Annotated in this window: 48 protein-coding genes, 1 tRNA gene and 5 pseudogenes (2 of these 54 running past the window's edge); 33 read left to right on the forward strand and 21 right to left on the reverse strand. The window is 37.2% G+C overall.

Features of this window, described 5'->3' with window-relative positions:
- The 3 genes from FGL31_RS06625 to FGL31_RS06635 form a co-directional block, all read left to right on the forward strand.
- On the forward strand, positions 1 to 150 hold the end of the coding sequence (locus tag FGL31_RS06625) for a sulfite exporter TauE/SafE family protein (RefSeq protein ID WP_138090172.1). It extends 543 nt beyond the left edge of the window; the window shows 150 of its 693 coding nt (coding positions 544-693); its start codon lies off the left edge, out of view; its stop codon occupies positions 148 to 150.
- Positions 151 to 235: 85 nt separating this feature from the next.
- On the forward strand, positions 236 to 1,705 hold the full coding sequence (gene cls, locus FGL31_RS06630; RefSeq protein WP_138090174.1) for a cardiolipin synthase: 1,470 nt from the start codon (positions 236 to 238) through the stop codon (positions 1,703 to 1,705).
- 79 nt (positions 1,706 to 1,784) lie between these two features.
- Positions 1,785 to 4,493, forward strand: a complete 2,709-nt coding sequence (locus FGL31_RS06635; protein WP_138090176.1) for a carboxypeptidase regulatory-like domain-containing protein — start codon at positions 1,785 to 1,787, stop codon at positions 4,491 to 4,493.
- 151 nt (positions 4,494 to 4,644) lie between these two features.
- Here the strand turns inward: FGL31_RS06635 and FGL31_RS06640 are convergent, their stop codons facing one another.
- The 4 genes from FGL31_RS06640 to FGL31_RS27590 are packed head-to-tail and all read right to left on the reverse strand — an operon-like array spanning position 4,645 to position 8,234.
- On the reverse strand, positions 4,645 to 5,484 hold the full coding sequence (locus FGL31_RS06640) for a DMT family transporter (protein ID WP_197734118.1): 840 nt from the start codon (positions 5,482 to 5,484) through the stop codon (positions 4,645 to 4,647).
- Positions 5,484 to 6,467 carry a YihY/virulence factor BrkB family protein gene (locus tag FGL31_RS06645; protein WP_138090178.1) on the reverse strand — a complete coding sequence of 328 codons (984 nt, stop codon included), beginning with the start codon at positions 6,465 to 6,467 and terminating at the stop codon, positions 5,484 to 5,486. Before FGL31_RS06645 ends, FGL31_RS06640 begins: the two co-directional genes overlap by 1 nt.
- A 5-nt stretch (positions 6,468 to 6,472) precedes the next feature.
- A complete protein-coding gene (locus FGL31_RS06650; RefSeq protein ID WP_262709050.1) occupies positions 6,473 to 7,894 on the reverse strand; it encodes an AMP-dependent synthetase/ligase in 1,422 nt (473 codons plus the stop codon).
- Positions 7,848 to 8,234, reverse strand: coding sequence for an AMP-binding protein (locus tag FGL31_RS27590; protein WP_262709051.1), 387 nt, complete (start codon positions 8,232 to 8,234; stop codon positions 7,848 to 7,850). The genes FGL31_RS06650 and FGL31_RS27590 overlap by 47 nt, the downstream gene beginning before the upstream one ends.
- A gap of 182 nt (positions 8,235 to 8,416) precedes the next feature.
- On the opposite strand from FGL31_RS27590, the gene FGL31_RS06655 reads away from it, so the two are divergent.
- Complete coding sequence (locus FGL31_RS06655) at positions 8,417 to 8,920, forward strand: hypothetical protein (RefSeq protein ID WP_099372497.1); 504 nt, start codon at positions 8,417 to 8,419, stop codon at positions 8,918 to 8,920.
- 104 nt (positions 8,921 to 9,024) lie between these two features.
- Here FGL31_RS06655 and FGL31_RS06660 read toward each other — a convergent pair whose 3' ends face one another.
- The 4 genes from FGL31_RS06660 to FGL31_RS06675 form a co-directional block, all read right to left on the reverse strand.
- Positions 9,025 to 9,747: a hypothetical protein gene (locus tag FGL31_RS06660; protein WP_138090180.1), complete on the reverse strand. Its 723-nt coding sequence runs from the start codon at positions 9,745 to 9,747 to the stop codon at positions 9,025 to 9,027.
- Positions 9,748 to 9,940: 193 nt separating this feature from the next.
- Entirely contained in the window at positions 9,941 to 11,680 is a 1,740-nt protein-coding gene (locus tag FGL31_RS06665) for a M61 family metallopeptidase (RefSeq protein WP_138090182.1), read from the reverse strand.
- Positions 11,681 to 11,720: 40 nt separating this feature from the next.
- Positions 11,721 to 12,218: a dihydrofolate reductase gene (locus tag FGL31_RS06670; RefSeq protein ID WP_099372500.1), complete on the reverse strand. Its 498-nt coding sequence runs from the start codon at positions 12,216 to 12,218 to the stop codon at positions 11,721 to 11,723.
- A gap of 20 nt (positions 12,219 to 12,238) precedes the next feature.
- Entirely contained in the window at positions 12,239 to 13,060 is an 822-nt protein-coding gene (locus FGL31_RS06675; protein ID WP_138090184.1) for a thymidylate synthase, read from the reverse strand.
- Positions 13,061 to 13,178: 118 nt separating this feature from the next.
- Between FGL31_RS06675 and mtaB the strand changes: the two are divergent.
- Positions 13,179 to 14,499 (forward strand): annotated as a pseudogene (gene mtaB / locus FGL31_RS06680) (tRNA (N(6)-L-threonylcarbamoyladenosine(37)-C(2))-methylthiotransferase MtaB).
- 69 nt (positions 14,500 to 14,568) lie between these two features.
- Here the strand turns inward: mtaB and FGL31_RS06685 are convergent.
- Positions 14,569 to 16,836 carry an inorganic phosphate transporter gene (locus tag FGL31_RS06685; RefSeq protein ID WP_099372503.1) on the reverse strand — a complete coding sequence of 756 codons (2,268 nt, stop codon included), beginning with the start codon at positions 16,834 to 16,836 and terminating at the stop codon, positions 14,569 to 14,571.
- Between the two features lie 97 nt (positions 16,837 to 16,933).
- Positions 16,934 to 17,824 (reverse strand): EamA family transporter, encoded by an 891-nt coding sequence (locus FGL31_RS06690; protein WP_138090186.1) that lies wholly within the window; start codon positions 17,822 to 17,824, stop codon positions 16,934 to 16,936.
- A gap of 260 nt (positions 17,825 to 18,084) precedes the next feature.
- Between FGL31_RS06690 and FGL31_RS06695 the strand changes: the two genes are divergently transcribed.
- The 8 genes and pseudogenes from FGL31_RS06695 (at position 18,085) to FGL31_RS06725 (ending at position 25,372) form a co-directional block, all read left to right on the forward strand.
- Positions 18,085 to 18,672: a C40 family peptidase gene (locus tag FGL31_RS06695; protein WP_099372505.1), complete on the forward strand. Its 588-nt coding sequence runs from the start codon at positions 18,085 to 18,087 to the stop codon at positions 18,670 to 18,672.
- Between the two features lie 117 nt (positions 18,673 to 18,789).
- Entirely contained in the window at positions 18,790 to 19,290 is a 501-nt protein-coding gene (locus FGL31_RS06700) for a hypothetical protein (protein ID WP_232046325.1), read from the forward strand.
- Between the two features lie 292 nt (positions 19,291 to 19,582).
- Positions 19,583 to 20,299, forward strand: a complete 717-nt coding sequence (locus FGL31_RS06705; RefSeq protein WP_138090188.1) for an MIP family channel protein — start codon at positions 19,583 to 19,585, stop codon at positions 20,297 to 20,299.
- 142 nt (positions 20,300 to 20,441) lie between these two features.
- Positions 20,442 to 21,749 carry a DNA polymerase III subunit gamma/tau gene (locus FGL31_RS06710; RefSeq protein WP_232046326.1) on the forward strand — a complete coding sequence of 436 codons (1,308 nt, stop codon included), beginning with the start codon at positions 20,442 to 20,444 and terminating at the stop codon, positions 21,747 to 21,749.
- 199 nt (positions 21,750 to 21,948) lie between these two features.
- The gene (locus tag FGL31_RS24725; RefSeq protein ID WP_512745607.1) at positions 21,949 to 22,260 is read left to right on the forward strand and encodes a DUF8439 domain-containing protein; all 312 of its coding nucleotides are present in this window, start codon (positions 21,949 to 21,951) and stop codon (positions 22,258 to 22,260) included.
- Between the two features lie 69 nt (positions 22,261 to 22,329).
- Positions 22,330 to 23,108: pseudogene (rlmB, locus tag FGL31_RS06715) on the forward strand (23S rRNA (guanosine(2251)-2'-O)-methyltransferase RlmB).
- A 60-nt stretch (positions 23,109 to 23,168) separates the two neighbouring features.
- A complete protein-coding gene (locus FGL31_RS06720) occupies positions 23,169 to 23,726 on the forward strand; it encodes an HPP family protein (protein WP_138090190.1) in 558 nt (185 codons plus the stop codon).
- A 113-nt stretch (positions 23,727 to 23,839) separates the two neighbouring features.
- Positions 23,840 to 25,372 (forward strand): glutamate racemase, encoded by a 1,533-nt coding sequence (locus FGL31_RS06725; protein ID WP_138090192.1) that lies wholly within the window; start codon positions 23,840 to 23,842, stop codon positions 25,370 to 25,372.
- Positions 25,373 to 25,404: 32 nt separating this feature from the next.
- On the opposite strand, the gene FGL31_RS06730 is transcribed toward FGL31_RS06725, so the two are convergent.
- The gene (locus tag FGL31_RS06730; RefSeq protein ID WP_099372511.1) at positions 25,405 to 27,216 is read right to left on the reverse strand and encodes a DEAD/DEAH box helicase; all 1,812 of its coding nucleotides are present in this window, start codon (positions 27,214 to 27,216) and stop codon (positions 25,405 to 25,407) included.
- A 391-nt stretch (positions 27,217 to 27,607) separates the two neighbouring features.
- On the opposite strand from FGL31_RS06730, the pseudogene FGL31_RS06735 reads away from it, so the two are divergent.
- Positions 27,608 to 29,100, forward strand: a pseudogene (locus FGL31_RS06735) (amino acid permease).
- Positions 29,101 to 29,228: 128 nt separating this feature from the next.
- Here the strand turns inward: FGL31_RS06735 and FGL31_RS29675 are convergent.
- From FGL31_RS29675 to FGL31_RS06750, 3 genes and pseudogenes are all read right to left on the reverse strand, one after another.
- Positions 29,229 to 30,544 (reverse strand): annotated as a pseudogene (locus FGL31_RS29675) (OmpA family protein).
- Between the two features lie 122 nt (positions 30,545 to 30,666).
- On the reverse strand, positions 30,667 to 31,521 hold the full coding sequence (locus FGL31_RS06745; RefSeq protein WP_138090194.1) for a universal stress protein: 855 nt from the start codon (positions 31,519 to 31,521) through the stop codon (positions 30,667 to 30,669).
- A gap of 15 nt (positions 31,522 to 31,536) precedes the next feature.
- Positions 31,537 to 32,370 carry a universal stress protein gene (locus FGL31_RS06750; RefSeq protein ID WP_138090196.1) on the reverse strand — a complete coding sequence of 278 codons (834 nt, stop codon included), beginning with the start codon at positions 32,368 to 32,370 and terminating at the stop codon, positions 31,537 to 31,539.
- A gap of 141 nt (positions 32,371 to 32,511) precedes the next feature.
- Between FGL31_RS06750 and alaS the strand changes: the two genes are divergently transcribed.
- From alaS to FGL31_RS06775, 5 genes and pseudogenes are all read left to right on the forward strand, one after another.
- The gene (gene alaS, locus FGL31_RS06755; protein ID WP_138090198.1) at positions 32,512 to 35,127 is read left to right on the forward strand and encodes an alanine--tRNA ligase; all 2,616 of its coding nucleotides are present in this window, start codon (positions 32,512 to 32,514) and stop codon (positions 35,125 to 35,127) included.
- Between the two features lie 2 nt (positions 35,128 to 35,129).
- Positions 35,130 to 36,236, forward strand: a complete 1,107-nt coding sequence (locus tag FGL31_RS06760) for a TlpA disulfide reductase family protein (RefSeq protein ID WP_138090200.1) — start codon at positions 35,130 to 35,132, stop codon at positions 36,234 to 36,236.
- Between the two features lie 101 nt (positions 36,237 to 36,337).
- Positions 36,338 to 37,031: pseudogene (locus FGL31_RS06765) on the forward strand (response regulator transcription factor).
- Positions 37,032 to 37,159: 128 nt separating this feature from the next.
- Complete coding sequence (gene glmS, locus FGL31_RS06770; RefSeq protein ID WP_138090202.1) at positions 37,160 to 39,001, forward strand: glutamine--fructose-6-phosphate transaminase (isomerizing); 1,842 nt, start codon at positions 37,160 to 37,162, stop codon at positions 38,999 to 39,001.
- Between the two features lie 6 nt (positions 39,002 to 39,007).
- Positions 39,008 to 41,161, forward strand: coding sequence for a DUF4954 family protein (locus tag FGL31_RS06775; protein WP_138090204.1), 2,154 nt, complete (start codon positions 39,008 to 39,010; stop codon positions 41,159 to 41,161).
- A 31-nt stretch (positions 41,162 to 41,192) separates the two neighbouring features.
- On the opposite strand, the gene FGL31_RS06780 is transcribed toward FGL31_RS06775, so the two are convergent.
- On the reverse strand, positions 41,193 to 42,524 hold the full coding sequence (locus FGL31_RS06780) for a 3-keto-disaccharide hydrolase (protein WP_197734388.1): 1,332 nt from the start codon (positions 42,522 to 42,524) through the stop codon (positions 41,193 to 41,195).
- A 189-nt stretch (positions 42,525 to 42,713) separates the two neighbouring features.
- Between FGL31_RS06780 and FGL31_RS06785 the strand changes: the two genes are divergently transcribed.
- The 3 genes from FGL31_RS06785 to FGL31_RS06795 all read left to right on the forward strand — a co-directional run bounded on the left by FGL31_RS06785 (position 42,714) and on the right by FGL31_RS06795 (position 46,533).
- On the forward strand, positions 42,714 to 44,129 hold the full coding sequence (locus FGL31_RS06785) for a Gfo/Idh/MocA family oxidoreductase (protein ID WP_138090206.1): 1,416 nt from the start codon (positions 42,714 to 42,716) through the stop codon (positions 44,127 to 44,129).
- A gap of 88 nt (positions 44,130 to 44,217) precedes the next feature.
- Complete coding sequence (locus FGL31_RS06790) at positions 44,218 to 45,177, forward strand: 3-keto-disaccharide hydrolase (RefSeq protein ID WP_232046328.1); 960 nt, start codon at positions 44,218 to 44,220, stop codon at positions 45,175 to 45,177.
- A 309-nt stretch (positions 45,178 to 45,486) separates the two neighbouring features.
- Positions 45,487 to 46,533 carry an SMP-30/gluconolactonase/LRE family protein gene (locus FGL31_RS06795; protein WP_232046329.1) on the forward strand — a complete coding sequence of 349 codons (1,047 nt, stop codon included), beginning with the start codon at positions 45,487 to 45,489 and terminating at the stop codon, positions 46,531 to 46,533.
- On the opposite strand, the gene FGL31_RS06800 is transcribed toward FGL31_RS06795, so the two are convergent.
- Together FGL31_RS06800 and FGL31_RS06805 are read right to left on the reverse strand one after the other, a co-directional pair.
- Positions 46,528 to 46,833: a Smr/MutS family protein gene (locus tag FGL31_RS06800; protein WP_171017567.1), complete on the reverse strand. Its 306-nt coding sequence runs from the start codon at positions 46,831 to 46,833 to the stop codon at positions 46,528 to 46,530. The genes FGL31_RS06795 and FGL31_RS06800 overlap by 6 nt on opposite strands.
- Before the next feature lie 58 nt (positions 46,834 to 46,891).
- A complete protein-coding gene (locus FGL31_RS06805; protein ID WP_138090214.1) occupies positions 46,892 to 47,794 on the reverse strand; it encodes a hypothetical protein in 903 nt (300 codons plus the stop codon).
- 225 nt (positions 47,795 to 48,019) lie between these two features.
- Here FGL31_RS06805 and FGL31_RS06810 point away from each other — a divergent pair.
- The 10 genes from FGL31_RS06810 (at position 48,020) to FGL31_RS06855 (ending at position 54,719) form a co-directional block, all read left to right on the forward strand.
- Positions 48,020 to 48,093, forward strand: a tRNA-Pro gene (locus tag FGL31_RS06810).
- Between the two features lie 287 nt (positions 48,094 to 48,380).
- The gene (locus FGL31_RS06815) at positions 48,381 to 49,640 is read left to right on the forward strand and encodes a site-specific integrase (protein WP_232046330.1); all 1,260 of its coding nucleotides are present in this window, start codon (positions 48,381 to 48,383) and stop codon (positions 49,638 to 49,640) included.
- A 106-nt stretch (positions 49,641 to 49,746) separates the two neighbouring features.
- Positions 49,747 to 50,526 (forward strand): hypothetical protein, encoded by a 780-nt coding sequence (locus FGL31_RS06820; protein WP_138090216.1) that lies wholly within the window; start codon positions 49,747 to 49,749, stop codon positions 50,524 to 50,526.
- A gap of 85 nt (positions 50,527 to 50,611) precedes the next feature.
- Positions 50,612 to 51,496 (forward strand): hypothetical protein, encoded by an 885-nt coding sequence (locus FGL31_RS06825; RefSeq protein ID WP_138090218.1) that lies wholly within the window; start codon positions 50,612 to 50,614, stop codon positions 51,494 to 51,496.
- A 34-nt stretch (positions 51,497 to 51,530) separates the two neighbouring features.
- The gene (locus tag FGL31_RS06830) at positions 51,531 to 52,184 is read left to right on the forward strand and encodes a hypothetical protein (protein WP_138090220.1); all 654 of its coding nucleotides are present in this window, start codon (positions 51,531 to 51,533) and stop codon (positions 52,182 to 52,184) included.
- A 182-nt stretch (positions 52,185 to 52,366) separates the two neighbouring features.
- Positions 52,367 to 52,645, forward strand: coding sequence for a helix-turn-helix domain-containing protein (locus tag FGL31_RS06835; RefSeq protein ID WP_138090222.1), 279 nt, complete (start codon positions 52,367 to 52,369; stop codon positions 52,643 to 52,645).
- A 195-nt stretch (positions 52,646 to 52,840) separates the two neighbouring features.
- Positions 52,841 to 53,221, forward strand: coding sequence for a plasmid mobilization protein (locus FGL31_RS06840; protein WP_138090224.1), 381 nt, complete (start codon positions 52,841 to 52,843; stop codon positions 53,219 to 53,221).
- Positions 53,222 to 53,248: 27 nt separating this feature from the next.
- Positions 53,249 to 53,590 carry a relaxase/mobilization nuclease domain-containing protein gene (locus FGL31_RS06845; RefSeq protein WP_138090226.1) on the forward strand — a complete coding sequence of 114 codons (342 nt, stop codon included), beginning with the start codon at positions 53,249 to 53,251 and terminating at the stop codon, positions 53,588 to 53,590.
- On the forward strand, positions 53,562 to 54,161 hold the full coding sequence (locus tag FGL31_RS06850; protein ID WP_138090228.1) for a relaxase family protein: 600 nt from the start codon (positions 53,562 to 53,564) through the stop codon (positions 54,159 to 54,161). Before FGL31_RS06845 ends, FGL31_RS06850 begins: the two co-directional genes overlap by 29 nt.
- A gap of 12 nt (positions 54,162 to 54,173) precedes the next feature.
- The gene (locus tag FGL31_RS06855) at positions 54,174 to 54,719 is read left to right on the forward strand and encodes a hypothetical protein (RefSeq protein WP_138090230.1); all 546 of its coding nucleotides are present in this window, start codon (positions 54,174 to 54,176) and stop codon (positions 54,717 to 54,719) included.
- A 283-nt stretch (positions 54,720 to 55,002) separates the two neighbouring features.
- Here the strand turns inward: FGL31_RS06855 and FGL31_RS06860 are convergent, their stop codons facing one another.
- The 4 genes from FGL31_RS06860 to relB form a co-directional block, all read right to left on the reverse strand.
- Positions 55,003 to 55,758, reverse strand: a complete 756-nt coding sequence (locus tag FGL31_RS06860; RefSeq protein WP_138090232.1) for a hypothetical protein — start codon at positions 55,756 to 55,758, stop codon at positions 55,003 to 55,005.
- 27 nt (positions 55,759 to 55,785) lie between these two features.
- Positions 55,786 to 56,097 (reverse strand): hypothetical protein, encoded by a 312-nt coding sequence (locus FGL31_RS06865; protein ID WP_138090234.1) that lies wholly within the window; start codon positions 56,095 to 56,097, stop codon positions 55,786 to 55,788.
- A 94-nt stretch (positions 56,098 to 56,191) separates the two neighbouring features.
- A complete protein-coding gene (locus FGL31_RS24730) occupies positions 56,192 to 56,386 on the reverse strand; it encodes a hypothetical protein (RefSeq protein ID WP_232046333.1) in 195 nt (64 codons plus the stop codon).
- An 18-nt stretch (positions 56,387 to 56,404) separates the two neighbouring features.
- On the reverse strand, positions 56,405 to 56,608 hold the full coding sequence (gene relB / locus FGL31_RS24735; protein ID WP_232046334.1) for a type II toxin-antitoxin system RelB family anti-toxin: 204 nt from the start codon (positions 56,606 to 56,608) through the stop codon (positions 56,405 to 56,407).
- Positions 56,609 to 56,777: 169 nt separating this feature from the next.
- On the opposite strand from relB, the gene FGL31_RS06875 reads away from it, so the two are divergent.
- A protein-coding gene (locus FGL31_RS06875) for a hypothetical protein (protein ID WP_138090236.1) crosses the window boundary here: on the forward strand, positions 56,778 to 57,671 show its 5' portion. Its footprint extends 213 nt past the window's final position; 894 of the gene's 1,107 nt are visible here — the first part of the coding sequence; it begins with the start codon at positions 56,778 to 56,780; the stop codon falls past the right edge of the window.

A 57,671-nucleotide genomic window follows, 5' to 3' on the forward strand; every position in this document is an offset into this window, starting at 1 on the left:
CCTAAAAGGATCTTTAAAAAAGGATTCACTACCGTTCTGCCTATTTTGTTTTTGGTGATGGGCGCATGGTTTATCCTGCGAGGCGCAAATTTAGATATCCCTTATTTAAGCCCTTTATTGCAAGTTGAAGGTGCTATGAATTGTGCTTAATTCAATTTCTTTCCTATCTTGTATTTGTAAGCTTAATAATAAAACAATTCGAGCTTGTTTTGGTTATTAGACATAACTTAATACTATGCAGGAATACATTCAGCCAGTTATTAAATTCTTGGAACTTTGGGGATGGATCCCAATGACAATTATGTACATTGGTGTCACCATCACAATCCTTATTGAAAACAGAAATCCTACCAAAACTATTTCTTGGGTCTTAGTTATTGTCTTTATTCCATTTTTGGGGTTTATATTATATTATTTGTTTGGTCAAAAGTTCTCTAAAGTAAAGAAACTTAAAAGGATCAATCATGAACAGACCTTACGGTTGAAGAAAGAGTTTCAGCGATTGGAACCTTTAATGCAATGGTCTATCCGCAACATTCAGAGTAAAATTGGGGATTTATCGCGTGTGTATTCGTACTTGAAGAATGAGAAATTGTCAACACCTACTTTAAACAATGAAGTAACCCTATTGGTGAATGGTGAGGAGATGTTTCCTTCGTTGTTAGAGGCATTAGAATCTGCGAAGCACTCGATCCATATGGAGTTTTATATATTTGATTTAGACAATATTGGAACTAAAGTATTGGATCTTTTGGAGAAAAAAGCGAACGAGGGTATCATTGTCAGATTGATTGTAGATAGCTTTGGCTCACCGAAATTAGTTCGGTACATGCGCAAGAACAAAGACACAAAAATTGAGTTTCAAGCTTTTTTGCCTGTAACTTTTACTTCATTGGCAAACAGTAATTATCGGAATCATCGTAAAATTGCTGTCATTGACGGTTTTGTTTGTTTTATCGGTGGGATCAACATTTCTGACCGATATGAAAATCCGAATGATTTTGGTTTATATTGGCGTGACACCTCAGTAAAGATTGTTGGGAATGTGGGGGTTATGTTCCAGATTAGTTTTTGGAATCAATGGAATCAAACGGAAGGCAAGTCCTTTAACCTTGAGGATGGGTATTTACGCGAGACTCCTGTTGTAACTGATCAGCTTTCAGCAGTCGCTTTGGCTTCGAGTGATCCGGGCTCATTGGGGCCATTCAATATGGAAGCTTTATTGATCAGTATTGGTGAGGCAAGCCATACCATTAAATTATGCACACCCTATTTTATTCCATCCGAGGAATTGTCGACAGCCTTGAAAACTGCGGCCGCCGCAGGAGTGGAAGTCGAATTAATGATTCCTAAAGAGGGGGATTCTTGGTTTGTACAGCATGCAACTTATTCTTACTTAAAACCTCTTTTGGAAAGAGGAGTAAAAGTGTTCTTATATGAAAAGGGATTTCTGCACGCAAAAACTTCCATTATAGATGGCAAGATTGCCTATGTGGGCACCGTAAATCTTGATTTTCGGAGTTTCTATATCAATTATGAAGTTGCAGCAGTTATATCCAATAAAGATTTCTGCGCTGACATGGAAAAGCAATTTGAAATTGATAAGGGAAATTGTGAAGAGATTAACATCAAGGATTGGAAAAAGAGAAAAGCTTGGAAAAGGGGATTTGATTCGCTATGTCGGTTATTAGCACCATTGCTATAGGTATCTGTTAAATTTAATTAACCTCTACCCTTGTTCGGCAAAAATTCGATATATTTAGCTTTTTCAAAATTGAATATTGATGAATCTAATTAATCGTTTACTCTTAGTTTTAGTTCTACTTACCTCATTATTTTTTTCTGCTAACGCACAAGAGAAGCCTACAATTCCAATTAATACTGCTGTTGATAATGTCCAAAAATACTTTACAGTTTATCCTGTAGAGAAGGTTCACCTGCATTTTGACAAACCGTATTACGCCGTAGGAGATACACTTTGGTTCAAAGCTTACCTCAACACCAATTTGTTTAATTATGATCCCAGTAAGATTGTTTACGTGGATGTAATCAATAGCAAAGACTCCCTGATGCAAACGCTTAGAGTTCCGGTGAAAGAAGGAGCTGGAAAAGGTCAATTGGTTCTTGATCCGCAATTCTGGGCACAAGATAATTATCGCTTCCGTGCATATAGCAAATGGATGATGAACTTTGATATGGATTATTTCTTTAATAAAGTTGTTCCAATAGGTGATGCTATCAATAAGAAGCTTGGTGCAAATATCAACTATCAACAAGAAGGAAGCAGAACAAAAGCTACGATTCAATTCAGAGGGCAGGATGGCCAGGCTTTGGGAAGAAAGAAATTGAACTGGGAAGTGAATGATGGATGGGATGCTTTTGATAAAGGAAAGGCCGAGACTGATGACTTGGGAAGGATAACAATTAACCTCAATCATAAAGAGAAAGAAAAGTTTAAAACTGGTCGTTTGGTAGTTCAATTAGACAATGGAGAGATGTTGGTTGGCCAATATCCATTGACCAATGCTTACCAAGACGTGGATATTCAGTTTTTTCCTGAAGGTGGTGACCTTATTTCTGGAGTGAACAAAAAAGTTGCTTTCAAAGCTGTAGCATCAGGTGGCTCAGGAATGAAAGTGAAAGGAAAAATAATCGACAGCAAAAAGAAAGAAATTATAGCATTTGAAGATCTGGGTATGGGAATGGGCTCATTCACATTACTTCCTACTTCAGGTGAGACTTATAAAGCTGTAGTTACCTTTGAAAACGGAGTTGAGAAAACTGTTGATCTACCTGCTGTGGTAGATAATAAAATAAATGTTGTTTCTGTTTCTCAAGACAATGAATTTATCAATGTTGGTTTGGTTACTAATGACCAATATTTTAATACCATTCAAAATAAACCTTATTACGTTTTTGGGCAACTTAATGGTCATTTGATTTATGCAGCGCAAGCATCTATTAAGAGTAATGCGGTATCTGTAAAGATACCTTTGAAAGAGCTTCCTAATGGTGTAGTTCAAGTGACTTTATTGACCCCTGATGGACAACCTGTTTCAGAAAGATTAGTTTATATTCAACCACAAGAATTGATTGGAATTCAGGTGGCCACCGACAAAACAGATTATGGACGTAAGGATTTGGTTAAGATGAAATTAAATCTGGATACCAAGGTTGATAGTCTGCCAGGGAATTTTTCTGTTGCTGTAATCGATGAGTCTAAAGTTCCTTATAATGATGATGACGATAAAGGTATTGTCAGCAATATGTTAGTGGCTTCAGATCTAAAGGGATACATCGAAAAGCCTAATTACTATTTTAATCCTAAAAATGAAAATAGGATAGAAGCTTTAGATGCTTTGATGATGACACAAGGTTTTAGAAGATTTGATTATAAAGACTTAGTACAGGCAAAACTTCCTCAAGTCAAATTCATGCCTGAGCAAGGAATAACAATTACAGGTATATTGCGTCAGAATACAGGTCGTGTACAGCCAAATGGTGGATTATTGCTGAATATTCCAGGCGCTGCAATTAAGAAGGATGCGTATACAGACAATTCAGGAAGATATACTTTTGAGAATTTAGTCTTCACAGACTCCTTGAAAGCTACTCTTAACGCTAGAGGGAATGACAATTTTAGGAGTTTGGTAATCACTATGGATCCTACTATGTTTCCAGAGATTGACCCTAATAATCCTAATAAAGCTGCTGCAATTCAAAATATTGACGAGAATTTACAAGCCTATCTGGACAATAGCAAAAAAGAATTCCGTACGCATAATTTAATCGAAGAAGTTGTAGTGACTGCTTCCGTTGAGAAAAAACAAACCAGTAAGGATTTTTCTGCCCTAACTGGTCTTTCTATGCCTGAACACAGAATCGAAGGTAGTAGATTTAATGGCTGTAATGTTTTGAGCATGTGTTTAAATACAATGTTAACCGGAATTACATTCGATGTGAATACTCAAAAATATTATATCACGAGGAACTATAATCAAGGTAGTAGGGTTCCCGTTCAATTCTTCCTGAACGGTATGCCTATCGATGAACCTTCTATCAATTCGATTCAAGTCGCTGAAATCGAAGCCATCGAAATCTTTATGCGTGATGACTTGGGTACCGTAAGAAATCTATATCAAAATGACGGGGTGGTTTCAATTATTACCAAAAAAGAGAAAAAACAACCTCGTATGACCATGGCTCAAATTGAAGCAATGTTGCCAAAATCAAATGTTATCGATTTTTATCCGTTGGGCTATGTGAAGGAGCGTAAGTTCTATGAACCAAAATACACAACTCCTGAATCCAAAAACACGAATGATTATAGAACAACAATCTATTGGAACCCTGAAGTCCGCGTGGATTCTAAAGGTGAAGTAAACCTAGAATTCTTTAATGCTGATGGAGTTGGTAAGTATAAGGTTGTCGTGGAAGGAAATGACCTGCAAGGAAATGTGGGTAGACAGATCTATTATTACAATGTGAGGTAGACATAAGACACTAGACATAAGACACTAGACATAAGACAAAGCCAAAAAATTAAAAAAACTGGCATAGGTAAAAGGCTAATGCCTGATGAATTAGTTTGTGTTTATTGGTTAAGATTTTGGAATGGTTCTCAATTAAGATTGGGGACCATTTTTATTTTGAGGGTTTGACAGTCATATTAAGGATAATGGCGATAATGATAAGTCCTATGCCAATTAAGGAGTAGAGGTTGTAGGTTTCATTAAAGAATAAAAAGCCAAATCCCAATGCATAGATCACTCCTAAATAGGTGAGACTGGCTACTTTTGAGAGATTTGCTCTTTGGTAAGAGAGCGTCATATAATATTGCGCCAATTGAGTTAATATACCTACCAATAATAAGTAGATCCAATCCATTCCTTGTGGCATCTGCCAATTGAATATAGAGTATATTCCAACAAATGGTATCGTAATCAATGGGAAGTAGAAGATGATTACCAATGGATGTTCTGTAGTTTTAATCTTGGCAATTATATTGTATGCAATTGCTGAAAATATGGCGGCAAAAAGACCTACTGCCAGATCAAAATTGGATATTCTATAATCGAATCCCTTTAACATCAATACGCCAGCGATAGCGAGTCCAAAGAAAACAAATTGAATTGGTCTTACCTTTTGTTTGACAACAAATATTCCTAGAATTGCTGTAAACAACGGCGCTGTATAGTTAATCGTTACCGCTGAGGCCAAAGGAATATTTTGTAGGGTATAGAATGTTCCGATCAATCCTAGGCAACCAGCAATCCCTCTTGCAATGAGCAGCTTTTTGTTTTTGCCTAAAATGGGAATATGTTTTTTCTTTAGGATGACATACGATGCTACTAGACTGATTACTGATCGGAATAGTACCACTTCTAAAGTAGGAAGATGAGAAACAAATTTGACACATACATTCATGAGGGCGAAAAAAAAGCCCGCCAATAACATGTATTGGATACTTTTATTTTCTTCCACTATTGAACTGGGTCGCTATGTTTTTTGACTACCTCTCTTTTTCCAGTTTCTGGATCGATTTCCAGTTCCGTTTGTTTTACAAGTACTGCGAACGATGCAGGCTGAATGCCTTTACCATATTTTATTGCATATTCCTTTGTGAATTCAGCACCAAAGTATAGGATTGCTGATGAGTAGTAGACCCAAGCTAATAAGATAATAATAGAACCAGCAGCTCCGTATGAACTCGCAGTTATGTTCTGAGATAAATATAGAGAGATCAAATATTTACCAAGCATAAAAAGTAGGGAAGTGAAGAATGCACCTCCCAATATATCTTTAAATCTTACTTTCGCGTCAGGAAGAAAGGCATAAATGGTTCCAAATAAGGTTGATATCACCAAAAATGTAATAGCTGTATTTACCCAATCTATCAGGCTTATATCCCAATTTTCCATAAACTGATTAAAATAGCTAGTCATTACTCCAATTAAACTTGAAATAATTAGAGATGCCATTAATAGGAATACCAAACCTAAAATCATGGAGAATGATACTAATCTATTGATGATTAGTTTTAACCAACCTTTTTTTGGTTTTGGTTTTACTTTCCAGATGGTATTGATAGAATTTTGGATATCTACGAAAATAGTAGTTGAAGTAAACATTAAAGTTGCAGCACCGACAATAATTCCAATATTAGAACGACTGTCCAAGGAAAGATTGTGAACAGTTGATTCCAATAATCCTGCGATCTCTTTTCCGAAAAGTTCGTTTAATTCATCAATTATTTGCTCTCTAGCACCTTCGCTACCATCTAAGGCACTTCCGTAGAAGAAACCTAAAGCCCATGTCAAAATTAATAGGAGTGGACCAATCGAGAATACAGTATAGTAAGCAAGCGACGCACTCAATTTCATGCAATTGTCGTCGATGAATGCATTTCCTGCATTCATCAAAAGTTGCCAGAATTCTTTAATCTTGGTCCAAACAGTTTCTAACATAGGTATTATTCCGAATAGATTGACTTTATATTTTCTTCATTTTTTTGCATGATTACTTTACGTTTAAGGCTTAGTTTAGGAGTGAGCTCACCTGCATCGATAGACCACTCTTTAGGTAATAACTTAAACTTTTTCACCTGCTCCCAATGTCCAAAGTTAGCCATAGATTGCGAGATAACCTGTTCATATTTGGTTAAAATATCTTGATTCTTTATTAAATCTTCTTTTGAACTAAAACTTATTCCTTTATGATTGGCATATTTTTCAAGTTCTTCGAATGCTGGGACGATCAATGCCGCTGGGAATCTTTGGTTCTCACCGATAACCATAACTTGTGCAATTAACGTAGATTCCATTAACTTGTTTTCGATGACTTGTGGAGCTACATATTTACCTCCTGCAGTTTTAAACATTTCCTTCTTACGGTCTGTTATTCTTAAGAATCCATCTGGGGTTAATTCGCCGATATCGCCGGTATGTAAATATCCATCTTCAGTAAATGCTTCTTTGGTAGCTTCTTCATTTTTGTAATAGCCTGAAGTTACACTCGGACCTTTTACTAAAATTTCTCCATCCTTAGCAATCTTGACATCTAGGTTATTCAAAACCCTTCCAACAGTGCCGAATTTTACGTCTTCTTCTTTCCAAGAGTTCACAGCGATCACTGGCGAAGTCTCAGTCAATCCATATCCTTCCAGGACTTTAATACCAGCAGCCCAGAATACACGCGCTAACCTTTCTTGTAATGCTGCACCACCGGAAATAATCAATTTAATATTTCCTCCTAATGCTTCTTTCCATTTCGAGAAAATCAATTTCCTAGCAATTCCTAATTGGAAATTATAAAATGCAGAATTCTTCTTCGGTTCTTGATAGCGCAAACCAAGGTTTAGAGCCCAGAAAAATAGAGATTTTTTAACCCCTGTCAAGTTTTTGCCTTTTTCAACAACTTTATCATATACCTTTTCCAATACCCTAGGCACAGTTGTGAATAAGTCTGGCTTTACTTCGTTAATATCCACCACAATATTATCCAGGTTTTCAGCGTAGTAAATCTGAACCCCTTTTGATAAATATAGATAGACTACCATTCTTTCGAAAATATGGCATAAAGGGAGGAAGCTCAATGCCTTTTTGTATTCTTCTGTAACGAGGTGGTTGCTCGCTTCAACATTGGCAATAATGTTGCCATGTGAAAGATAAACACCTTTTGGCTTTCCTGTGGTACCAGAAGTATATATCAATGTTAATAGATCATCATGACTGATAGCATCTCTATACTGTTGCAAATCTTGATCATTTTGCTTGCCTAATTCGATGACTTCTTGGAAATTTTTTCTGCCTTGAATATCATCGAATGTAAACATTTCTATGTCAATATTATTTTCCTTCAATGCCGCTTCGGCTTTTTTTGGAAAGTTCGTCATTACTTACAAAAAGTAACTTAACTTCGGCATCATTAAGGATATAAATAAGATCTTGATTGGACAATGTCGGATATAATGGCACCGTTGCCACTCCTAACTGGTTACATGCGAAATCGATAAAATTCCATTCAGGACGGTTTCCAGACATTAAAGCTACTCTGTCGCCTTTTTTTAGTCCTTTAGCTAACAATCCCTTACTGAGATTATCAATGATATCAACAAATTCTTTCGTTGAATAGGTCTTCCAGCCTGTGCTAGCACGGCCTGCAACCATAATATCTTTAGCAAACTCTTTCTGGTAATTGGTGATTAAATCGATTAATCTTTTATAATTGCTCATAAATTTTTTCTCCCCTTAAAATTACAAAAATTGGTTCTACAAATGTTGGTATTGACTAAGATAAAATTTTTTAGCTAAAAACTATGCTTGCAGAATAATTTTTGACTCTCCATATACAGAAAATCAGTTTTTCCCGTTAGAGAAATAAATAGTACTTTTGACATATCAGAAATTAGTTTTAAATGAAAAAAATCTTACAAATTACTTTAGTTTTTATCGCCTTAATCGCATCTTCCAACCTCGCTAATGCGCAATTACAATCACAACATGCTGTCGGAGCCAGATTTGGTTCTGCTACTGGGATTACTTATCGTTACACGATGAGCCCAGATAAAGCTATCGAGGGTATTTTGAGCATTCAAGGAAATTCAGAATCTAGTAGATTTAGATTGGTAGGTTTGTATGAAAACCATATGCCTCTATATAATGACTTCACATGGTTCTGGGGTTTTGGTGGTAGTGTTGGATCTTATACACATAAAGCATACACAAATGCACAAGGTGATAGGTTTGATAAATATTCTAAACTGGCATTAAGTATCGATGGTATCGTGGGAGCGGAATATAAAATCCCGCAAGCACCATTGGCGTTGTCACTCGATATTAAACCTTATTTCGATTTTCTTGAAGAAAGTGGTTTTAGAATTTGGGACGGTGTAGGATTTTCTATCCGTTATACGTTTTAAGGAAGCACAGTCTTAAGACACAAGACATTAGACACAAGACATTAGACATTTAAAACGCCCTTTGAGGGCGTTTTTTGCTTATATGAATAGAATTCAAAGTATAATTAGGGGTTTGGGATTGCTTTTTCTACAGCTTCTTGAGTATCCGTTGGATTGTGTTCTCTATATACTTTTTCACCAATAACGCCTTCATCCCCTAGAGCACGGCCTTTAACAAGCCATGAAATGCCAAATAGCCACAGTGCCAATGCTTCAAACACCAATGTTGAGTATGGAAAAAGTTTGAAAGGAACCAATACCACACATAATAAAATTCCATATCCACATAACTTATATATTTTGTTCTCATTGAACATGCTCACTGGAATATCTGTATTCCTTTGTTGACCAATGGTGAATACATTGATGGATAGAAGAGCGAAGATCACAAATAGCACAGCGGCAAAACCATAGTGCAACCAGGTCAAACTAAAATTTATAAGAGTACATTGCAAACAGGTTTCATAAATTGGATCTGTTGGAATAAAAGCCACACCAAATGCCATAAAACCTGCGACGTTAGTCAATATGTTGTCGTTTTTAAATATCGATTTATTACCATTCCCCTTATAGCAAATCAGAAATAAGCCTACAGCACATAAAGTGCCTGTAAAAATCTCACGTAGATTCGTATAATAATAATGACTGATAGAAGGTTGGATTTTTGTTGAGAAGAAATGAAATAGGGATAATAAAACCAATATAATAGGTAAGAAGAATCCCAAATATCCGATGGTCCTACGCAGTCTTCTATAGGCAAAGAGATTGTGGAGTTGAATTTCTTTCATGATTAATATGCTTTTATAGAATCTATATTGAGCTATAAGTTCATAATGGTTAATGTGTATTTAAATTTACGGAAATTTGGGGATAATAACTTGTAAATGAGTGAAGTTTGCTGTTGAATTAGGGAATTCCCATTTTAAATAAAAAAGGGCATATTTTAAAATGCCCTAATTATTGAATAAGTTATATCTCAAATTATGATAATGATAACCAAATATCACCAAGTCTTCTCTGTTGATCGGTACTTTCTGGGTTTCTCTCAATAACATAGGAAACCTTATCACTAGCTTTCAGATGAACTGTTATTTCTCGCATTAAGCCGTCTCTTGCTACTAAAATATTCAACGGGTCTCCAAGACTACTGGTAGCAATCGCTTGATCCAACTCTCTGCCTTGTGGATCCAATCTGTTTCCATTAACGGCAATAATTTCGTCGTCAACATTTAATCCATCCACCCATGCTGCTGAATTGCGATCTACATTCTTTATAACTGTACGTCCATCATGGTGAGAAACCTTGATCCCTAGACTTGGAGTTTCTGTTTCTCGATTGATATCGATGAACTGATAACCAACTAAATTAAAATAGGCATTGTAATCTAGATCTTCGGTCACATAGACTGCATCGAATATTTCTTTTAAGGAGATTCCCGAAACCTCTTCTGCTAAATCTTGGAATTCTTTCTCAGTAATACCTCTATTTTCTATTAAATAATATTTATTGTAAGCTGCTTTAAGAACATCGTCAAGACGCTTAGTTCCATTTGTCTTGGCAATAATAAGAATATCCATCATCGTCGCCAACATTGCACCTTTATTGTAATAAGAGATGCTGACGTTAGGTGAATTTTCATCAGGTCTATATTGCTTGATCCAAGTGTCAAAGCTAGATAATCCTACAGATTGGACATTTCTTCCAGCCCGGTTTAATACTAGATTGAATTCTGACACTAATTCATTCAGATATTCCTGCTCATTTCTAAATCCACATCTTCTTGTTATAATATTATCATAATATGCAGTAAAACCTTCAAAAATCCATAGGAGAGAAGTATAGTTCTCTTCTTCATAGTTGAAAGGGCCAAGGTTTGCTGGTCTTAGTCTTTTGACATTCCATAAATGGAAGTATTCATGTGCAACTAAGCTCAAGAAATTATTATAACCAATATTACTTTGATACGCTGATCTTGATGCTGCTAATACTGTTGAGTTTAAATGCTCTAATCCGCCATGTGAACTTAAATAATTATGGGTTATAAAAACATATTTATCATTAGGATTGGAGCCCCATATTTCTGTTTCTACCTCAACAATTTTTTTGATATCAGCAGAGAGTCTGTCTTTATCGTAGTTTGCCGTGCCCACCATCGCAAATTCATGTGGGATACCCGCAGCATTGAACGTCCAAGTGTCTTGATTTCCAATTTCAAGTGGAGTATCGTATAGGATATCGAAGTTTTCAGCAAAAAATAGATTTACTTTTCCCTCGATTAAATCTAAACCAGTTGATATTTTGGACCAGAATGGCGGTAATGATACTTGAACAGTAGAGGCATGGTCTAGGTAGCCATCAATATAAAAGAATGTACCAGCTGGGCTAATGAATGCGTGTTGGTCATCGACAAAGTTTGTCCTGACAGATTTTTCAAAGCTGTATACTCTGTAATTTATTTTTGTTTCTTGACCTTTAGAGTTTACTCTCCAGGTATTTTTATTGATTTTTTGTATTTCTATGTCATTTCCATTTTCATCCTGTGCTTGAACTTGCTCCAAATTTTTTGAAAATTCACGGATTAAGTAAGATCCAGGAGTCCAAACTGGCATCTTGAGGTCTAAGAAGTCTTGGTCAAAGCCTTGGATAACCATACTGACCTCTACATAATGGGCTTGAGGTTCAATAAATGATAGGTGGAAATGGATGCTGCTATTACTCATATTAAATTAACATAAAAAGGGAAACCATGTTTGGTCTCCCTTATTTTCTTTTATATACTTCGAATGTATAGTCGTACTGATGTTTGTCGTCCTTGTTATGTTTTTCTTGGCTAATAAGCTCCCAATCCGACTCAGGAAGCTCAGGAAAGAACGCATCTGCGCCCTCAATATTGGTATGAACTCTAGTTAACAATATTTCATCAGCCATCGACATTGCCTGTTTAAATATTTCGGCGCCACCAATGATAAAAATTTCCCGCTCGTCCCTACAATAATTGATGACATCTTGCAGGCTGTTTGCCACATCAACATCTTCAATATTTAAAGTTGGTTGTCTGGAAATTATAATGTTTCTTCTGCCTGGAAGGGGTTTTCCAATAGATTCAAATGTCTTTCGGCCCATAATAATGGAATGATCCATTGTTTTGGCTTTAAAATATTTGAAGTCATTTGGTAAATGCCATGGCATCTGGTTTCCTTTACCGATTGCATTATTTTCAGCTGCCGCCACAATGAATGTAACTTTAGGATAACTCATTAAAATATTAATTTTTAATACTAAACAGCTACAGGAGCTTTAATATGTGGATGATGTTCGTAATTCTGCAATTCAAAATCCTCGAATTTGAAATCAAAGATTGAATTTACCTCTGGGTTGATAACCATCTGAGGTAACGGTTTTGGATCTCTGCTTAGTTGAAGTTCGGTCTGTTCGAAATGATTGCTGTAAATATGTGCGTCACCAAGAGTATGTATAAATTCTGCCGCTTCCATATCACAAACTTGTGCTACCATCATAGTCAATAGCGCATATGATGCAATATTAAAAGGTACACCCAAGAAAATATCAGCACTCCTCTGATACAATTGACAGGATAGTTGCGGTTTCATCAAGCCTTTTTCAGGTTGCGCAGGAGCTACATAAAACTGAAAGAATGCATGGCATGGAGGTAAAGCCATATTTTCAATCTCTGCTACATTCCAAGCCGACACTATTATCCTTCTGGAATCCGGGGAGTTTTTAAGTTGATTGATCACTTGGGTTATCTGGTCGATATGACGGCCATCCGGCGTAGGCCATGAGCGCCATTGAGAACCATAGACTGGACCAAGATTTCCATTTTCATCTGCCCATTCATCCCAGATGCTTACACCATTTTCTTTTAAATATTGAATGTTCGTTTCGCCTTTCAAAAACCAGATCAATTCGTGGATAATTGATCGAAGGTGCAGTTTTTTTGTCGTTACAAGTGGAAATCCCTCCTTAAGGTTAAAACGCATTTGATACCCGAAAACACTTTTCGTTCCTGTCCCTGTTCTATCTGTTTTTTCAACACCATTGTTGTAAACATGCTCGAGTAGATCTAAATACTGTCTCATAGATTGGATTTTCCTTGTTTTATATTCTTACGAAGATACCCTTTTTTAGATCATCAAAATATCACAATTTTTCAACAACTAACAATTTGCTTCATTTTGTGTATTTTTGCAAAATATCATGGGAAAAAAAGTTGCTTTCTATACGTTGGGTTGTAAGCTGAATTTTTCAGAAACCTCCTCTATAGGTCGTATCTTTAAGGATGCGGGTTATGAAACTACGCCTTTTAACAGTGCGGCAGATGTTTATGTCATCAATACTTGTTCGGTTACAGATCATGCTGACCGAAAGTGTAGAAAGGTTGTAAAAGAAGCATTGAAGCATTCTCCAAATGCTTATATCACAATTGTTGGCTGTTATGCACAGTTAAAGCCAAAAGAAATCTCAGAAATTCCAGGTGTTGATATGGTATTAGGTGCTGCCGAGAAATTCAATATCATCGAACATATAAACGACCTTACCAAAAATGAAAAAGCGATAGTGCATAATGCTCCCATTGATGAGACCAATCAGTTTGTGTCTGCATTTTCTATTGGAGACCGAACTCGTACCTTTTTGAAAGTTCAAGACGGATGCGATTATTCATGTACTTTCTGTACCATTCCTCTTGCGCGAGGTGCCAGCCGATCTGGAAAGATTGAAGATATAGTCCGCCAAGCAGAGGAAATTGCAGCATCAGGAGTTAAAGAAATTGTTTTGACCGGTGTTAATATCGGTGATTATGGAATACGTGATGGTAAGCGTCAAGATAGGTTCGTAGATCTTGTAAAAGCATTGGATGAAGTTGAAGGTATAGACAGAATTCGAATTTCGAGCATCGAGCCAAATTTACTGACCAATGAGATCATAGAATTTGTTGCTCAATCGAAAAGGTTTGTTCCTCATTTCCATATGCCACTTCAGTCTGGAAACAATAAGGTTCTAGCACAAATGAGGCGTCGCTATAAACGTGAACTCTATTGGGAAAGGGTGGCAAAGATTAAATCATTAATGCCAAATTGTTGTATTGGAGTGGATGTAATAGTAGGTTTTCCAGGTGAGACACGTGAAGATTTTATCGATACTTATAATTTCTTGAACGAAATGGATATTTCTTATTTGCATGTCTTTACCTATTCTGAGCGTGAGAACACCATAGCAGCACAAATGGAAGGCGCTGTACCAGGTGCACAAAGAAGTGACCGCAGTAAAATGCTTCATATCCTGTCTGAGAAAAAGCGTAGAGCATTCTACGAATCTCAATTAGGAAACATCGATGAGGTATTGTTTGAAGGTGATATTAAAGACGGATATATGCATGGTTTCTCCAAAAACTATGTTAAGGTAAGAACCGCATATGATCCTATATTGGTTAATGAAGTGGTACCAGTGAAATTTTTTGGAAATCTCTGAAAATGGAGATGTCGATATTGAAGAATCACCAGAAGTTTTGGCTCATTAAAATAATAATTACTATATAAAAAGAGAGAGGCTATCCCAAGGTTAGCCTCTCTCTTTTTATGTCATAATATTATGCATTCCTTCTACGGAAACTATCGAACTCTTTATGTAAACGCATCAGTTTGAAGGTCGAACTGATCAATTCATTTGTTTCCAATAATATCGAGAAATATAATCTACTGTTTTTTGGACTATTTTCAGAAGTACGGATCCTATCGATTTGTTTATCTAATAGATTGTTAATGTATTCTTGAATATCTTCTCTCTCTTTAATTATTTCGTCAATTTTGCTGAAATCCAACCTTTTATAGGTCATATTGATTTTAGAGAACCACTCTGAAATCCTTTCAACAACGTATTTAAGATCTTTCGCCTGGCTTATTCTTAACGTTTTATGATTGTTGTCAACATGGGACAGAGCATTTGAATTGATGACAGCCACATTTTCAACCATATCCTGCAAATATCCTAATGAAATAATGTAGTAGCGACTACCTTTTACAGAAGTGTCATCTAGATTACGGATATAATCGTACATGGCATTATTTGTAGAATTTAGGTCGTTCTGTAATTTTTTGACAAGTTTTTTATTAGCCATTAATGCCATCAAATCTTCTTTGATCAAGGAGTCAATAGCTTCTTTGAAAAATAGGTTTGTTTTTGAAAAAGTTTCACTTATTTGTTGAGCACTGGTTTCGATAACTTGTTGAAGACCAATAATATCACTTTTATCTAGATTAAGTTCTTGTAGAGCTTTGGCCTTAATTTTACGGTCATGGCTTTTTGCATTTCTATACAATAGTAAAGCTAATACAATCAATGAAATAACAAAAGTGACAATTCCTCCAATTTTCAGGAAGAATGCGAATATAACTGCGCCCATAAACGCACAGCCTGCAGTGACAAACCAGCCTCCAATAACATGGAATACCCCTGACACACGGTACACAGCACTTTCACGCCCCCAAGCTCTATCAGCAAAAGCAGTACCCATAGCCACCATAAACGTGACATATGTGGTCGAAAGAGGTAATTTCATCGATGTACCAAGCGCAATTAGACTACTCGCTACCATCAAGTTTACTGAAGCCCTGATCATGTCGAACATCGGTTCGTCCTTAGATTTTTTCTTTTTTCTATGGGCGTTCAATAAAGGGTTTTCAAATTTTTTGTCCAGACTAGCCTGCAAAGTTCTAGGCATGATATAGCTCAAACCTGAACCAATTCTGATAAATCCTCTCACGATACTTCTGGAAAGCATGTTGGATTTGAATTTTTCAGCACCATCACCTTGATTGGTAAGGCTCATCTCAGTTTCAATTACTGTTTTAGCTTTTTTAGAAGTCCAAAGTGTTATTACCATGATGATTCCAGCACATAATAAAATCCATGCGGGAGCTACAATGTCGCTTGATGCTAGTGCATCCATGGTATATGTGTCTGGATCAGCGCCTGGAATGGATTGAAAAATCTCAACAGATTGGGCAGCAGCAACTGGAACACCTATAAAGTTTACCAAATCATTTCCTGCAAAGGATAAAGCCAAAGCAAATGTTCCAATTCCAATGATAACCTTTAAGATGTTATAACCTAATAAATTAATGATATAACTTACAATTGAGAATACTACAAATGATCCTCCTAATAATAGTAATTCGTGAGTTTGAACCCAATCTTTAACGTCTTTTCCAATAAATGAAACACCTTTTAATCCTTTGATTAAAATAAAATAAGAGATTGACGCCATTGCGATACCACCGAAGATAACTCCAATCGTCTTAAGCTTTTTTTCAAACTGGAATGTAAAAAGAACCCTTGACACATATTGTACAGCCATACCGACTGTAAAAGATATGACGACTGAGAGCAGGATACTATAGACAATCTCAGAAGCTTTTTCAGTATTAATATATGAAGATAGGGTAGACCAATCTCCATCTTTTATGGCAATGTTGTAGATCGCTAAACATAGTGCTGCGCCCAATAATTCAAATACAATAGAAACTGTAGTTGATGTGGGAAGACCAAAATAATTAAAGACATCCAATAATATGATGTCCGTAATCATGACGGCGAGAAATATCGTAATTACATCGTCAAAGGAAAATTTGCTGGGGACATAAATCCCACTTCGGGCAATTTCCATCATTCCACTTGAAAAGACAGAACCGAAAAGAATCCCCAAGCTGGCAATGATCATGATGCTCTTGAATGGAATTGCTTTGGAACCGATTGCTGAATTTAGAAAGTTTACTGCGTCGTTACTTACACCGACCATCAAATCAATTATGGCAAGAACTGCCAAGGTAATGAGGACGAGATAAAGATAATTCTCCATATTATATTGTTTTTATCCTGATTATTTTGGTTGGATCAAATTAAAACTGATAAAAGATTAATTAAAACTGCAAGTATAGCGTAAAAACCTTAAAAAATTAGCTATTTGTTTTCAAATTGTTCTTCCAGAATATGGTCAGCAATATGAAAAATACCCCTAACCATTTGATCCAGGTCACAGATTCGTTCAAAACTAAATAGGACATACAAACTGCTACCGGAAGTTCTACAGCACTCAATACAGCACCAAGGGAATAACCGGTCTTCGGCATTCCATATGCATATAATAATGGTGGAATTACGGTGCCGAATAACGATAATAATAACCCATAAGGAAGAATGCCAAGAAAAATCTCTGGATTAAAAAGACTAAAAGGCTGAAGAGTGATGAATATCAATATCAACGCGCCTGAAATCATTAATGCACTTTTCTGAACTGGGGGGTAATCATTGCCAACTCGACCATTTACAATCATAAATATGGAATAGGCTGTAGCAGCTAATAATCCATAACCAATGCCAACAATTGAAAATGATTCCAAAGGTTCTTCTATCATTCCGGTCGCCAAAACTGTTCCAGCAAGAATACAGATAATTACGATGATTTGACTTAGTTGGGGTTTGACTTTGAAAAATATTAATTCAATGATTTGTCCTATCCAAATGTATTGCATCAATAGGACTATGGCTAAAGAGGCAGGAACTAATTCAACACATTTGTAATATAGAATACTTACCATCCCAGTACTTACGCCACTCAGGATAATCTTCCATTTAGGGCTTTTCAGGTTTTCATGATCCTTCTCTACCCGCCTGTTTTTTATAATTGCCCAGGTCAACCATAAAAATATGACACCTAATAATGCTTGAATTCCTGTTACCTCTCCTAAGTTAAATCCCTGTTCGTAGGCCTTTTTAACAAAAGTAGATAAAATACCAAAGCTTGCAGCCCCTAAAAAAACCGCAATTGCCCCCTTAGTTTTATTCATGGCACAAAAGTAATTTAATTAGATGTGTTTACCTCATATTCATAACAGTTGTTTACAGATAGTAGGCAAATAAATGATTAATAAAGTTATCAAGACAGTTTAAAATAGTTGTCGTAACAATTTTTTTTGCTTTAAAAAGTGCATGTAGAACTGATTTTAAGCTATATTGTCTTCTTGAGAATAAAAAGAAAATCACATTTGTGGAAAAAATCAAGTTGGTTGTTAGGCTGTTAAGGATATATTTTTGATTGGAGGTTTGAATGAAGGTTAACTATAGTTTATTAATATTTCTTTTAGCTGCGGTGATTTTAAGTTCTTGTGGTTCGAAACGCAAGACTTCAGCTAAGTATTCCTATGGGAGTGTGAACCCTAAAAAAGGAGCTCCAATTTCTGATGCCAGTGATGCTAGAGGTAAAGGGTATGGATCTAATAAACTTGATAATTACGCAGACCTTTTAGGAGTAAAAACAAAAGAACTAGACAATAAGAATCTTTATTACATGATTGATGATTGGATGGGTACTCCTCATCGAATGGGTGGAATGGATAAAAGAGGAGTAGACTGTTCAGGATTTGTCAGTATGCTATATCAAAAAATCTATGGCAAAGATCTTCCAAGGACTTCCCGAGATATGGCTGATAACGTAAAGAGAAAATATGAAAACCAACTCAAAGAAGGAGATTTAGTTTTCTTTTCTTTTGGAGGCAGGAATATTGACCATGTGGGAATTTATCTCCATAATGGCAAATTCGTTCATGTTTCAACAAGAAAAGGAGTAATTATCTCCAATCTGAGTGACAGTTGGTATTATAAATATTTCAAAAGAAGCGGCACTCCCAAAAGCTAGAATTTAGGCTTTTGCATGTTTTATGACAGTATTATGTTTCAGAAAAGGGTTAATTCTTAAATAACCTGAATAAAATGTCTACAAATCCCTATTTTTGTGCACATTTTAATAAATATCATGTCAGATAGAACAAAGAAGATTTTTTTAGGGCTTTGTATCATAGTTCCATTTTTAATTTATTGTGTTTATTATTATTCGGCAATGGTGAAAAATGCACCATATCGTTATGCTGATTTTGATTCCATTGAACTTACTTATGGTTATCCAGATTCGATGTTGAATTATTATAATTCAAAAACTCGCGAATATAATTATTTGACAAAAGAGAATAAATTGGTGAAGGATTCGCTAAAACTTAGAGACAATGATTTATTGTATCTGCACAGAAAAGCACAAGAATTAGGTTTCTGGAATTTGCCAAATGATATGACAGTTGACTTAGCTTCCAGAAAACCCGGAGAGCGCAAGCCTAGATATAAACTAACTTATAAATACAAGGAAAAATCTAAAACAGTGTCTTTTGATCCTGATTTCGGAGGACCAACTAAAATGGTTGAAGCAGCGCGTACAACCATTGACGAAGTAACTCGTATGTTGGCAACAGCAAAAGCCAGGTAAAAGAGTAATTTTTATTTAATTTTCTCTTAACAGTAACTTTAAGGAATAGCCATACCTTTGGATTAAGTAATTTGTTTCAATAAATTGTTTGGTGATTTAAAGGTTATTAGGTAAAACAATTAAGAAAAAAGGGTCGATGTGATATCGGTCCTTTTTTTGTTTTATTAAACTTGGAAAGAGATCTGCAAATGCAGGTCTCTTTTTTTATTGTAAATCAATGTTCAAAACTCTATAATTATTTTATAAGGTAAATATTAATATTAATTATTAATTTGTGTTCAAATAATAAATTATGGAAACAAAAACATTATCTAAGTTTATTGCTGAACTGATTGGAACATTTGGTTTGGTATTATTTGGTGGTGGAGCTGCGGCCATTGCAGGTGGGGACACTTTGGCGCAGACATCAGGATTAGGCTTATTGGGGATCTCATTAGCATTCGGTCTGTCTGTTGTAGTTTTTGCATATGCTATTGGGGGAGTCTCAGGATGTCATATCAACCCTGCTGTAACATTGGGAGTATTGGTGTCCGGAAAAATGTCTGGAAAAGATGCTTTAGTCTATATTACAGCCCAAATCATTGGTGGTATTTTGGGGGCTTTCGTGCTAAAGACTATATTAACTGGCCAATTAGCGGTGTTTAACCCTGGTGAATGGGCATATGGGTCCAATGGATGGGGTGCTGGATATCAAAATGAATATAATATGATGACAGCATTTATCACAGAAACTGTATTAACAGCTTTATTTTTATTTGTCATTTTGGGCACTACCTCTAAAATTGGAAATGGTACCATGGCGGGCTTAGCGATTGGGTTTACTCTAGTTTTAATTCATTTGGTAGCTATTCCAATTACTGGAACATCTGTTAATCCTGCAAGAAGCTTAGGTCCAGCGATATTTGCCGGCGGTAATGCAATTTCTCAAGTTTGGTTGTTCTTATTGGCACCATTGGTAGGAGCTGTGATAGGAGCAATATTATGGAAATTAGTATATAATGAAAAATAAGACCATCATAGGTAAAATAAAATATAAAAGTAAAATGAAGAAAAGCTGTCGGGGGACAGCTTTTCTGATTTTAGAATGTATCGTTAATGTTTAAAAAGGCTTTTACAGTTGTGCTGAATTTTGAAAATGATTATCTTCGTGCATGGATAATTTTATTGTTTCTGCACGTAAATATAGACCTGTTACTTTTGACTCGGTCGTAGGGCAGCAACACATCACTGGCACACTTAAGAATGCAATTCACAATAATCAGTTAGCTCAGGCTTTTTTGTTTTGTGGACCTCGTGGAGTTGGTAAAACAACTTGTGCCCGTATATTGGCAAAAACAATAAATTGTGAAAATATCACAGAATCCAACGAAGCATGTGGTCAATGTGATAGCTGCAAGTCCTTCCAAAATGGTAATTCATTCAGCATCCATGAATTAGATGCGGCATCTAATAACTCCGTCGATGACATTCGTTCATTAATAGATCAGGTTAGAATACCTCCACAAACTGGAAAATATAAAATATATATCATTGATGAGGTTCATATGTTGTCTCAACAAGCATTCAATGCTTTTTTGAAAACATTGGAAGAACCCCCTTCATATGCTATTTTTATATTAGCCACCACAGAAAAGCATAAGATCCTTCCTACGATATTGTCAAGATGTCAAATCTTTGATTTCAATAGAATAAAAGTAGAGGATATGGCCAATCACCTTGCTTCAATTGCTGAAAAAGAAGGAGTAACATTTGAAGTTGATGGATTGCATGTCATCGCCCAAAAAGCAGATGGAGGGTTGCGTGATGCTCTTTCTATGTTTGATCAGATTGTCAGCTTTTCCAATAAGAATTTAACTTATCAAGCCGTAATCAATAATCTGAATATTCTAGATTATGATTATTACTTCCAATTAATGGACTCAATATCAAGGCAAGATGCAGCAACTACGCTTTTGATATTTGACAAAGTCCTTAATAATGGTTTTGATGGTGGTCACTTTATTGCTGGGCTATCTTCTCATATCCGAAATCTGTTGGTTAGCAAAGAGCCAAGTACGCTGAAGCTTCTTGAAGTCAGTGAAAATATAAAGAAGAGGTATCTTGAACAATCTCAAGCCTTATCGAGTGGTTTGTTGCTGTCGGCGCTCAATATTGCTAATCAATGTGAGATAAACTATCGGACCAGTAAAAATCAACGTTTGCAGGTAGAGCTTACATTGCTGAAAATGTGCCATATCGCGAGTGCCATTCAGTTAGGAGCAGAAGGTCTACCAGCATTAGCTGAATTAAAAAAAAAACTCCCTGATTCAGGGGTAACAGCTAAACCTGTTACAACTACACAACAAGCAACTCAAGTAAATAATTCTGCTTCGCCAGTATCTCCTGTAGTTAAAACTAATATCCCAAGTACTTCAACTTCGGTCAAACCGCCTGTAGCACAAAAACCCTACTTCTGTTGATTCAGAGTCACAGGAGAAACCAAAACCTGCATCGAAAGGGTGGGGGAATATAAAGACTTCGGTTGCAGTTCCTAACCTCAATACCATTTTTGATGAGAAAAAAGCAAATGCTGATGGTGAAATTGAACTGGTTGAAGGAAATGAATTCAATGAGGTTACTCAAAATGCTTTTCTAAGTAAATGGAATGAGTTCGCTGAAGTGCTTAGAAAGGAAAGCAAAATCACATTGTATACCATTATGACAGCGAATATGCCGATCTTGGAAGGGGTGAAGGTAAAGGTGGAGGTAGAAAACGGTGTCCAAATGGAGGAGCTGAAATTAGGAAAGATAGATATGCTGAACTATCTGCGTGTACAGCTTCGTAACTTTGCCTTAGATATCGAAGGCGTGATGGTGGAAAAATCCAAAGAACGAAAGCCATATACTTCTCAAGAGAAGTACCAAGCCATGGTAGCAAAGAACCCACTTTTGGATGAGTTGAGAAAAACATTTGATTTGGGTTTAAGCTAATCATTTTCTTTTCTACCTTTGTACGAATTATTTGAGGGTGAAATTCCCTTTTATCCATAATATATACACATGCAAAATTTTCAACGTAGGGACAGGTCCGAGAAACGTGAAACAAATCAAATGGTTTTTGGTATTCGTGCTGTCATGGAAGCAATTGATAGTGGAAAAAGAAATCGAATCCTTGTTCGTTCAACGAGGACTATCAGGACCATTGTTTGCGGAATTCAAAGCTTTGGTGAAAGAACATAACATTTCCTTTCAACAAGTTCCTATTGAGAAATTAAACCGTATCACTAGAAAGAACCATCAAGGTATTATTGCTGTAATTTCTCCCATTACATACCAAGACATCGAGGATTTATTGCCAGTGATATATGAAAAAGGAGAAACTCCTTTGTTGTTGATGTTAGATGGGGTAACAGATGTTCGAAATATGGGTGCAAATTGCCCGTACTGCTGAATGTGCTGGAGTGCATGCGATCATTGTCCCGAAAAAAGGCTCTGCTGAAATTAATCCAGACGCTATTAAAACATCAGCAGGCGCATTATATAAAATCCCTGTATGTCGTCAAGATTCTTTATCTCGTGTGGCTAGATTCTTGATTGATTCTGGAGTGCAATTAGTAGTAAGTACTGAAAAAACGAAAGAGTCTATATATGATGTCGACTATACAACCCCAAGTTGTATCATCATGGGTGCAGAAGATGTAGGCGTTTCTGACGACTTGATTAGAATTTCCGATAAATTAGCGAAGATCCCAATGTTCGGAGAAATTGAATCATTAAATGTTTCAGTTTCAGCGGCTGTTGTAATCTATGAAGCTGTAAGGCAGAGAAATATCTCTTAATTTGAGGTGAAAAAGTTCCGGAAATCCGTTAATAGGCAGTTTAGGTTGTATCGATATGTAATGTATCGAGAAACTCTGGTTGACTTTCGTGAGCATTTCTGGTCTTTTCTAGGTGCATTTATCGGGATTGGACTTATCGCATACATACAGTCACTCCAATTTCCTCCTTTAGAAAATGTTTTTCTTATTGGTTCCTTCGGGGCTTCTGCTGTATTGGTGTATGGCGCTATCCAAAGCCCATTAGCGCAGCCTAGAAATTTAATAGGTGGTCATGTGGTCTCTGCAATTGTAGGAGTAACGGTCGCCAAAGTGATGCCTGATGTAATTTGGTTGACAGCGCCATTAGCAGTGGCTACTTCAATAGTTGCTATGCAAATCACCAGAAGCTTGCATCCACCAGGTGGTGCTACAGCTTTAATAGCTGTGAGTGGTGGAACAAAAATTGCCGAATTAGGATACTTGTATGTAATAACTCCTGTTTTTTCTGGAGCTCTAATTTTACTGTTGGTTGCGCTTATATTCAATAATATTACCAAAAAGAGGCATTATCCAGTTAAATATTCTCGGTTGAGACGCTCCCGACGAAGACAACTCAAACAAAGATTTGAAAGATTTTAGACCAATATATGAATATTGGTCTTTTTTTGTTGGTTATTGTTGCGTGTTTGTGCGTTTTTTGTTTTGAAATTCAGAATAAACAAATATCTTTATGGAAATCTACCGAACACCCAATGAAACACCTAACACTTACATATGGCTTAGCCATTAGCTCTCTATTTTTAGGAATTTCGCAATCCGCAACTGGCCAAACTGCATTGCAGATTGAAAATGTAATATTAAATGATCAAAAGAATTTCTATTTCATTGATTTTGAAAATTATCCTAAATCATTGAATAATCTGCCAATAGGTGTCTTTGATTCTGGCACTGGAGGTTTAACTGTCTTGGATGCTCTTGTAAATTTTGATGAGTATGATAATGAATCCAAAGTATTAAAAAAGGATGGGGTGCTGGATTTTAGCAAAGAAAACTTTATTTATTTGGCCGACCAGGCCAATATGCCTTATGGGAATTATCATGCTGTAAATAAGGATGATCTTTTAAAGGAACATATTATTAAAGATTTTCAATTCTTGTTATCCGATAAGTATTACCTTCATAATAATGACCAAAATTACCAAACGAATAAGGATAAAGTAAAGGCAATTGTAATAGCATGTAATACTGCAACTGCTTACGGTTATAGTGATGCTGAGGCATTTATGAAGAAAACAAAATTGGACATTCCAGTTATTGGTGTGATTAACGCTGCTGCTAGGGGGACACTTGCAAATTTTGGAAAGGAGGAATCTGGGGCAATCGCAGTTTTTGCAACAGTAGGAACTATAGCATCAAAAGGATATGAAAGAACCCTTAGAGAGCAGATCAACACATTAGGATTAAAAGGAGATATTCAGATTTTTAATCAAGGTGGACATGGAGTTGCTGAAGCTGTGGACGGAGAACCTGATTTTATTAAAGCGGAGGCAAAACATCCGCGTTCCAATTATAGGGGGCCATCTCTTGATAATAAAGATTATAAAATTGATAGAACACTCCTAGATATCTACAATTTTAATTTTGATAAAAATCAAATGCTTTGTGACGGTAAGGATGTTGAAGATTGCAGCCAATTGCAAATTAATTCTTCAGAAAATTACATCCGATTCCATTTAGTAAGCCTTTTAGAGCAGATGCGGAAATCAGAAAATGCGCAACCATTGAAATCGTTAATTTTAGGTTGTACTCATTATCCATATTTAATAAAAGAGATAAATGAAGTTTTGTTGGAACTGAAGAATTATAAGGGAAATGATGGTGATTTTAAATATCGATCACTTATTTCTGAAAAGGTACATATTGTTGATCCCTCTATTTTTGTTGCCCGAGAGTTGCATCAGGCTTTAGCTCAAAAGGAATTATTCAATAGTAACGGCAATATGTTGGAGAACTCGGAATTTTATATTTCTGTGCCCAATACAGAAAACAAAAATGTCAAATTAGAAGGAGAGGAGTTAAGATTTAGCTATGATTATAAATATGGAAGGAATGAAAACGAAATACAAGAGTATGTTAAGGTAGTTCCTTTTGATAGAAAGAATGTTTCAGATTTAACATTGGAAAGATTTAGGTCTATAATACCGAATACCTATGAACTAATTAGGAGTTTTTCACAACACAGTCTCAAGTTGAAAGAATATCCACAAGAAATAAGGATTAAATAAAAAAGAGCTCCAATTTTTGGAGCTCTTTTTTATTAATATCTGCTTTTAGATTCTCTGTCTCTACGTTTTCCTGAGAAATCGCGGAAACCTGATCCTCCTCTGTCGCCTCTATCACCTCTGTCTCTGCGGCCTGAACCACCACGAGAACCTCTGTCTCCACCTCTGTCTCTGCGGTCACCACCACCACCTCCAGAACGACGTCTTCCGCCTCTGTCTGATGAAGGTTTATCACCTGAAACTTCGATTCTAACATTTCTTCCGTTGAAATCAACGTCTTTAAACCCTTGGAAAACACTGTCAACATCAGCATCTAACACTTCAAAGAAAGTGAAAACACCTTTTAAGTCAATCTTTCCAACTGATTTACCTGAGATCTTACCTTTGTTACAGATGTAAGAAAGCATATCTCCACGGCTGAATTCATCTACGGATCCAAGGTTGATAAACAAACGAGTATATCCTTTTGAACCTGTACGACGTTCAGATCTGTCACCACGTTCACCTCTAGAGTCACGTGCGTCAAAATTAAGATCTGGAGCGTCTTGGTAATAATTCAAGAATCTATTGAATTCTAATGAAGCGAATTTTTTGATTACTTCCTCTTTGCTTAGGTCTTGAAGACTTTCTAAGATCTGAGGTAAGAAAGCATTGATTTGATCTTCATGAACTTCAACATTGTGTACCTTATCAACTAAGGCTAACAATTGTTTTTCACAAACTTCAGCACCTTGAGGAACTTGTTTGGGAATGAATTGCTTACCAATGATTTTTTCGATGTGACGGATTTTGCTCATTTCTTTCCCATTGATCAATGAGATTGAAATACCAGTCTTTCCTGCACGGGCAGTACGACCAGATCTGTGCGTGTAGTTTTCCGTTTCATCAGGTAGTGAATAGTTAATTACGTGAGTTACGTCATTAACATCAATACCACGAGCTGCAACGTCAGTAGCGATTAAAAGCTGCAAGTTGCGCTCACGGTAACGTTTCATCACCTTATCGCGTTGCTGTTGAGACAAATCTCCGTGAAGAGAGTCTGCATTGTAGCCATCCTTAATCAAGGCCTCAGCAATTTCTTGAGTTTCAATTTTTGTACGACAGAATACGATACCAAAAATCTCAGGGTAGAAATCAACAATACGCTTGAATGCTGCATATTTGTCTTTCGCCTTAACCATAAAATATTGGTGTTCGATATTCTCGTTACCCGTATTTTTTGTTCCTACTGTTAACTCTTGCGGGTTAGTCATGTAGTTCTGTGCTATACGGCGCACTTCTTTAGGCATAGTTGCTGAAAACAACCATGTTTTTTTGTCATCTGGAGTTTCCGAAAGGATATTGTTGATATCTTCTTGGAATCCCATGTTTAACATTTCGTCAGCCTCGTCTAGCACAACATAACGAACATTAGAGAAGTCAATGGCATTGCGGCCAATGATATCCAACATTCTACCTGGTGTAGCTACTACGATTTGAACGCCACGACGAATCTGGCGTAATTGATCACCGATATTGGCACCGCCATAAACGGCAACCACATGTACGTTATCGATGTACTTGGCAAATTTTTCTAGGTCTCTTGCGATTTGCAAACATAGCTCACGCGTAGGACATAGGACCAATGCTTGAGGTTGTTTTACTGAAAAGTCTAGTTGTTCTAATAGTGGAAGACCAAATGCCGCTGTCTTCCCTGTACCTGTTTGGGCTAATCCGACAAAATCGTCGTTACCAGTCAGTAATACAGGAATGGCTTTTTCCTGGATGGGAGAAGGTTTCTCGAAACCTAACTCAGTGATGGCATTAACAATATCATGACGGATTCCCAGTTCTAAAAATGGGTTCATGAAATAAATTATACAATAGGCACAATTGCCTAAGGCGGTGCAAAGGTAATAATAGAATCTGATAAATCCTAATATTCAATCGGTTAAAATCAAATATTTAGCATTTTATTTTACTTAACCCTTACAATTCAATCAACAACATAATTAACTATTTGTTTTACTTCAATTTAAATTTTAATGAAACTCGTTAAAATGATAATAATTTTAAATAGATTCAATCCCGCCAATAATTATTTTGAATTAAGTTTACCAAAAAGAATATTTGTAAAGTTCAATCAGTCTTTAAGTAGAAATTAGATGAATTTGCTTATTTCGATAAGGATTTAATAATGATATACAGTATTTTTTATTTTTTTTGTAGGTTTGATACTTTAATTATTCATCTAAATTTATGTGGTATAAAAAATCGATTTCAAAATTAGTTTCAGAAGCAGAGCAGAGTGGGGAAGGTACGCTAAAACGAACCCTTTCCAGTTCAGGCCTTATTGCTCTTGGAATTGGAGCAATCATCGGTGCAGGATTGTTTTCCTTAACAGGAATTGCTGCAGCTGACCATGCCGGACCTGCCGTTATGATTTCATTTATCATTGCAGCAGTAGGATGTGCTTTTGCAGGACTTTGTTACGCTGAATTTGCATCAATGATCCCCGTAGCTGGAAGTGCTTACACCTATTCTTATGCTACCATGGGAGAATTTATGGCATGGATCATCGGTTGGGACTTAGTGCTGGAATATGCTTTAGCAGCTGCAACAGTAGCGGTAAGTTGGTCACAATATGTAAATGAACTGTTTTTGCTCATTGGAATCCATCTCCCCCAAGAAGTATTGGCTGGACCATTCGAAGGTGGAGTAATCAACTTGCCAGCAATTATAATCGTTTGCCTGCTGTCCTTATTATTAATGCGTGGTACTCAAGAATCTTCTTTTGTAAATAATATCCTTGTTGTTCTTAAAGTTGCAGTAGTTATTTTATTCATTGTATTGGGGATGGCAATTTATTGATCCTGCTAACCATACTCCTTTGATTCCAGTAAATGAAGGTGAAGAAATGGTCAAACAAGGCCAAATGGGATTCTGGGAATTTTGGAGCAGTGATTATAGAGGACACTATGGCTGGACAGGAATCCTTCAGGCTGCTGGAGTTGTATTCTTTGCATTTATTGGTTTTGATGCAGTAAGTACTGCTGCTCAAGAAGCAAAGAATCCAAAAAAAGGAATGCCTATTGGAATCATTGGTTCATTGATTGTTTGTACCATACTATATGTTCTGTTTGCTTACGTAATGACAGGTTTAGCCCCTTATACAGTATTCAGTGGAGACGCAAAACCTGTTGCGACAGCATTCGAAAAAACAGGTTATCACTTCCTAAACACCGCCATGATCGTTACGATTATCGCTGGATACACTTCAGTTATTCTAGTAATGCTATTGGGCCAAAGCCGTGTATTCTATTCAATGAGTAAGGATGGATTACTTCCTAAACTATTCTCAGACCTTTCAAAACGTCAGACTCCATGGAAAACAAACTTAATTTTTATGATTTTTGTGAGTTTGTTTGCAGGTTTCGTACCTGTGTCTGATTTGGGACATATGGTTAGTATCGGAACTTTATTTGCATTTACATTAGTATGTGTTGGAGTTTTGGTTCTACGCAAAACCAATCCGAATATTGAAAGACCATTCAAAACACCTTTAGTTCCTTTGGTTCCTATCTTAGGGATTTTTAGTTTGTGTCGTGATGATGTTGGGTCTTCCTATTGAAAGTTGGGAGCGATTGGGAATTTGGATGGCTATAGGGGTAGCTTTCTATTTCCTTTATGGTTATAAAAATTCTAAAATTAGAAAGGAAAGAGAAGCTGGAATTTCAGATAGTTCTGAATAAAAATAATTCATAATATTTAAGGGGCAAATTGGAAAATTTGCCCTTTTTTAATGATTAATAAAAAAGGGTCTACAGATGCAGACCCTAATTTTGATTGTATGTTGTTTAGCTTAATGCTCTTTTTATTCCTAGAATAAAGTAAATTCAACACGTCTGTTTAACTGACGACCTTCTGGTGTACTGTTTGTAGCAATTGGTTGGTTAGGACCATAACCTGTTGCTTCGATACGTGATGCATTTGCTCCTTTAAAAACTAAGTAAGCTTTAACTGCTTCTGCACGCTCTTTAGAAAGACGTAAGTTCAATTGTAATGAACCAGTGTTATCTGTGTGACCAGCAAGTTTCAAGCTGAAGTTTTTCTCAATCAATAAAGCAGCAACTCTATTCAATGATTCGTATGATGAAGGACGGATAGTAGCTTTGCTCAAATCAAACTCTAAGTTTTTGATAGCTTCGTCAACTACTTTTCTGTCTTCTTCAGTAACAACGATTTTCTCAACTACTTTAGTTTCGTGTTTAGCTTCTGGAAGTGGACAACCTGAACCATCTACTTTAGTTCCAGCAGGAGTGTCAGGACATTTGTCGAACTTGTTTGCTACACCATCATTATCTGAATCTTCAAGACCAGCGTTGATTCATCCATATTTGATTGAAGCTTTTCATTTGCAGCAACCAATGCGTCGCGCTCAGCTTTCAATTCATCATATTTTGCAGACATCGTAGCTACTGGATTTGAATTTCCTAAATAAGGTTTGTTTCCATCACCCAAAGCCACCTCGATACCAGCATGTGCGTATGAGAATAAATCATTTTTATATTGACCACCACGGATACCATCAAAATTCTGGTTAGCCCAGTTCAATTGGTAGCCTAGATCAATGTTGATTCCTCTAGCAACAGCAAACTTGAAACCTGCATCAACAGGAACATAAAGTTTAGTCTGAGAGTCAGAAGTTGTAGATGTTTCGCCAATGGTAAGTGTTGTTTCAGAATTCAAAGCACCTAAACCTACTGCAAAATAAGGTTTGATAATGCTGTTGAAAAATCTCCAGTTGGTGTTTGCAAGAGTGAACTCCCCAGACAAGGCTGCTGACCAAGGCATTTTTGCTTCGAACTCAGTACCTGATTCTTCGTTCACACCACCTACTTTTCCACCCATATATTGAGCTTTAATTCCGAAAGACGGAGAGATTTGCTTTTTCACATAAGCAGAATAACCAACATTGTTATTCAATTTATCGTATCCGGCTCTATTGAAACCGAAAATATTGGATTGGTTTAAAAGACCCGCATTTACACCAATAGACCAAGTTCTATATTGAGAAGTTGGACCTAAAATAGAGGTGCCTTCAACAGTTGCTGTATTAGTTTGAGCGAATGTAGCAGAAGAGATTAAAATAGCAGCAGCCAAGGCGCTAGCTTTTTTAAAGTAAAGTGTGTTCATAATATATTAACCTTTAAATGTTATATGTTACTGCTCTCTTGGCAAATTTGTTGCCAAAACATTTTGTTTTGGCAACAAAGGTTAAAATACCATGATTTTGTAGTTAAATTCCGATAGGAAGTCTAGCTTAAAACTCTAGCAAAGAAGGTAGGGATCTGAATGTTAAATGCCATTTTTTTGATGACATTTGATTCAGTTAATTGCCTGAAAACACTCTTTTTACTTTTTGTAAGTATCAAGATGTCAACTTGTTCATCTAATAAGACAGAAGTAATTGCTTGAGCTACAGTTTCTTTCTGGCGCATAAACAAAGTTTGAGGCTTGATAATGTATGAAATATCTGAAATGCCTAATTCCGATTCAATTCTATTAATCCAATCCTTAAATTGTGCGTCAATATCTTTTATAGCCTTATCGTCTGTATTGACATGAATTAAAATTAATCTATAATCTGTGTTGAACAGGGGAGAAGCTTGTTGTAATGCTGTTAACTCCGCCTCTTTAAAATTACACAACAACGCTACGTTATCCTTTTTGTATTCAGTAGCAGTTTCAGGTACTGCCAAAACAGGAGTAGTAGTATTTAATATGGTGTCGTAAGTATTGCTCCCGATAAATACAGCATCCAATCCGGAAGCTCCTTGCGTACCCATAACCACAACATCATATGAAGTAGCCGTTGTTAGAGCCTTGATCTCATCATATAAGTTGCCCTCTTTGAAAATACTATTAGCTCTCACTTTTGGAAATTCCTGCTGGATTTGAGTGATGGTATCAACCATGTTTTGCTCAGCCTCAGGAACTCTAGGGTCATTTAGTGGTGTTTCTCCTTTAATGTTTGCATACGTATTGGAATGCGAGGAAAAAACATGGACAAGGTCAATCTCTTGTCCGCCCTGTTGTGCGATTTGACAAGCGTAATGAATCGCATTATTACAATTCTCAGAAAAGTCTACGGGTATAAGTATTTTGCTCATGCTGTATGTTTTAATTTAGATTTTGTCAAAAAATGCTGGTTTGCTAAGTTCTAAAGCAATAGCCTTAGACACTGAGCTTTTAAATAATCTTTCAAAAAATGTTTTCCTACTTGGCGTAATCAAGATGATCTGAGGGTCAACCTCAGTAATAATTTTGCTCACGACTTCAGGAACTGTGTCTAATTCAATGTCATCTTTATTGATTGGTTCCGCAATCGTCTGCACATCTGCTATGGATCCCATTTCCCTAATGTTATAAACCCATGAGTCTAAATCATCGTTCACATTTTCTGATTTTTGACTTTCTTTGAAAACATGAATTAAAGTAAGCTGATTGGGTATTCCAACAATGTCCTGAAATTCTTTGAGCGTATCCAATTCCTCTGACTTAAAATTTGTCAATAATGCAGCATGATTAATGTCAAAAATATGTTGATGATTTGGGATTACCACAACAGGAACCTCTGATTTAGAAGCCACAGCAACAGTAGTGCTGCCCCAATATACAGGCTTTGACTGACTAGCACCCGATGCACCCATAACAATCAATGCATATTTTCCTGACTGCGAAAGTTCTGTCAGTTTATCAATGATTAAACTGCGAGAACATTCAATGCTAATATGTAATTGAGGATAAGTCTTTACTAGCTGGGTTTGCAGTTCTAGAATTTTCTGATCGGCCAACAATAACGGGTTGTCAACGCTTTCACCTTTCGTGTCACCAACTGAGTTCGAGGTATAGCAGTGTAATAAATGTAGATTGTGACCTTTCTCAACAGCAATTTGACAAGCATAATCAGCAGCAAATCTCGAGTTTTCAGAAAAATCCGTAGGGACAATAATTGTCATCTTGATGATTTATTATGTGTGTATGTTTTTACTGAGATAAATTTAGGAAAAATATGCGTCATATTAATAAAAATTGGGTTGATTGGGGCGTATACTCATCAAATTTAAGTAAGTTTGCAGTTTAAATTATACGCGAATTAAATGACTAGTAGAGATATACGTCAAGCCTTCTTAGATTTTTTTGAAAGTAAAGGACACCAGATTGTTCCATCGGCACCGGTGGTAGTGAAGAATGACCCTACATTGATGTTTACCAATGCGGGTATGAACCAGTTTAAAGAGTTGTTCCTGGGCGAAGCAGTCGCCAAATACCCTCGTGTCGCAGATACTCAACGTTGTTTGCGCGTTTCTGGGAAACACAATGACCTGGAAGAAGTAGGTATCGACACCTATCACCATACACTTTTCGAAATGTTGGGAAACTGGTCTTTCGGAGATTACTTTAAAAAAGAAGCTATTGAATGGGCTTGGGAATTATTGACCGAAGTCTTGAAATTAGATAAGGACCGTCTCTATGTAACAATATTTGAAGGAGATGTACTGGAAGGATTGCAACAAGATGAAGAAGCCTTCAACCTATGGAAAGCCCTGATTCCAGAAGATAGAATCCTCCTGGGAAATAAAAAGGATAACTTTTGGGAAATGGGGGACACGGGACCTTGTGGACCATGCTCCGAAATACATTATGATATGCGTTCTGATGAAGAACGTGCTAAGGTTAAAGGTCAAGACCTGGTCAATATGGACGATCCTCAGGTTATTGAAATCTGGAACCTCGTTTTTATGCAGTTCAACCGTTTGAAGGACGGAAGCCTGGAGTCGTTGCCTGCAAAGCATGTGGATACAGGAATGGGCTTTGAAAGACTTGTCAGAGCCATTCAAGGAAAGTCTTCTAACTATGATACTGATGTTTTCCAGCCTCTGATCCAGTTTATTGCTCAAAAATCCGGAATTGCCTATGGATCCGACGAAAAAAGCGATATCGCCATGCGCGTGCTTTCAGACCATATTCGTGCAGTTAGCTTTGCAATCGCTGACGGCCAATTGCCTTCCAACAATAAAGCAGGTTATGTAATCCGCAGGATATTGAGACGTGCCGTAAGATATGCATATACATTCCTTCATTTTAAAACTCCATTTATCCATGAACTGGTACCCGTATTGGCGGAACAGTTCAAAGGAGTGTTCGATGAACTATATCAACAAAAAGATTTTGTAGAGAAAGTAATCCTCGAAGAAGAGGTGTCTTTCTTGAGAACCTTGACACAAGGAATCCAACGCTTCGAATCCTATACCTCTGACACCAATGTGATCGATGGAGATTTTGCATTCGAATTGTTTGACACCTTCGGATTCCCGATTGACCTGACAGAATTATTGGCTCGTGAAAAAGGAATGACCGTTGACATGAATGGGTTCCAACAAGCTCTGCTAGTTCAAAAAGAAAGATCAAGAGCTGCAACTGCTATCGATACTGGAGATTGGGTGTTGGTAAATGACGATAAAGAAAGCGAATTCGTAGGTTATGATACTCTGAAATCGAATACTGAAATCTTAAAATATAGAAAAGTATCCACCAAAGGGAAAGATCAATACCAATTGGTTCTTTCAGAAACTCCATTCTATGCTGAAGGCGGTGGCCAAGTGGGTGACAAAGGATTTATTCGTTCTTTGGATACCAACGAAAGAATAAGCATTGTGGATTCGAAGAAAGAAAATGGATTGTTTATTCATTATGTAAATCAACTTCCAAATGTTTTGGTCGGTGAATTCGAGGCAGTAGTGGATGATAAAAAAAGAAAAGATACTGAAGCTAATCACTCGGCAACCCACTTATTGCATGCGGCACTTAAAAAAGTATTGGGTGACCACGTGAATCAAAAAGGTTCCTTGGTTTCTCCAGACGTACTTCGTTTTGACTTCTCGCACTTCGCAAAATTAACTTACGAAGAAATAAAAGAAATTGAAGACATCGTAAATGCTAAAATCCGTCAGGACATACCTTTAAAAGAAGAGCGTAACGTTCCTTTCCAAAAGGCCTTAGAATCTGGTGTAACAGCTTTGTTCGGAGAGAAATATGGAGATCATGTGAGGGTTATCACTTTTGATGATTCTTATTCAAAGGAATTATGTGGTGGTACACACGTGAATGCTACAGGCCAGATTGGTTTCTTTAAAATCCTTTCAGAGTCTGCTGTAGCAGCGGGAGTAAGAAGGATCGAAGCTATAACTGGAACTAAATCTGAGCAAGTAATCCGTGAGCATTTCGAACTGTTTGATAACATTAAAGAATTATTGAACAATCCTAAAGATTTTGTTTCCGCTGTGTCTAAAGTTATTGACGAAAATAATGCGCTCAAAAAAGAAATCGAGAATTATATCCGCGAGAAATCTCAAGGTTTGAAAGATGAAATCGAGAAAAAGCTAGAGAAGGTTGGTGATATCAATTATATAGCTACTAGTGTTGATCTTCCAAATGCAGACGCTGTTAAAACTTTGGCTTATGCTTTAAAGGGTGGAATCAATAATTTGTATGCAGTATTAGGAGCGGTAATAGATGGTAAACCAAGCATTACCGTGATGATTTCTGATGACCTTGCAAAAGAAAGAGGAATGCATGCAGGAAATATTGTGCGCGAACTAGCAAAAGAAATTCAAGGCGGCGGAGGTGGTCAACCTTTCTTCGCAACTGCCGGTGGTAAGGACGCTACAGGATTAGAAAAAGCAATTTCAAAATCAAGAGAGTTTATAAAATAAAAATGAAAAAGTTTGCAATATATATTGGTTTAGCCGGTTTGTTGATTTCAGGTTTACAGGCTTGTTCTAACTCAGAAGCCATTCAAGTAAATGGTGTTATTGATAACCCAGGCAATGTGAAGGTGGTGAGTTTTTATGAAGGTGATCAAAAACTGGACTCAACATTTATTGCAGATGGGAATAAATTTAAATTTGAACGCCCAGCTACTCAAGAAAGACTGCTGACCATTGAAGTGGGTAAAAACCGTTATCCAGTAATTTTGGAGCCTGGAAAGAATGTCGAGTTCAACGTCGATCTTCAACAGCCTGAAAATTACGAAATTAAAGGTTCTGATCTCTCGCAAAAATTAAAGGATTTTGCTCCACAAAAAGCAAGAATTGACTTCGTTAGAGATTCCCTTCAACAATCGTTCAGTAGTGCAACAGCAGAAATGGACGCTAATGGAATCCAAAATCTGCGTTCTGAAATGTTAATGAAATTTGAACCTTTCTTTAAAAACTATATTAATCAAGCCGTAGACTTTGCTAATAAAAATGAAGACTTAGCCGGGTTTTATGTAATGAGTACTTTAGATCCGGAAATGGCAGAAGCAGAACTTATTTCATATGCCGATCATATCAAGGACAAATTCAACAATAATAGATATGTTGGTGAATTTAAAGCGGAAGTCGACAAATTGAGAAAATTGGCGGTAGGACAAAAAGCTCCAGAAATAACCGCTTATACACCTGACAATAAAACAGTGAAACTTTCGGATTTTAAAGGAAAATACGTATTGGTTGATTTTTGGGCATCTTGGTGTATGCCTTGCAGAGAAGAAAATCCAAATATTGTAAAACAATACAACACATTCAAAGATAAAAATTTTACTGTTTTAGGCGTTTCTTTGGATAATAACCCAGGCTCTTGGATGCGAGCTATACAAGATGATAAATTAACCTGGACCAATATCTCTGATCTCCAAGCGTGGAGTTCTCCATTGATTATTGATTATTCCATTAAAGGTATACCTACTTCTTACATCCTTGATGCTGAAGGGAATATAATTGCTAAGAATTTAAGAGGAAAACAATTAGAAGATTTCTTAACGAAAACCTTAATAAAATAAAAAATGCATTGTTAACTCTATTTTAAGGCTTAACAATTTCATAACTTTAAGGTAACTTTATTTTATAATTAAGTATATACCTTAGCAAAAAAACAGCGTATATGGCCAATAATCAAAAGATTCTTGTGGTTGATGATGAGTCGGATATTGTAGAACTCATTTCTTATAACTTAACCAAGGAGGGTTACCAAGTTTATACAGCTTCTAATGGAAAGGAAGCTATTAAGGTTGCCAAAGAGGTTTTTCCAGATCTTATAATATTGGATGTGATGATGCCTGAAATGGATGGTATTGAAGCTTGTCGCTTAATGCGCTCAATGCCTGAATTTAAACAGGTATTTATGGTATTCTTAACTGCTAGAAGTGAAGAATATTCAGAAATAGCAGGTTTTCATGTTGGAGCAGATGATTATATCGCTAAACCAATTAAACCAAGAGCTCTAATGAGCCGAATTAATGCTATACTCCGCAGAAATACAACCGAGGTTATCGATGACCAAGTAACTGATAAGTTAGAAATATCTGATTTGGTAATTGATAGGGATTCGTTTTTAGTGTATAGAGGAGACGAGAAATTCGTTCTGGCAAAAAAAGAATTCGAATTACTTTACCTATTAGCATCAAAAACCAAACAAGGTATTTACCAGAGAGCAAATCCTCAAAGCAATATGGGAAGACTCAGTGGTAGTAACCAATAGAACAATCGACGTGCATATCCGAAAGCTCCGAGAAAAGATAGGTGACACCTATGTCACAACCGTAAAAGGTGTAGGATATAAGTTTGAGCTTGAATAAAAAACTTTAATTTAAAAACCGGACCAAATTGGTTCGGTTTTTGTTTTTAGATGCCCGCAAACGATTGCATCAAGAAATTTTATATATTTATTAAATATTTTAAAACTTAAATTAAACGAGAAACAAGTATGTGTGGAATTGTCGGTTATACCGGAACGCGTCAAGCTTACCCTATTGTAATAGATGGCTTGAAGAAATTAGAATATAGAGGTTATGATAGTGCAGGTGTAGCCCTTCAACAGGGGGATACCGTAAAAGTCTATAAAAAAGCTGGAAAAGTAGCTGCATTGGAAGAGTTCGTAGGTGATCAATCCACTGCTGGTACAACCGGAATTGGCCATACCAGATGGGCAACTCATGGTGAACCTTCAGATAGAAATGCACATCCCCATGTTTCAAAATCTGGAAAACTCGCAATGATTCATAACGGAATCATAGAAAACTATGCTCAACTGAAAAGCGAGCTGTCTAAAGCGGGTTATGAATTTAAATCGGATACGGACTCTGAAGTTCTGTTGAACTTTATTGAAGATATACAAGCTAAGAACGAATGTGGTCTGGAAGAAGCCATTCGAATCGCTTTAAAACGCGTCACTGGTGCTTATGTAATTCTAATTATCGCTGCTGATCAACCTGATACCATTATCGCTGCAAGAAAAGGTAGTCCATTGGTTATCGGTATCGGTAATAATGAACACTTCTTGGGATCAGATGCATCTCCAATGTTGGCTTATACTAAAGAAGTAGTATACATTAATGATTATGAACTGGCTATTGTCAAACCAGATGAACTAATCCTTAAAAACCTTGGTAATGAAATTATAACCCCATTTGTTCAAAAACTTGACCTTGAACTGGCTGCCATCGAAAAAGGCGGTTATGACCATTTCATGCTTAAAGAAATTTTCGAACAGCCAACAACTATTGCCGATTCTTTAAGAGGTAGATTGGTGCTGAATGAACAAAGAATTATTTTAAGCGGGGTGGATGCAATCCAAGATAAATTGGCAAATGCCAGAAGAATTATCATTGTTGCCTGCGGAACAAGTTGGCACGCTGGATTGGTAGCGGAATATGTCATCGAAGAACTTTGCAGAGTAAATGTAGAGGTGGAATATGCTTCCGAATTCAGATACAGAAACCCAGTGATTTCATCTGATGATGTAATTATTGCAATATCTCAAAGTGGAGAAACTGCAGATACTTTGGTGGCACTTGAAAGAGCTAAAGAGCAAGGAGCGACTATCTTCGGTATTGTTAACGTAGTAGGGTCATCAATCGCTAGGATCTCGCATGCTGGTTGTTATACTCATGCAGGACCAGAGATAGGTGTAGCAAGTACCAAAGCATATACCGCCCAATTAGCAGTCTTAATGCTGTTCGCACTTAAATTAGCTAAAGCTAAAGGAACAATTTCTGATGAACGCTTTAATGAGCTGTGCCAAGAACTAAACGATATACCGGAAAAAGTTCAATGGGTATTGGAAAATGAAGTCGACAATATCAAGGCGATAGCCTATAAATATAAAGATGCAAGAGATGTACTTTATTTAGGCCGTGGGTATAACTTCCCAACTGCACTTGAAGGTGCCCTGAAATTAAAAGAAATATCTTACATCCATGCGGAGGGATACCCTGCAGCTGAAATGAAACATGGTCCTATTGCATTGGTAGATGAAGAATTGCCAGTAGTATTTATTGCAAGTAAGGACGCATACCATGAAAAAATAGTAAGTAATATCCAAGAAATCAAAGCTAGAAAAGGTATGGTGATCTCTGTGATGACCCAAGGAGACGAAGTAACTCCAACTATTTCTAATGATGTAATGGTTGTTCCAGAAGCTGACGAAGTTATTGCTCCTCTATTGACGGTAGTGCCGCTGCAACTACTATCATATTATATTGGAGTATACCGTGGTTTAGACGTAGATAAACCAAGGAACTTAGCAAAATCAGTAACTGTGGAATAACATCTTATGGGATATATAATAAAGGTACCATTAAATCGGATCGGGTATGATTTCATACCCGCCGATTATCTTCCTGAAGGTAAAGACGAATACTACTTAAGGTTTGAACAGAATAAATCCAACAAAAACTACAGAAACCTCACCGAAGAAGAAATTCGAATCCTCGAATTAAATAATAATGAGTCAACAGATTGGAATGATGTACTCGTAACTGATAAATTCATTCCCCAACAAATCAAAAGATCTAAATTCTTTGGATTGGTACGAATTGGTGATATGGAAGAGGTATATCTGGAATATAGAGATATCAGACTTCCTGTCGGAATTTATAATTCTCAAATTATTTCTTGTGACTTAGGTGATTGTGTAGCTCTTCATCAGGTTCGTTATATTGCTCATTTTATCGTGGGCAATGAAGTAATCCTTTTAAATGTCAACGAAATGGAAACCAGCTCCAATGCGAAATTTGGAAATGGAATCCTAAAGGAAGGAGACCCAGAGAAAAGCAGAATATTTTTAGAGTTGTGTAATGAAAATGGGGGACGCTCTGTCTTGCCTTTTGACGGTATGCAAGCTGCAGACGTTTATCTTTGGACCCGTAATAGACAAGATAAAGAATTACAGAAGAGATTCTTCGATATAACCAACCAAAAATTCAATGATATCAGAGGTTACTATAGTGAAATAGGGGACCGTACAGTTATTAAAAATTCACACACATTTAAAAATGTGAAAATTGGATCGGATGCTTATATAAAAGGGGTAAGTAAGCTTAAAAATGTAACCATCAATTCCACTTCCGAAGCTTATACACAAATTGGAGAAGGGTGTGAACTGGTGAATGGAATTATTGGTTATGGTTGCCGTGTGTTTTACGGCGTCAAAGCTGTACGCTTTATCTTATCATCTTATTCCCAGCTGAAATACGGTGCAAGGTTGATTAACTCCTTTTTGGGAGACAATTCTACCATTTCTTGTTGTGAAGTCTTAAATTCGCTGATTTTCCCCGCGCATGAGCAACATCATAATAACTCGTTTTTATGTGCAGCCTTGATCAAAGGGCAAAGTAATATGGCGGCAGGGGCAACGGTAGGTTCAAATCATAACTCAAGAGGGGCCGATGGCGAAATAATCGCAGGGCGTGGTTTTTGGCCAGGCCTATGTGTTAGCCTTAAACATAATTCACGTTTTGCCTCATACACCTTGATCGTTAAAGGTGATTTCTTGCATGAATTGGATATTAAATTTCCATTCTCATTAGTAAGCAATGACGTTACTCATGATAGATTGGTGATTGTTCCAGGCTATTGGTTTATGTATAATATGTACGCATTAATGCGTAATACAAATAAATTCATCAGTAGGGACAAGCGATCTTTCAAAAACCAATATTTTGAATATGATATCTTAGCTCCTGATACAGTAAATGAAATATTTACAGGAATCAAAGAGATTAAATCGGCCGTTAGCAAATCATTGAATATATCAGACCCTTTACAGTGGTTAAACAACAATGAGAAAACAAACGAAGAAATATTCTTGGACAATGCTGAATTCTCCAAAAGAAAAGTTCTTCTTTTGAAACCAAAAGAGTCTTTCCATCTATTTAAAAAACTAGTTAGATATTATGCTGTCTGCCAATTAATGGAACATGTTGATCCAAATGGTTTTAACGATAATATAAAGTCATTGATTGATAAGGGTTTAAAAAGAGAAGAGTTTGAAAACGTAGGTAGTCAATTGATTCCTGTTAGTAAACTTGATGATCTATTGAACAATTTAAAATCTGGACAGATAGATTCATGGGATGAAATGCATTCAAACTACAGACAATTGAGCAGTGATTATGTACAGGATAAACTTCAGCACAGCTTGGCATCCTTACAAGAAATCACTGAAACAGATCCTCAAAATTGGAATGCAGAATTTTGGAATGAACTTTTTGATGAGGCTCTTCAAACTAAAAAATGGATTTGTGATGAGATCTATAACTCTAGAAGCAAAGATTATCACAATCCTTTCCGCTTGATGGTGTACGAATCTGAAGCTGAAATGAATGAAGTGGTAGGGAAACTTGAAGATAATAGCTTTATTAATTTGCAATCATCAGAGTTTGAGAATTTCCAATCAAGAATAAAAGATTTTAAATCGCAATTATAAAAAATGCCCCGAATCATTCGGGGCATTTTATTTATAATTCTTTTATCTTGATACTCCTAAAGGATACCTGATCCCCATGGTCCTGTAATAAAATATGACCTTGTTCAGCCTCCCCAAACTTATCCCAATCTTTATATTTACTACCTGCAACTAATTTTCTGAAATCTTCAGAACCTCTAACAAAATCCAACATCTTAAATCCATTCAAATAATAAGTGACATGGTTGTCTGGAGTAACCACAATCCTGCCTCTATTCCATTCTCCGATCGGTTTTCGAGGTCTAGGGTTACGGTCAGAAGTGATCAAGTCGTATAAGGAAGCCAATGTCCTATTGCCATCTTTCCCTAATTTTGCATCAGGATGAAGCTCATCATCTAAAATCTGATATTCAGGACCAATAGCAGAACCCTTGGTTTCTTCGTTTAAGGTCACAAAATATTTGATGCCTGAGTTTGCCCCAGGTGTTAATTTAAAATCAAAAGAGAGGTCAAAGGCTTTATACTGCTTGTCTGTTACGATATCCCCACCATTGGTAGATTCACCACCATCAGATTTTTGAACCTGTATAATTCCATTTTCTATTTTCCAACCCTTTTCTGGAAATTCACCCCCTCTGGCGCTGTGCCAACCACTTGCATCTTTCCCATTAAACAACAATGAATACCCAGCTGCCTTTTCAGCCTCTGATAAATCATTAGCTTTCGTATTCACCACATACATTTCCTTCGGAAAGTCCTGTGGCTTCAAATCCTTCGTCTGAATCTTGATGTTTTTGAAATATACCTTTTTACCGTCTAGAGAATCAGGAATGCTGTGCACTTGTAGAGCAATAAAACCAGAATCATCTAAACTATCTATTACAAAAGAAGTAGGAACTCCATTTACCCAAGTCTTGGTTTCATTTCCAATAGCTTCAATCCTAAAATGATTGAAATCATTAGGTTTGTATGCAGTTTTTGCTGTCGGATTTAAATCTAATGGATAGAGCCATTCTCTTCTTCCCTCATCATAAATTCCTCCTGTCCACGCTCGCTCGGTCGGATCTATATCAATCTGTCTCCCATAAACACGTCCTGCACCATTATTTGCCGTAGAATCAAAATGACTTCTAGTCTGAATTCCAGAATTCGTTGTATTACCTTCTAATTTTACATCAAGTTCCAATATAAAATCACCGTATTCTTGATCTGTGACCAAAAATGAATTGGGTGTACCCTTAGTCATTACTCCGACGATAGCATCATCTTCTACATGATAGTCTGCCTTACCAGCCAATGGCTTCCAACCCGTCAAATCCTTGCCATTGAATAATAATTCCCAACCATCAGAAGTCTTTTGATCCTGTTGACAGGAAATGCTCATCGAACTTATTAATAGAAATGTGCAAGAAGTAGTGAAAACAGATTTAAAAAAGGTTCTTTTCATCATATTTTGTCTTTTATTGTAACAGGTTTATGGATTAATATCCAATTAGGTGTCTGAAATTAGGATTTTTTTTTAATTTTAAGCTAATCATTCATGTAACATTCGTAAACCTAAACTCAGAATCTGATGAATCACCATTTTTCTCGTAGAAGTTTTTTAAAAAAGTCCATAATTGCTGGTGGAGCATTGACAATGGCAAGTAGCCCTCTAGGAAATATCTTGATGGCAAAGCCAAATGAACGTGTCAACCTTGCCGCTGTGGGAATCGGAAACAGAGCTGCCGAAATATTGGGTGATTTATATAAAACAGGATTATGTAATATCGTGGCATTATGTGATGTGGATATGGGCGCAAAACATACGGAAGCTATACTGAAACAATTCCCTGATGTTCCACGATTCCAAGACTTCAGACAGATGTTCGATAAAATGGGAAATCAAATCGATGCCGTTTCGGTTGGTGTGCCAGATTTTTCGCATTTTCCAATTACCATGATGGCTCTGGATTTAGGAAAGCATGTCTATGTAGAAAAGCCAATGGCACGTACTTTTCTGGAAGTAGAACTTATGATGGAAAAGGCTAAGAAAAATCCTAAACTGGCTACACAAATGGGTAATCAAGGACATTCAGACGCCAATTACTTCCAATTTAAGGCTTGGAAAGACGCCGGAATCATAAAAGATGTTACTCAGATCGTTGGTCACATGAATATGCCAAGAAGATGGCATGGTTGGGATGTCAACATTAAGAATTTCCCACCAGCCGAAACAATCCCTAATACATTAGATTGGGATGTATGGCAAATGCAAACTATCGGACATAATTACAATAAAGACTTTATCAATGGACAATGGCGCTGTTGGTTTGATTTCGGAATGGGAGCCCTAGGAGACTGGGGAGCGCATATTCTAGATACAGCTCATGAATTCCTGAATTTGGGATTGCCAACCTCAGTTGGTGCAGAAATGTTGGAAGGACATAACTCATTCTTCTTCCCGATGTCATCTACTTTAAAATTCAGCTTCCCTAAACGTAGAGGAATGCCGGCATTGGATATCATGTGGTACGACGGAATCAACAATCTGCCTCCAATTCCAGAAGGATATGGAGTCTCTGGACTAGATCCTAATATACCTCCTCCAAGCACAGGAAACCTTGAACCTGCGAAATTGAACCCAGGAAAAATAATCTATGGTAAAGACCTTACTTTCAAAGGTGGGTCACATGGTAGTACGCTGTCCATTATTCCAGAAGATAAAGCAAATGACTTAGCTAATAAGCTGCCTGAAGTCCCTGCATCTCCTTCAAATCACTTTGCAAACTTCTTGAAAGCTTGTAAAGGTGAAGAAAAGACCCGATCTTCATTCGAAATAGCAGGTCCGTTGAGCCAAGTATTCTGCTTGGGAGTAATCGCACAAAGATTAAATGGTAAATTCGACTTCGATCCAGTGAAAAAAGAAATTACAAATGATAAATTTGCAAATGCCTTATTGATCGGACCTCCTCCAAGAACTGGATTCGAACAATACTATAAAGTTTAATAAATAATCAATCAAATATAATTAAGATGATCAAACAATTTGCTTACGGTTTAGCCTTTACAAGTATTCTTGGATTAGGCCTGACTTCGTGTCAAAATGGAACCCAAGAAAAAGCAGAAAATCAAGGGCAAGAAAAAAAGAAGAAGTGGAACATAACCCCGCATCGCAAACAATCCCTGAAGAATCAAAAGACCTTCTGGGACGTTGGGACTTAAATGTCGACAAAAATGGCAAACAAGTGCCTTCTTGGTTAGAAATTAAATTGTCAGGATTCACTACATTGGTAGGTTACTGGGTAGGTGATAGCGGAAGTAGCAGACCTGTTTCCCATATCAAACTTCAAGATGGTAAGTTCTCTTTTGCAATCCCTCCACAATGGGAAGGTGGAAATGGTGATTTTGTAATCGAAGGTGAACTAGCTGGTGCCGAAATAAAAGGTACAATCACAAGCAATAACGGTGAAAAGTATACTTTTACAGGAACTAAAGCACCTTACCTAAACCGTACTGGAGAACCAACTTGGGGAACAGCAGTGGAATTGTTTAATGGTAAAGATCTAACAGGTTGGAAACCATCAAATGAAAACAATAAATGGACAGTTAAAGATGGTATTCTGACAAACGAAGCAGCAGGTGCTAACTTAATTACAGAACAAAACTTCGAAGACTTTAAACTTAACCTTGAATTTAAATATCCTGAAGGAAGTAACTCAGGCGTTTATTTGAGAGGTCGTTATGAAGTTCAGATCGAAGACTCTCCAAAAGATAGACACCCAGGAAATTTATATTTCGGTGCAATCTATGGTTTCCTAACGCCTAATGCATTAGTAACAAAAGGCCCGAATGAATGGAACAATATGGAAATTACACTTGTCGGTAGATTAGTAACTATCTCTATCAACGGACAAACTGTAATCACTAAACAAGAAATCCCTGGTATTACAGGTGGCGCACTTGACAGTAAAGAAGGCGAACCAGGACCATTGTACATCCAAGGTGACCATGGACCAATCGAATTCAGAAAAATTACAATTACACCTGCTAAGTAGTATTTAGTATTAAGTAGTTAGTATTTAGACTTCAACCTTTCGTAAAATAGCCGTGGCTGGTGTCCCCACCAGCCACTTTTTTATTTTCAACCATGCAAAAGTCTAATGTCTTATGTCTATTGTCTATTGTCTATGACTAATACTGCCGTGGCTGGTGTCCCCACCAGCCACTTTTTTATTTTCAACCAAACAAAAGTCTAATGTCTTTTGTCTAATGTCTAATGTCTTTGATTCCCCAAATTTAATCTCCCTCTCATGAAAAAAATCAGCTCATTATTTTTAATTGCACTTACGATAAATTTTAATGCTATGACACAAACCAAAAGTTCCGATTTGGAAGTAGTAGCTTCCTTTGGGAAATCACAACCAATCGGCGTTTCTGTATCCTCTGATAATCGAGTATTTGTTTCTTTTCCTAAGAAAGATCCATATCTTTTTGGGTTGACAGAAATTGTCAATGGTGAACGAGTAGCTTATCCAAATAAGGAATGGAATGAAACTGAGGGTGACTACAAAAAACTCTTTTTAAATGTTCAAGATATCTATGTAGATACCAAAGATCAATTGTGGGTCTTGGATTCTAAACCAGCATCATCGGGTTCAATATTTGGTTCAGATGGAAAAGACAAAAAGCAAGAAGGACAATTTAAATTGGTTCAGATCGATCTCAAAGACAATAAGGTGATGAGTGTATTTACATTCGATGATTTGGATAAAAGTAAATCTGGACTGAATGATGTTCGCGTAGATACAGAAAAGGAACTGGCATACCTGTCAGACCCAGGACAAGCTGCCATCATTGTCCTTGATCTAAAAACTGGTAAAACCAGGAAAGCATTGAGCCAAACAAAATTTACATTGGCAAAGGAAGATATTGTCTTAAGTTATAATGGGCATGAGATGAGAGATAAAAATGGAAACCCTTTTAAATCCAATGTGAATGGTATTGCCTTAACTAAGGATAATAAATGGTTTTATTTTAAGCCCATAAATGAATTAAACCTTTATAGGATCGAAACCAAATTCTTAGCAGACTCAACTCTTACTCAAGATGAATTAATTGCGAAGGTTGAAAATATGGGTGAAGTAGGGGTTACTCATGGACTTGTAGCTGATAAAGAAGGAAATATTTATTTAACGACTTCTTTGGATTATTCTGTGAGAAGACTGACGCCAGAAGGCAAGCTTGAAATCGTAGTACAAGATCCTAGACTTTTATGGCCAGATTCATTGGGTGTTGGGTCAGATGGATATCTTTATTTTTCCTGCGCACAAATGCAATTGCTGCCACAATGGAATAATGGAAAGGATCTCGTTCAAGATCCATATCAAGTATATCGAATTAAAGTCTTATAGTCCAATTACAACAACGACAATGTCTTCGTTGGAATAGGAGGGGTGATAATGACTTATTGCCCCAGATTGTTTGTAGATCCTTAGTTCATCATAAACGGCAGTTTTGAGGATACCTTTGCCTTTGCCATGTATAAATTTTATCTCAGGATATCCCCAATATATAGCGGCATCCAATTGATCTCGCAAATAATCTAAGGATTCTGCAACTAGTTCATCTAATTCATAGTCTTCAAGATTAGCCAAAAATGACTCAGCATGCAAATCAACAGTCTTATGGGGTTTTGGTAAATTCCGGGACACTATCTTAGTTATTTTTTATTTTCTTTCTATCTCACATCTCACATCTCACATCTACCCACTATATTCCCCTTCCAATCAAATTCGGAAGTAAAGCTTTTGCTTCATCGATTTTTTGTTCTTGAAGAAGAGCGATATAGGGTTCTAATTTTTTGTAAGTCTCAGAATTTGGAGCGAAGTCTTTAAGGTAAGTATAGGCTTCTTGGAAATAAGGAGCTAATTGCTGACTTTCGATTGCAGGAGTATTGTCCATACCGATAGTAAGGGTTCCAAAATATTTATCATATTCCTTCTTAGCTTTCTCTCCAGCGGTTGTTCCTTTAGTTTTGTTAGCAAAGTCTTCATACCAAATTGTTCGTTGTACAAGCGTTTGAAAAGGAATGGAAATAGCAGCATCAGCAGCAAACCCTTCCATATTATCTCTCGCTTGTTGCTGAAGGAATATTTCTAAATTAGAAGAAATAAAAGGGTAGAAGTTTTCCTGGAAATAAATTGGATTCGCTTCAAGGTCAAACATACCTTCAACTTCTCTTACTCTAAACCCGTTTTTATTGATCTTTTCATAAGCTTGTTCTAGATCTTCAGGAACAGCCGCCTTACCACCATCAAATTCAACATTGACCAACGGTCTGTAGTTGACATCCTCTTCAAAGGCAGAACGACTACCATACATAGAAACCTTATCTATATAATCCATAATTAGGGCAACCCCTTTGTCATTTTGGATACTATCGCTTCTCTGATCGAATAGTTCTTTGAATTTCGCAGTAGCTTTTCCGACACTTTCGATATCTGAGGAATCAAGAGCTAATATATAATCTTCCAAGATATCCGTTTTGGAAAGGTTATATTCTTCTGGATTTTCAACTGTTGTGGAATCAGTTGCTTGTTCCTCTTTGTTATTGGAAACACAACCAGTTAATAGCAATGAAAGTAATAAGCAATTTCTAAATAGTTTCGTCATAATCGTTTTGAAAATTATGGATTAAGGAATGAGCTATTCCTGCCCAAATATCGTATTTTAATCCTATTTATTAGTATAAACGTTTAAAACATAGATTATGTGTCCTAACAATTGCAATTTATTAGCATAATAATCAATATGTTAATTTATTGTTGGTTTCAACATATGTAAAATATCCTGAAAGATTGTATATTTGTGCCACACAAGACAAAGGTGATACCTTCTCGGGGTGTAGCGTAGCCCGGTATCGCGCCACATTTGGGATGTGGAGGTCGTAGGTTCGAATCCTGCCACCCCGACAGAGAAGCCTACAAAGGCGGTCAAAAACCCTCTAATCGTATGATTAGAGGGTTTTTTCTTTTTTTTCTACCCCAAATTGTTCAAGTAAAACCAAAGAAAAGGTGACCTATTCGGTTACCTGTTTTCTATTCCTAATTTTGGGTCACCGGAACGGGCTCAAACAATTAAAAATCAGCTTGTTGTACCTGTTTATTTTATTGCTTTTTGTAGCCGTTTGATAAAGGGTTTTTGCCGATTGGTGACCCTTTTCATATCAAACCCAATCAGATAGCACCAAAATACGGATATGCAACCATTAAAATTAATTGATATGAACACACAGCATTGCACATTCGGGGTAATCTTCTACCTCAAGAAACAGAAAACGACAGCAGAGGGAAAAGCACCTATCTATGCAAGGGTAACGGTGAACGGCAAACGTACGGAAATATCCGTCAAACGTTCCATTGCCCTATCGGGATGGGATGTAAAGAAAGGTTTGGCAAAAGGAAGCCGTCAAGAGACGGCAGAGCTTAACCGCTTCCTTGACCGCTTTAAGGCAAAAATCATTGATGCCTACCAAGAATTGGTGTTGTCGGGGAGTATGGTAGACGGTGCGGTCATCCGTGAGCGTGTAACGGGGGCTTCAAAATCAGAGCCAACGCTCGGCAGTCTGATGGAGTACCATAATAATGAGCAGGGGAGCAAACTTGCACACGGTACGATGAAGAACTATTATACCACGCAAAGCTATATCAAACGCTTTCTGAAAGAAAAGTACCGCCGTACAGATATATCACTTTCGGAACTAAGCTATACGTTTATCTCCGATTTTGAACATTACCTGCGTACCTATAAACCGAAAGACCACCATAGACCGTTGAACAACAACGGTATCATGAAGCACATCGAGCGTCTCCGCAAGATGGTAAACATGGCGGTCACAATGGATTGGCTTGCAAAAGACCCGTTTGCGAAGTTTAGGAAACATTTTGACAAAGTGGAACGTGAAAGCCTAACAAAGCAGGAGCTTGCCAAGCTCGAGAAGAAACGGTTTAGGGTTGAGCGTTTGCAACAGGTATTGGATATGTTCCTGTTCAGTTGCTACACGGGGCTTGCCTATATTGACCTTGCCGAACTTACGCCCGATAACATCATCACGGGCATAGATGGTAACCTCTGGATATTTACGAGCAGGGCAAAGACCGACACGAGTGTTCGTATCCCCCTATTGCCAAAGGCAAGGGAACTGATGGAAAAATATAGCGATGACCCAAGAGCGGTGACTAACGAAACGGTATTCCCTGTCATTTCCAATCAACGGATGAACGGCTACCTAAAGGAGATAGCAGAGATATGCGAAATAAGCAAAGACCTTACGTTCCATATCGCACGGCACACGTTTGCCACTACGGTCACATTGAGCAACGGCGTACCCATTGAATCGGTGAGCAAGATGCTCGGACACACGAGCATCCGAACCACACAGATTTATGCCAAAGTAGTGGAAAGCAAATTGAGCGAGGATATGGGCAGGTTACAGGAGCGTATGGCATCGGGAAGCTGAAAAGACCGCCATTCCCCAAAAAAACCTCAAATTCAGTATATTTGTTAGAGACGGTGCGTTTGTACTGTCTCTTTTTTAGTGTTTAAAGTATACAAAGTGATTTACCATGAGAGATACTTATTTTAAAGCCCGCCGACCATTTAGTGGAAGAAAACACCTCTACGATATCGGTAATCCCATTGGTTCTTGGAAGAACTATGATGACAACCATTTCCTTGCCAGACTGTACGAAATAGGTAACGAAGAACAGGAACAATATTACCGTTATCACATGCAACATGCCGTAAATACGGGCAAATGTTCCGAAGCAGAGTTTTATGAACACGTAAGGGAAATAGTGTCCGACCATATCGAAGCTATCAGAAAGGAATCCCCTTTTTCGAGTAAACATGCACGTAATCGTGTCCACCTCAAATGTCTACGGACTTTCCGAGATTATCTCATATCCATAAACACTTACGGATACCGTGACCCTGTTGATATTACCATTACACGTTATGATATGGAGATTGCTTCTCTGAAAAAGCAACTTGCAGATAAGGACGAGGAACTTGCAACGCAGAACGAAAAACTTGAAAAATTGAAGATATACGAAAGCAAGTATAAAGTGAAAATAACAAATGGGTATTTGAGTACCTTTTTAGATCTCATACACCAATTTCGTGAAATCAGAACCCCTAACGAAAATGGTGTGCGTATTTTGAGTGCGTCTACGGAAATGGTATGGGCAAAGATGATATGTAAATATTTCCAACACGGCGAGGATACACTCAACATTGAAACCATAAGGAGCAGATTTACTGCAGATAAAGAAAAACGAGGTGCAAAATACCGCCCGATAAGGGAAAAGGACAAGTTTTTCAAGATTGTACCCGAAGAAGATTAGTGGTTTAATAGTATATTTACTATTCTCAGTATAATCAAAAAAAGGTTATAACCTTTAAAGTGGAAGCATTAAAAGTAAATGGAATATGTTGACATACAACGAGCTTATCGAATTGAGGAAAAAATTGGCTAATGAAGAGATTACGTTAGAACTTGCAAAGGAATTGTATTGGAAAGATTATAAAGAGGGAAAACGAGCGTGGCATACAAGAGATTGGAAAGAAAGAAGAATTAAAGTTATCAAAGAAAAGTGCGAAGTATGTGATAGCAGAGAAACACTAACAATACAGCATCTTTCCCACCCAAGAAAATATGCCGAATATGAAAGAGAGGTAATCAGAAAATATGCTCAAATTTTCAAGGATTCTAACACCGCTGTCGATAAAAGTGAATTTAGGAAACACATAATAAAAAATTATGATTATGAGCCTGTTCCTTTGTGTCCAAATTGTGGGGATAACCGCCCTAACAAGAGAGTGAGAAAACTTCCGCAATATCGTTGTACCGAATGCCGACACGAATTTGATGAACCAATTTATAAGTCGGTAGATGAACTTATCGCAACTTTTTATGAAAATGAAGAAGCGTTTGAAGTTCGTGATAAATGTTTCGTATCAAAAGACAAATGGAGAAATCAGCATAACTTATCGCAAGTAAAGTATTGGTTGCAAAGAGAAATGGCAAAAAACAAAGATATTGTAATGATTGGGAAAGAAGCCTTTTTATTCTATTTAGACGACAACATAAAATATCTTTCTTTCGAGGATACAATTACTGCTTGTAAAAGATGCGCATCTAACTTTGATTTAAACAACATGGAGCTATGCCCCAAGTGTAAAGAGCATTACAAAGGTATTCAGTATCCAACATGTATTCAATGCTTGCCCGAAGAAAAGCGAAAAGTAGCATTGGAAAACATTGAATTTGGAAAAGAATGGCGAGCCATGCATAAAAGTCTTGGGATAGATTGAATAGCGTCAAGATATGACAAAAAGAATATCGTAAATGAACTACTCTAATAATAAAAAGATTCTAAAATCATTTTATGACCAAAATGGGCTTTTAAGCAAGTTTGACAAAGACAGCATTTACTTAGAAGAAGCGTTCAATGATATATATAGAATTTGGCTTAATAACTTTAAACAAATCGAATCAGTAAATTATTTGATGCTTGCAGAAGCACCACTTTGGGGAATAGACAAAAAATATATCTATAATCCAAATACAAACAACTCTCAATTTTTCTATCGAAGTGATTTGGGGGATATATTAAATAAACATATAACCGACAAAAGAGAGTTCATTACTGTTTGTAATGAAATAGGATTACTTGTTGTGGATATTTCGCCATTCCCACTTAATCCAAACTATACCGCCATAAACTATCGTAGTTTGAAAACGGCACAATATCAACAATTGGTTAACTTGACAATACCAACATTTTTTGAGGAAAAAATCAAATTGGTTGCAGACAAGAAATCAGCAAACATCAAAACTTTCTTTCGTTATGCAAGAGTTAAAAATAGCTTTGGAAGCATTGTTTCAAGGGTACTTATAGATAATAAAATTATCAAAACACAAAATGATATTGGCGACATTTCCAAAAATGGTGGAGGTATTGACAAATCAAAACTTAAACAAATAATCGAGTGGACATAGACCTAAACCATTAGTCTTCCTTTTTTTACCATATACACTCTTCCAAAATTGACCAAACGCCTATAATGGTCATCCTCTGAACAGCTTTATCCCATTCCTTTGTACCAAAAGCGGTCGGAAACATACCGTTTGTTTCCGTTAGCCTAATAACAGATTTTTAACGATAACACAAAGGAGGAAAGATGAATGTAGAGCTTATCACGAGGGATGACCTCGAAAAATTCAAAAAGGAGCTGTTGGAAGAAATCAGAAAGCACAGCCCCCACCCAAGAAAACACGGACACGAGCCGAGGGCATGGCTCAAAAGCTACGAGGTACGCAAGTTGCTCGGCATATCAGCAGGCACGTTGCAGAACCTACGTGTGAACGGTACATTGCCGTTCAAGAAAATCGGCGGACTGATGTACTACAAGTACGAGGATATCCAAAAGCTGATGGAGGGGGGCGAAGATGGAGAATAGCACTTGCAAAGAGTGGAAAGACCACCGGAAAGACATGCAATCCGCAGTCAGTTCTCCAAAGGTAAACCTTTGTCGTCCTGTAGGGAGCAAGTTTATTTTTTTGCAATGCAAAAAACCGTTTCCCCACGCTCCGCAGTGTGGGGAACGGCGGATGCTCCCGATGGTCGCAGTCCGTAAACTTGGGGAGGTTCGCCAATGAAAAAATTGGCGAAAGAAAAGGAAACGGACGGAAAAGCACGCAAGCGTGGCCGTCCGAAAAAAGCCATCACACGGAGCGTTTCGCTCGTGGTACGGATAACCCCAACCGAACGTTTGGCGATTGCAGGGAAAGCGAGAAATGCGGGCATGCGGATAAGCGACTGGTTCCGGCAGTCCGCAAAGACTGCCGAAATAAGACCGAGACTGTCAAAAGAAGAAACAGGACACCTACGGACATTGTCAGGCATGGCAAACAATTTAAACCAGTTGACCAAGCTTGCACACCAGGGAGGGCTTGTGTCAATCATGGCGAATCTGCGCAGTTTACTGAACGAAGTGGAGCGGTTAATGGAAAGGATGGGCAGGGATGATAGCTAAGGTAATCACGGGCAAGAGTTTCGGCGGTTGTGTCCGCTACCTGTTGGAACGGAGAAGTCCTTTGTTCTGGATTCGGCAGGCGTTAGGGATTATGACATTAAAGCCACCATTGCCGATTTGAATGCACAGCGCAAGATGCGCCCACAGCTTGGCAATGCCGTGGGGCATACCGTGCTAAGTTGGAGCAACGAGGACGGGAATAAACTTACCTTAGAGAAAATGGCACAGCACGCACGGGAATACATGGAGAAGATGGGCATCAAGAATACCCAATACGTTACCGTACTTCATTCAGACAAGAAGCACCCGCACTTGCATATTGTGTACAACCGTGTAGATAATGAGGGGGAAGACCATTGGCAACTATAACCATTGGCACAAAAGCCGAAAGATATGCAGGGAAATAACAGAGCGATACGGCTACCATCTTGGCAAGGGCAAGGCAAAGGTTAACAGGCAGGCACTTCGGGGCAACGACAAACTTCGTTATGCCATACACGATTCGCTTAAATCCGTGATGGCGAAAGCCACCACATGGAAACAGGTGGAAACGATGCTTGCAAGGCAGGGCATCGACATCCATTACAAATATCGAAGCGGAACAAATGAAGTGCAGGGCATTTCCTTTGAAAAGGATAACGTAAAGTTCAAAGGCTCGGCAATCGACCGCAAATTCAGTTTTGCAGGCATGGAGAAACAGCTAAGCGAAAACCGAGCAATGGGCATAACGCATTCCGCTACGGAAACCCCTACACTTGCCGACCAGATAAGGAAGGTACTTGGACAACAGGAACAGCACTCGGAAGCATACGAAACTGGAATGGGCTTGCTCGGTGACCTATTGAATATGCCCGCCTCGATAGAACCCGAACCCGACCCAACGTGGCGCAGGAAAAAAAAGAAACCGGAGGAAGAAAAATCAAGGGGAATAAGCAGATAAAACACTAAAGAAATGAACGAACAGGAATTACAGACCGCTGTTAAAGACCAACAGGAGATAGCGGTACTAATGGACAAACGTGTGCAACAACTCGAAAAACAGAAATGCGAAACCAAAGACTATTCGGAAGAATTGGCACAAATAAACAAAAAATTGGAGCATATCGTAAAGGATGAAACGCTTGTCGGACTGAAAGCATCCATCCTAAAGCATATCGAGGCAACGGGTCATCTGGTGACGGCACTGGATGAACAAAAGAAACTGATAGGTGAAATGCCACAGAAAACAAAGATGACCGTAGAGCATCGCATTACAGGACGGCAACGACCGTATATCATTACGGGTGCTGTATTGATGCTTGTGTCAGTGCTTTCTCTTTTTGTCAGCTTTCAGCTTTGGCGGTCAAACTCCGCTCTGCACGACAGCGACATCAAAATCCGCATGGTGAGGTTATTTTATCCACAGGTATCATTGGATATTGATTCCATCTACTACAACAATCCCAAACAATTAAAAATTTGGGTTAAGCAAGAGGAAGAAAGGGTTGCTTGCCATTAGAAAAGCCGAAGAAAGTGCAAGACAATCCACGGAGCAGGCAGAACGGGCAAAGCGAGAATTGGAAGATCTGAAAGAGCAGAAAAAGTAGAGATCTACATACGAAATCTAATTATTACAATTTCTCCAAAGGAATATCATACTTTTTCAATTCTTCCAAGAGCGGTTCGCTCATCTTCGACGGTGTTTTTGTAGTAGACTTTTTTGATGTAACTCCTATCAAAAGTTGGACGTAGCGGTGAGGTCGTATTAAATTTGTCGTATAGGAGCATGTTTACGACGTTTTCTATCCGATCTTTACGGGAAATGATTTGCCGGACTGGGTTATAATTTCATCTGTACACAGAATACGATATTCACCCTCTCTGGCGAACGGATCGCTCTTCTTCACAAAAATAAGGTTGGAAAGCCAAGAATACGATGTTAATCTGATTGGATATTTTATCAGTTTGTCAACATAGCAAACAGGATTTCCAATCAAGTCGTATTTTTTGTTATCTGAGAATTTTATTAGTTTATCCCTAAATAAATTAGTGTCATATTCAATGCATATTCCAGTAGGATTATCTTTCCATAATTCTTGATTCAAATGTGTTTTTGCTAAGCACAGCACCTTATTCCGTTTTGTCAGATTGAGTATGTGATGATGCAGAAGATAGATGAAAACATCCTTTTTGTCAAAATAGCTACGACTCGGATGCTGACGAACGATTTCCTTGTACATTTCTTCTAATGATAAATTGTCAATATACAGTCTATCAAACCAAAATTCTGTTTTATCGGCTAGTTTTTCAAGTTTCCAAAAACCAAGCGGATCTGAAAATTGGATATTACTATGTATTATAGATGTCAATCCTCCTTTTAAATCAATGTACTTGTACAGTTTATTCGGAATTTGCTGGAATGGTTCGTTATAGTCAATATGAGGCAGTTGATCGTTGTCTAATTTCTGCTGGTTAGCATAGGTCTCTGCAATTCCATCAAAGAAAAAAGAAAACATATTTTCGTGACTCAATAATAACCGTAATTCATGTTTTGTCATTGTAGAACAAGGATTTTGGAACTTTATTTACAGAACTCTGTAAAACTCCTCCAAGACAAAATGCAAGTATTTTTCAAGGGTTTTATTTCGAGTTTTCCCTACGGTCTGCATAAATGAACTAATCTCATGATTTCTGAACGACATGCCTTCATGCTTATTCAACTCCTGCCAGATTTCTTCCCATCTATTTCTGATGTTTGTATCTTCAATATCTTTAGACGCTAAATAGACTGTGTCAAATTGTTTTTCAAGTTGTTGGAATTTTTCCCGACCTGATAATGGTGACAGAAATAGCGCATCGTGTAATTTGAGGATTTTCTCTCTGTAATATGTGGACATAAAAATACTTCGATAATATTGTTTTTTTAAGTGCTAATATTTTACTTTTTAGCATCTCGTAAGCAGTACCAAAGTTCTTGTCATTATTACAATCTTACCTATCCTTCAGCAACCTCTCCAGATACTCTATCTTAGATTTTTCGGCTTCTAGAAGACGCTCGTAAAGATTTTTATTTTCCTCGTGAGCTTCGAGCAGTTTATCAATTGGGTTAAAGTTAAACGTTGGATTTGAGCTCCAAGCACCATTATTAGAACTGTTGTCGTTGAAGTTATTTATAATATTGAACACAGCCTCCTCACTAAATTCTCAATCGCTTCTGGAGTAACACCTAATATTTCGGCTACTTGTGCCAATAAATCCTGCTTCGATAGCTGCACTTTTCTCAATATTGGATACCGTCTGCTGACTTACGCCCAATTCAATAGCTAAAGCTTCCTGCTTCATCCCCCGCAGTTCGCGGATACGGCTGATTTTTCTTCCTATATGGTTTGTCGTGTTGGTTGTACTCATAAGTCCAAAGTTAACAAATATTCAGCGTTCAAGATACGAAATATCTTCAGATCGTAAAACACAAGAAAATTCTAGTAGAATACCAATGGTTGTGGTTTTATACAAGCTGTTTTGGTTCGGTACGTGAATGATGCTGTGTTCATTTGCGTAGAAACAAATCCATAACACTATGCATCACGTAGAATATGAAAGTAGTTACATCACACTACTGACGGAAGAAGAGATACTAAATCCGTATACCGTATTGGAAGAGACATTCAAGGAGTTTTCGTCACCAACGCATATTCAGGATGAATTATTTGAAATCTTGACATTGGCTGTACGCCGGAATTATTGGATGACTTATAATTCGCCTCTGATTGTCTATCGAAAATACAAAAAACTAGTGCGCCTGTTCGAAGCAGGTTGGCTAATCGAGAAGATAAGACCTAATCTTGATCTATTTGAAAAGTTCAGCACACCCTATAAAAAGATTCGGGTCGATAAGCCGAAAAGGGAAAGATTTAAAACCAATTCCGACTCTATTACCAATTGCTATCAAGCACTGGTCGGAATATACAGTTCAGATCCTCTATATTCTTTACGAAGTGACCTTTTCAACCTGTTATTTGAAGGATTAATGCCTACGTGTGTTTACTATTCATACGAATTCGAAGGGTATATGGTGAAAGCAGTTCAGCAAATGAATACTTTGATCAGCACGTTACACACCATAGATCACCATGAACAGAGCAACGTATTATCTCCCCGAGATGTCGAAATATTGACGAAGGAAAGAGATGAATTTAAGTCAAGAGATACCTTATATGATTATGACAATGACATGTATGATTTGTACAGGAATTCGAAAAAGGAAGATCTGACAAAAGCTTTACGTATTTCAAAGGAAATTTTGTTTACAAAAAACTTCTGGAAGTTACACGGCAATCCGGCCAATATACTCCACTACTACCATGATTTTCTTTTTATTCTAGACTGCTATTGGGGTCATTATCAATATATCCTTGAACAAGGAATGGATATTAATACCAAATGGAAATACCCTAAGGATAAAAAGCAAGAG

The organism is Sphingobacterium daejeonense (assembly GCF_901472535.1).
GTDB classification, from domain to species: Bacteria; Bacteroidota; Bacteroidia; order Sphingobacteriales; family Sphingobacteriaceae; genus Sphingobacterium; species Sphingobacterium daejeonense.

Bases quoted from the DNA above. Each gene is read 5' to 3' on its own strand.
- FGL31_RS27590 (WP_262709051.1), bottom strand. From the start codon at position 8,234: ATGAGCAATTATAAAAGATTAATCGATTTAATCACCAATTACCAGAAA.
- FGL31_RS06775 (WP_138090204.1), top strand. From the start codon at position 39,008: ATGGGATATATAATAAAGGTACCATTAAATCGGATCGGGTATGATTTC.
- FGL31_RS06865 (WP_138090234.1), bottom strand. From the start codon at position 56,097: ATGTCCACATATTACAGAGAGAAAATCCTCAAATTACACGATGCGCTA.
- FGL31_RS06850 (WP_138090228.1), top strand. From the start codon at position 53,562: ATGAGGGGGAAGACCATTGGCAACTATAACCATTGGCACAAAAGCCGA.
- glmS (WP_138090202.1), top strand. From the start codon at position 37,160: ATGTGTGGAATTGTCGGTTATACCGGAACGCGTCAAGCTTACCCTATT.
- FGL31_RS06655 (WP_099372497.1), top strand. From the start codon at position 8,417: ATGAAAAAAATCTTACAAATTACTTTAGTTTTTATCGCCTTAATCGCA.
- FGL31_RS06820 (WP_138090216.1), top strand. From the start codon at position 49,747: ATGAGAGATACTTATTTTAAAGCCCGCCGACCATTTAGTGGAAGAAAA.
- FGL31_RS06750 (WP_138090196.1), bottom strand. From the start codon at position 32,370: ATGACAATTATTGTCCCTACGGATTTTTCTGAAAACTCGAGATTTGCT.
- FGL31_RS06690 (WP_138090186.1), bottom strand. From the start codon at position 17,824: ATGAATAAAACTAAGGGGGCAATTGCGGTTTTTTTAGGGGCTGCAAGC.
- FGL31_RS06665 (WP_138090182.1), bottom strand. From the start codon at position 11,680: ATGAGTAATAGCAGCATCCATTTCCACCTATCATTTATTGAACCTCAA.
- relB (WP_232046334.1), bottom strand. From the start codon at position 56,608: ATGAGTACAACCAACACGACAAACCATATAGGAAGAAAAATCAGCCGT.
- FGL31_RS06685 (WP_099372503.1), bottom strand. From the start codon at position 16,836: ATGGAGAATTATCTTTATCTCGTCCTCATTACCTTGGCAGTTCTTGCC.
- FGL31_RS06670 (WP_099372500.1), bottom strand. From the start codon at position 12,218: ATGAGTTATCCTAAAGTTACATTCATTGTGGCGGCAGCTGAAAATAAT.
- FGL31_RS06785 (WP_138090206.1), top strand. From the start codon at position 42,714: ATGAATCACCATTTTTCTCGTAGAAGTTTTTTAAAAAAGTCCATAATT.
- FGL31_RS06795 (WP_232046329.1), top strand. From the start codon at position 45,487: ATGACACAAACCAAAAGTTCCGATTTGGAAGTAGTAGCTTCCTTTGGG.
- FGL31_RS06835 (WP_138090222.1), top strand. From the start codon at position 52,367: ATGAATGTAGAGCTTATCACGAGGGATGACCTCGAAAAATTCAAAAAG.
- FGL31_RS06635 (WP_138090176.1), top strand. From the start codon at position 1,785: ATGAATCTAATTAATCGTTTACTCTTAGTTTTAGTTCTACTTACCTCA.
- FGL31_RS06815 (WP_232046330.1), top strand. From the start codon at position 48,381: ATGCAACCATTAAAATTAATTGATATGAACACACAGCATTGCACATTC.
- FGL31_RS06780 (WP_197734388.1), bottom strand. From the start codon at position 42,524: ATGAGCATTTCCTGTCAACAGGATCAAAAGACTTCTGATGGTTGGGAA.
- FGL31_RS06730 (WP_099372511.1), bottom strand. From the start codon at position 27,216: ATGAACCCATTTTTAGAACTGGGAATCCGTCATGATATTGTTAATGCC.
- FGL31_RS06825 (WP_138090218.1), top strand. From the start codon at position 50,612: ATGTTGACATACAACGAGCTTATCGAATTGAGGAAAAAATTGGCTAAT.
- FGL31_RS06760 (WP_138090200.1), top strand. From the start codon at position 35,130: ATGAAAAAGTTTGCAATATATATTGGTTTAGCCGGTTTGTTGATTTCA.
- FGL31_RS06700 (WP_232046325.1), top strand. From the start codon at position 18,790: ATGTCAGATAGAACAAAGAAGATTTTTTTAGGGCTTTGTATCATAGTT.
- alaS (WP_138090198.1), top strand. From the start codon at position 32,512: ATGACTAGTAGAGATATACGTCAAGCCTTCTTAGATTTTTTTGAAAGT.
- cls (WP_138090174.1), top strand. From the start codon at position 236: ATGCAGGAATACATTCAGCCAGTTATTAAATTCTTGGAACTTTGGGGA.
- FGL31_RS06675 (WP_138090184.1), bottom strand. From the start codon at position 13,060: ATGAGACAGTATTTAGATCTACTCGAGCATGTTTACAACAATGGTGTT.
- FGL31_RS06855 (WP_138090230.1), top strand. From the start codon at position 54,174: ATGAACGAACAGGAATTACAGACCGCTGTTAAAGACCAACAGGAGATA.
- FGL31_RS06695 (WP_099372505.1), top strand. From the start codon at position 18,085: ATGAAGGTTAACTATAGTTTATTAATATTTCTTTTAGCTGCGGTGATT.
- FGL31_RS06830 (WP_138090220.1), top strand. From the start codon at position 51,531: ATGAACTACTCTAATAATAAAAAGATTCTAAAATCATTTTATGACCAA.
- FGL31_RS06650 (WP_262709050.1), bottom strand. From the start codon at position 7,894: ATGACGAACTTTCCAAAAAAAGCCGAAGCGGCATTGAAGGAAAATAAT.
- FGL31_RS06710 (WP_232046326.1), top strand. From the start codon at position 20,442: ATGGATAATTTTATTGTTTCTGCACGTAAATATAGACCTGTTACTTTT.
- FGL31_RS06725 (WP_138090192.1), top strand. From the start codon at position 23,840: ATGAAACACCTAACACTTACATATGGCTTAGCCATTAGCTCTCTATTT.
- FGL31_RS06705 (WP_138090188.1), top strand. From the start codon at position 19,583: ATGGAAACAAAAACATTATCTAAGTTTATTGCTGAACTGATTGGAACA.
- FGL31_RS06860 (WP_138090232.1), bottom strand. From the start codon at position 55,758: ATGACAAAACATGAATTACGGTTATTATTGAGTCACGAAAATATGTTT.
- FGL31_RS06805 (WP_138090214.1), bottom strand. From the start codon at position 47,794: ATGACGAAACTATTTAGAAATTGCTTATTACTTTCATTGCTATTAACT.
- FGL31_RS06745 (WP_138090194.1), bottom strand. From the start codon at position 31,521: ATGAGCAAAATACTTATACCCGTAGACTTTTCTGAGAATTGTAATAAT.
- FGL31_RS06720 (WP_138090190.1), top strand. From the start codon at position 23,169: ATGTATCGAGAAACTCTGGTTGACTTTCGTGAGCATTTCTGGTCTTTT.
- FGL31_RS06840 (WP_138090224.1), top strand. From the start codon at position 52,841: ATGAAAAAATTGGCGAAAGAAAAGGAAACGGACGGAAAAGCACGCAAG.
- FGL31_RS06660 (WP_138090180.1), bottom strand. From the start codon at position 9,747: ATGAAAGAAATTCAACTCCACAATCTCTTTGCCTATAGAAGACTGCGT.
- FGL31_RS06645 (WP_138090178.1), bottom strand. From the start codon at position 6,467: ATGTTAGAAACTGTTTGGACCAAGATTAAAGAATTCTGGCAACTTTTG.